Annotated in this window: 52 protein-coding genes, 1 pseudogene and 1 riboswitch (1 of these 54 cut by a window edge); of the genes and pseudogenes, 27 read left to right on the top strand and 26 right to left on the bottom strand. The window is 69.9% G+C overall.

The features are described 5' to 3' along the window. Nucleotides 1-1,441, top strand: the end of a protein-coding gene (locus AB0M87_RS29230; protein ID WP_365858201.1) for an SMC family ATPase. The gene continues 1,571 nt to the left of window position 1, outside the view; 1,441 of the gene's 3,012 nt are visible here — the last part of the coding sequence; its start codon lies beyond the left edge, outside the window; the stop codon is at nt 1,439-1,441. Nucleotides 1,442-1,501: 60 nt separating this feature from the next. Here AB0M87_RS29230 and AB0M87_RS29225 read toward each other — a convergent pair whose 3' ends face one another. Beyond that, nucleotides 1,502-3,193 carry a DUF885 domain-containing protein gene (locus AB0M87_RS29225; RefSeq protein WP_365858199.1) on the bottom strand — a complete coding sequence of 564 codons (1,692 nt, stop codon included), beginning with the start codon at nt 3,191-3,193 and terminating at the stop codon, nt 1,502-1,504. 62 nt (nt 3,194-3,255) lie between these two features. Next, a complete protein-coding gene (locus tag AB0M87_RS29220; protein WP_365858197.1) occupies nt 3,256-3,729 on the bottom strand; it encodes an Lrp/AsnC family transcriptional regulator in 474 nt (157 codons plus the stop codon). A 59-nt stretch (nt 3,730-3,788) separates the two neighbouring features. On the opposite strand from AB0M87_RS29220, the gene AB0M87_RS29215 reads away from it, so the two are divergent. Further along, a complete protein-coding gene (locus AB0M87_RS29215) occupies nt 3,789-5,075 on the top strand; it encodes a PLP-dependent transferase (protein WP_365858195.1) in 1,287 nt (428 codons plus the stop codon). Here AB0M87_RS29215 and AB0M87_RS29210 read toward each other — a convergent pair. Next, nucleotides 4,969-6,414 (bottom strand): GNAT family N-acetyltransferase, encoded by a 1,446-nt coding sequence (locus tag AB0M87_RS29210; RefSeq protein WP_365858193.1) that lies wholly within the window; start codon nt 6,412-6,414, stop codon nt 4,969-4,971. The two genes, AB0M87_RS29215 and AB0M87_RS29210, sit on opposite strands and share 107 nt — an antisense overlap. Before the next feature lie 186 nt (nt 6,415-6,600). Next, nucleotides 6,601-8,022 (bottom strand): PLP-dependent aminotransferase family protein, encoded by a 1,422-nt coding sequence (locus AB0M87_RS29205; RefSeq protein WP_365858191.1) that lies wholly within the window; start codon nt 8,020-8,022, stop codon nt 6,601-6,603. Here AB0M87_RS29205 and AB0M87_RS29200 point away from each other — a divergent pair. Beyond that, nucleotides 8,013-8,906: pseudogene (locus AB0M87_RS29200) on the top strand (EamA family transporter); the annotation flags it as partial. The gene AB0M87_RS29205 and the pseudogene AB0M87_RS29200 sit on opposite strands and share 10 nt — an antisense overlap. A 36-nt stretch (nt 8,907-8,942) precedes the next feature. Here the strand turns inward: AB0M87_RS29200 and AB0M87_RS29195 are convergent. Continuing rightward, the gene (locus tag AB0M87_RS29195; protein WP_365858189.1) at nt 8,943-9,773 is read right to left on the bottom strand and encodes an alpha/beta fold hydrolase; all 831 of its coding nucleotides are present in this window, start codon (nt 9,771-9,773) and stop codon (nt 8,943-8,945) included. A 214-nt stretch (nt 9,774-9,987) separates the two neighbouring features. Between AB0M87_RS29195 and AB0M87_RS29190 the strand changes: the two genes are divergently transcribed. Then, complete coding sequence (locus AB0M87_RS29190; protein ID WP_365858188.1) at nt 9,988-10,872, top strand: RNA polymerase sigma-70 factor; 885 nt, start codon at nt 9,988-9,990, stop codon at nt 10,870-10,872. 290 nt (nt 10,873-11,162) lie between these two features. Continuing rightward, nucleotides 11,163-11,930, top strand: coding sequence for a GntR family transcriptional regulator (locus tag AB0M87_RS29185; protein ID WP_365858186.1), 768 nt, complete (start codon nt 11,163-11,165; stop codon nt 11,928-11,930). A gap of 71 nt (nt 11,931-12,001) precedes the next feature. On the opposite strand, the gene AB0M87_RS29180 is transcribed toward AB0M87_RS29185, so the two are convergent. Continuing rightward, a complete protein-coding gene (locus AB0M87_RS29180) occupies nt 12,002-13,159 on the bottom strand; it encodes an ROK family transcriptional regulator (RefSeq protein WP_365858184.1) in 1,158 nt (385 codons plus the stop codon). Between the two features lie 166 nt (nt 13,160-13,325). Between AB0M87_RS29180 and AB0M87_RS29175 the strand changes: the two genes are divergently transcribed. Further along, a complete protein-coding gene (locus AB0M87_RS29175) occupies nt 13,326-13,784 on the top strand; it encodes a hypothetical protein (RefSeq protein WP_365858182.1) in 459 nt (152 codons plus the stop codon). Nucleotides 13,785-13,810: 26 nt separating this feature from the next. Here the strand turns inward: AB0M87_RS29175 and mug are convergent, their stop codons facing one another. Both mug and purB read right to left on the bottom strand, forming a co-directional pair. Next, nucleotides 13,811-14,371, bottom strand: coding sequence for a G/U mismatch-specific DNA glycosylase (gene mug / locus AB0M87_RS29170; RefSeq protein WP_365858180.1), 561 nt, complete (start codon nt 14,369-14,371; stop codon nt 13,811-13,813). Between the two features lie 37 nt (nt 14,372-14,408). Then, entirely contained in the window at nt 14,409-15,842 is a 1,434-nt protein-coding gene (purB, locus tag AB0M87_RS29165; protein ID WP_365858178.1) for an adenylosuccinate lyase, read from the bottom strand. Nucleotides 15,843-15,960: 118 nt separating this feature from the next. On the opposite strand from purB, the gene AB0M87_RS29160 reads away from it, so the two are divergent. Both AB0M87_RS29160 and AB0M87_RS29155 read left to right on the top strand, forming a co-directional pair. Continuing rightward, complete coding sequence (locus tag AB0M87_RS29160) at nt 15,961-16,590, top strand: alpha-ketoglutarate-dependent dioxygenase AlkB (protein WP_365858176.1); 630 nt, start codon at nt 15,961-15,963, stop codon at nt 16,588-16,590. A gap of 45 nt (nt 16,591-16,635) precedes the next feature. After that, nucleotides 16,636-18,171, top strand: a complete 1,536-nt coding sequence (locus AB0M87_RS29155) for an ATP-dependent DNA ligase (protein WP_365858174.1) — start codon at nt 16,636-16,638, stop codon at nt 18,169-18,171. Between the two features lie 30 nt (nt 18,172-18,201). Here the strand turns inward: AB0M87_RS29155 and AB0M87_RS29150 are convergent, their stop codons facing one another. The 5 genes from AB0M87_RS29150 to AB0M87_RS29130 all read right to left on the bottom strand — a co-directional run bounded on the left by AB0M87_RS29150 (nt 18,202) and on the right by AB0M87_RS29130 (nt 23,832). After that, complete coding sequence (locus AB0M87_RS29150; RefSeq protein ID WP_365858172.1) at nt 18,202-19,053, bottom strand: SGNH/GDSL hydrolase family protein; 852 nt, start codon at nt 19,051-19,053, stop codon at nt 18,202-18,204. Between the two features lie 59 nt (nt 19,054-19,112). Continuing rightward, the gene (locus AB0M87_RS29145) at nt 19,113-20,147 is read right to left on the bottom strand and encodes a hemolysin family protein (protein WP_365858170.1); all 1,035 of its coding nucleotides are present in this window, start codon (nt 20,145-20,147) and stop codon (nt 19,113-19,115) included. Beyond that, complete coding sequence (locus AB0M87_RS29140) at nt 20,144-21,505, bottom strand: hemolysin family protein (protein WP_365858168.1); 1,362 nt, start codon at nt 21,503-21,505, stop codon at nt 20,144-20,146. Before AB0M87_RS29140 ends, AB0M87_RS29145 begins: the two co-directional genes overlap by 4 nt. A gap of 225 nt (nt 21,506-21,730) precedes the next feature. Further along, a complete protein-coding gene (locus tag AB0M87_RS29135) occupies nt 21,731-22,153 on the bottom strand; it encodes a GNAT family N-acetyltransferase (RefSeq protein WP_365858166.1) in 423 nt (140 codons plus the stop codon). Between the two features lie 110 nt (nt 22,154-22,263). Beyond that, nucleotides 22,264-23,832 carry an alpha-L-arabinofuranosidase B gene (locus tag AB0M87_RS29130; RefSeq protein ID WP_365858164.1) on the bottom strand — a complete coding sequence of 523 codons (1,569 nt, stop codon included), beginning with the start codon at nt 23,830-23,832 and terminating at the stop codon, nt 22,264-22,266. A gap of 420 nt (nt 23,833-24,252) precedes the next feature. Here AB0M87_RS29130 and AB0M87_RS29125 point away from each other — a divergent pair, with 420 nt between their 5' ends. The 8 genes from AB0M87_RS29125 to AB0M87_RS29090 all read left to right on the top strand — a co-directional run bounded on the left by AB0M87_RS29125 (nt 24,253) and on the right by AB0M87_RS29090 (nt 33,137). After that, a complete protein-coding gene (locus AB0M87_RS29125) occupies nt 24,253-25,179 on the top strand; it encodes a sugar ABC transporter permease (protein WP_365858162.1) in 927 nt (308 codons plus the stop codon). A 60-nt stretch (nt 25,180-25,239) separates the two neighbouring features. Next, a complete protein-coding gene (locus AB0M87_RS29120) occupies nt 25,240-26,127 on the top strand; it encodes a carbohydrate ABC transporter permease (protein ID WP_365858290.1) in 888 nt (295 codons plus the stop codon). 133 nt (nt 26,128-26,260) lie between these two features. Next, nucleotides 26,261-27,607 (top strand): sugar ABC transporter substrate-binding protein, encoded by a 1,347-nt coding sequence (locus AB0M87_RS29115; RefSeq protein ID WP_365858160.1) that lies wholly within the window; start codon nt 26,261-26,263, stop codon nt 27,605-27,607. A gap of 101 nt (nt 27,608-27,708) precedes the next feature. Then, a complete protein-coding gene (locus AB0M87_RS29110; RefSeq protein WP_365858158.1) occupies nt 27,709-29,754 on the top strand; it encodes a beta-galactosidase in 2,046 nt (681 codons plus the stop codon). A gap of 329 nt (nt 29,755-30,083) precedes the next feature. Then, nucleotides 30,084-31,073, top strand: a complete 990-nt coding sequence (locus tag AB0M87_RS29105; RefSeq protein ID WP_365858288.1) for a LacI family DNA-binding transcriptional regulator — start codon at nt 30,084-30,086, stop codon at nt 31,071-31,073. Between the two features lie 176 nt (nt 31,074-31,249). Continuing rightward, complete coding sequence (locus AB0M87_RS29100; protein ID WP_365858156.1) at nt 31,250-32,341, top strand: cellulase family glycosylhydrolase; 1,092 nt, start codon at nt 31,250-31,252, stop codon at nt 32,339-32,341. Between the two features lie 143 nt (nt 32,342-32,484). Beyond that, nucleotides 32,485-32,769 (top strand): toxin-antitoxin system HicB family antitoxin, encoded by a 285-nt coding sequence (locus AB0M87_RS29095; protein WP_365858154.1) that lies wholly within the window; start codon nt 32,485-32,487, stop codon nt 32,767-32,769. Next, nucleotides 32,766-33,137 carry a fic family toxin-antitoxin system, toxin component gene (locus AB0M87_RS29090; RefSeq protein ID WP_365858152.1) on the top strand — a complete coding sequence of 124 codons (372 nt, stop codon included), beginning with the start codon at nt 32,766-32,768 and terminating at the stop codon, nt 33,135-33,137. Before AB0M87_RS29095 ends, AB0M87_RS29090 begins: the two co-directional genes overlap by 4 nt. A gap of 19 nt (nt 33,138-33,156) precedes the next feature. On the opposite strand, the gene AB0M87_RS29085 is transcribed toward AB0M87_RS29090, so the two are convergent. From AB0M87_RS29085 to bioB, 4 genes are all read right to left on the bottom strand, one after another. Continuing rightward, nucleotides 33,157-33,843 carry a class I SAM-dependent methyltransferase gene (locus AB0M87_RS29085; protein WP_365858150.1) on the bottom strand — a complete coding sequence of 229 codons (687 nt, stop codon included), beginning with the start codon at nt 33,841-33,843 and terminating at the stop codon, nt 33,157-33,159. 103 nt (nt 33,844-33,946) lie between these two features. Then, a complete protein-coding gene (gene bioD / locus AB0M87_RS29080) occupies nt 33,947-34,636 on the bottom strand; it encodes a dethiobiotin synthase (protein WP_365858148.1) in 690 nt (229 codons plus the stop codon). Nucleotide 34,637: 1 nt separating this feature from the next. Then, nucleotides 34,638-35,909: an adenosylmethionine--8-amino-7-oxononanoate transaminase gene (locus AB0M87_RS29075; RefSeq protein ID WP_365858146.1), complete on the bottom strand. Its 1,272-nt coding sequence runs from the start codon at nt 35,907-35,909 to the stop codon at nt 34,638-34,640. Continuing rightward, nucleotides 35,902-36,963: a biotin synthase BioB gene (gene bioB, locus AB0M87_RS29070; protein WP_365858144.1), complete on the bottom strand. Its 1,062-nt coding sequence runs from the start codon at nt 36,961-36,963 to the stop codon at nt 35,902-35,904. The genes AB0M87_RS29075 and bioB overlap by 8 nt, the downstream gene beginning before the upstream one ends. Nucleotides 36,964-37,106: 143 nt before the next feature. Here bioB and AB0M87_RS29065 point away from each other — a divergent pair, with 143 nt between their 5' ends. Beyond that, on the top strand, nt 37,107-38,261 hold the full coding sequence (locus tag AB0M87_RS29065) for an 8-amino-7-oxononanoate synthase (protein ID WP_365858142.1): 1,155 nt from the start codon (nt 37,107-37,109) through the stop codon (nt 38,259-38,261). Nucleotides 38,262-38,481: 220 nt separating this feature from the next. Continuing rightward, nucleotides 38,482-38,913, top strand: a complete 432-nt coding sequence (locus AB0M87_RS29060; protein ID WP_365858140.1) for an ATP-binding protein — start codon at nt 38,482-38,484, stop codon at nt 38,911-38,913. 28 nt (nt 38,914-38,941) lie between these two features. Here AB0M87_RS29060 and AB0M87_RS29055 read toward each other — a convergent pair whose 3' ends face one another. Continuing rightward, complete coding sequence (locus AB0M87_RS29055; protein ID WP_365858138.1) at nt 38,942-39,415, bottom strand: C40 family peptidase; 474 nt, start codon at nt 39,413-39,415, stop codon at nt 38,942-38,944. Nucleotides 39,416-39,418: 3 nt separating this feature from the next. Further along, nucleotides 39,419-39,634, bottom strand: a riboswitch (cyclic di-AMP (ydaO/yuaA leader). A gap of 528 nt (nt 39,635-40,162) precedes the next feature. On the opposite strand from AB0M87_RS29055, the gene AB0M87_RS29050 reads away from it, so the two are divergent. The 7 genes from AB0M87_RS29050 (at nt 40,163) to AB0M87_RS29020 (ending at nt 46,464) form a co-directional block, all read left to right on the top strand. After that, nucleotides 40,163-40,465, top strand: a complete 303-nt coding sequence (locus AB0M87_RS29050; RefSeq protein ID WP_365858136.1) for an urease subunit gamma — start codon at nt 40,163-40,165, stop codon at nt 40,463-40,465. Nucleotides 40,466-40,481: 16 nt separating this feature from the next. Then, a complete protein-coding gene (locus tag AB0M87_RS29045) occupies nt 40,482-40,793 on the top strand; it encodes an urease subunit beta (protein WP_365858286.1) in 312 nt (103 codons plus the stop codon). Beyond that, on the top strand, nt 40,786-42,507 hold the full coding sequence (locus tag AB0M87_RS29040; RefSeq protein WP_365858134.1) for an urease subunit alpha: 1,722 nt from the start codon (nt 40,786-40,788) through the stop codon (nt 42,505-42,507). Before AB0M87_RS29045 ends, AB0M87_RS29040 begins: the two co-directional genes overlap by 8 nt. 10 nt (nt 42,508-42,517) lie before the next feature. Then, a complete protein-coding gene (locus AB0M87_RS29035; RefSeq protein ID WP_365858132.1) occupies nt 42,518-43,219 on the top strand; it encodes an urease accessory UreF family protein in 702 nt (233 codons plus the stop codon). A 25-nt stretch (nt 43,220-43,244) separates the two neighbouring features. Next, a complete protein-coding gene (ureG, locus tag AB0M87_RS29030) occupies nt 43,245-43,919 on the top strand; it encodes an urease accessory protein UreG (protein WP_365858130.1) in 675 nt (224 codons plus the stop codon). Beyond that, nucleotides 43,916-44,674, top strand: coding sequence for an urease accessory protein UreD (locus AB0M87_RS29025; RefSeq protein ID WP_365858128.1), 759 nt, complete (start codon nt 43,916-43,918; stop codon nt 44,672-44,674). The genes ureG and AB0M87_RS29025 overlap by 4 nt, the downstream gene beginning before the upstream one ends. A 203-nt stretch (nt 44,675-44,877) precedes the next feature. Then, nucleotides 44,878-46,464: an alpha/beta hydrolase gene (locus AB0M87_RS29020; protein ID WP_365858126.1), complete on the top strand. Its 1,587-nt coding sequence runs from the start codon at nt 44,878-44,880 to the stop codon at nt 46,462-46,464. 75 nt (nt 46,465-46,539) lie between these two features. Here the strand turns inward: AB0M87_RS29020 and AB0M87_RS29015 are convergent, their stop codons facing one another. The 7 genes from AB0M87_RS29015 to AB0M87_RS28985 form a co-directional block, all read right to left on the bottom strand. Then, nucleotides 46,540-47,577 carry an NAD-dependent epimerase/dehydratase family protein gene (locus AB0M87_RS29015; RefSeq protein ID WP_365858124.1) on the bottom strand — a complete coding sequence of 346 codons (1,038 nt, stop codon included), beginning with the start codon at nt 47,575-47,577 and terminating at the stop codon, nt 46,540-46,542. 65 nt (nt 47,578-47,642) lie between these two features. After that, nucleotides 47,643-48,344 carry a lysophospholipid acyltransferase family protein gene (locus AB0M87_RS29010; protein ID WP_365858122.1) on the bottom strand — a complete coding sequence of 234 codons (702 nt, stop codon included), beginning with the start codon at nt 48,342-48,344 and terminating at the stop codon, nt 47,643-47,645. A 50-nt stretch (nt 48,345-48,394) separates the two neighbouring features. Beyond that, the gene (locus AB0M87_RS29005) at nt 48,395-48,556 is read right to left on the bottom strand and encodes a hypothetical protein (protein ID WP_365858120.1); all 162 of its coding nucleotides are present in this window, start codon (nt 48,554-48,556) and stop codon (nt 48,395-48,397) included. Nucleotides 48,557-48,610: 54 nt separating this feature from the next. Further along, on the bottom strand, nt 48,611-49,564 hold the full coding sequence (locus AB0M87_RS29000; protein ID WP_365858117.1) for a cytochrome c oxidase assembly protein: 954 nt from the start codon (nt 49,562-49,564) through the stop codon (nt 48,611-48,613). Nucleotides 49,565-49,694: 130 nt separating this feature from the next. Beyond that, nucleotides 49,695-50,720, bottom strand: coding sequence for a 6-phosphofructokinase (locus tag AB0M87_RS28995; RefSeq protein WP_365858115.1), 1,026 nt, complete (start codon nt 50,718-50,720; stop codon nt 49,695-49,697). 157 nt (nt 50,721-50,877) lie between these two features. After that, nucleotides 50,878-51,606, bottom strand: coding sequence for a glutamine amidotransferase (locus tag AB0M87_RS28990; RefSeq protein ID WP_365858113.1), 729 nt, complete (start codon nt 51,604-51,606; stop codon nt 50,878-50,880). A 17-nt stretch (nt 51,607-51,623) separates the two neighbouring features. Then, a complete protein-coding gene (locus tag AB0M87_RS28985) occupies nt 51,624-52,862 on the bottom strand; it encodes a MurT ligase domain-containing protein (protein WP_365858111.1) in 1,239 nt (412 codons plus the stop codon). Nucleotides 52,863-52,978: 116 nt separating this feature from the next. Here AB0M87_RS28985 and def point away from each other — a divergent pair, with 116 nt between their 5' ends. Further along, nucleotides 52,979-53,512: a peptide deformylase gene (gene def / locus AB0M87_RS28980; RefSeq protein WP_365858109.1), complete on the top strand. Its 534-nt coding sequence runs from the start codon at nt 52,979-52,981 to the stop codon at nt 53,510-53,512. Between the two features lie 82 nt (nt 53,513-53,594). Here def and AB0M87_RS28975 read toward each other — a convergent pair whose 3' ends face one another. Beyond that, on the bottom strand, nt 53,595-54,236 hold the full coding sequence (locus AB0M87_RS28975; RefSeq protein WP_365858107.1) for a TetR family transcriptional regulator: 642 nt from the start codon (nt 54,234-54,236) through the stop codon (nt 53,595-53,597). Between the two features lie 171 nt (nt 54,237-54,407). On the opposite strand from AB0M87_RS28975, the gene AB0M87_RS28970 reads away from it, so the two are divergent. Continuing rightward, complete coding sequence (locus tag AB0M87_RS28970) at nt 54,408-55,637, top strand: acyl-CoA dehydrogenase family protein (protein ID WP_365858105.1); 1,230 nt, start codon at nt 54,408-54,410, stop codon at nt 55,635-55,637. Nucleotides 55,638-55,747 lie beyond the last annotated feature (110 nt).

The following is a 55,747-nucleotide window of genomic DNA, read 5'->3' as shown; positions in this document are numbered from 1 at the left end:
CGAGCACCCGGCACCTGCTCGGGCGGGGGACGACCAGGTGGACCGGGCGGCGGAGGAAGCGGCGTACGAGGAGCACACCCGCGCGGATCGCGCCCGGGCCGAGACGGAGCGCGCTCTCGGCGCGCTCCGGGAGTCGGTCGCCGAGGCGCGCGCCGGAGCGGGTGGTGCCCCGGTCGGCGAACTGGAGCAGCTGGTCGGCGACTTGCAGCGGGACCAGGCGCGGGCCCGCGAGACGGCGTCGGACATGCATGCCGCACGTGAGTCGCAGGCTCGCGCCGAACACGAGCACGCCGAACGGGTCGCCGCACAGCAGCAGGCCGAGCGGCGTTCGGCAGCCCGGACCTCGCGGTACGAAGCGCTGGAGCGTGAGCAGACCGTACTGGAAGCCGAAGTGGCCCGGTCACGGGGCACGGCCGGCAGCGTCGCCGAACATGCGGCACTGCTGGAGCGCCGGCTGGCGCTGCTCGGCAAGGCGGCCGAAGCGGTCCGCGCCGCCGACAGCACCGCCCGGCAGCTCAAGGAGGCCGACGACCGGCTCGCCGACGCCGCGTTCCGTGCCGGGTTCGACACCCCGCGGGCTGCCGCGGACCAACTGACGAGCGACGCGGAACAGCGTGAGCTGCAGCGTCTGCTGGACGTCCGGCAGGCCGAGGAGGCAGCCGTCGCCGAGCGGCTCGCCGAGCAGGACGCCACCGCTGCGGCAAGTCGGCCGGCGGCTGCCCCGGAAGCCGCTCAGCAGCGGTTCGACGCCGCCGAGCGCGCCGTGCGGGACGCTGCTTCGGCGCTCGACGCCGCCCGGCTCCGCCGCACCGCACTGGCGAGACTCGCGCAGCAGGCAGCCGACGAGTTGCAGCGGCTCGGGCCGTTGCGGCAGGAGTACGAAAGAGTGGCCCGGCTGGCCACCCTCACCGCGGGCACGTCCGCCCAGAACGAACGCAGGATGCGCCTCGAGTCGTACGTACTCGCCGCCCGGCTCGAGCAGGTGGCGTCGGCCGCCACCGCCCGGCTGCAGCGGATGTCGTCGGGCCGCTACACCCTGGTCCATTCCGATGCCCGGGAGAGTGGCCGCGGCCGGTCAGGGCTGGGACTGCACGTCGTCGATTCCTGGACGGGACACGAGCGCGACACCGCGACGCTCTCCGGCGGCGAGACGTTCTTCGCCTCTCTGGCGCTGGCCCTGGGCCTGGCCGATGTGGTCACCGAAGAGGCGGGCGGTGTGCGGCTCGACACCCTCTTCATCGATGAGGGTTTCGGCAGTCTCGACGAGCAGACCCTCGACGAGGTCCTCGACGTGCTGGACTCGCTGCGCGAACGGGACCGCAGCGTGGGCATCGTCAGCCATGTGGCCGACCTGCGCCGCCGGATCCCGGCCCAGCTGGAGGTCGTCAAGGAGCGGCACGGTTCGTCGGTGCGTCACCGGACGGCCGGGGTCCCCCACTGAGCGGCCGCCGGGCCGACGCCGTGTGCGTCGGCCCGGCCACCACCGCGGGGAACCGGCGGACTACAGCTTCGAGAGCTCGTCCACCAGGTCGTCAAGACCGAGCGACCCCTGGGACAGCGCCGCCATGTGCCACGCCTTGGCGTCGAAGGAATCACCGTGCGCCTTGCGGGCGTTCTCCCGGCCGAGCAGCCAGGCGCGCTCGCCCAGCTTGTAACCGATCGCCTGGCCGGGCATCGACAGGTAGCGGACGAGCTCGCTCTCCACGAAGTCGGCGGGGCGGCCACTGTGCTTGCCGAAGAACTCCTGGGCCAGCTCCGGGGTCCATCGCTCACCGGGACGGAACGGTGAATCCGCCGGAATCTCCAGCTCCAGGTGCATACCGATGTCCACGATGACCCGGCAGGCGCGCATCATCTGCGCGTCCAGATAGCCGAGCCGGCGCTCCGCGTCCGGCAGGAAACCCAGCTCGTCCATCAGCCGCTCCGCGTACAGCGCCCAGCCCTCGGCATTGGCGCTGACCATGCCGACGCTTGCCTGGTAGCGGGAGAGCCGGTCCGCGACGTGCACCCACTGGGCCAGCTGCAGATGGTGGCCGGGGACGCCCTCGTGGTACCAGGTGGAGACCAGGTCGTACACCGGGAAGCGGGTCTCGCCCATCGTCGGCAGCCAGGTACGGCCGGGGCGTGAGAAGTCCTCCGACGGAGGGGTGTAGTACGGAGCGGCGGCGCCGCCGGGCGGGGCGATGCGGGACTCCACCTTCCGTACCCGGTCGGCGAGTTCGAAGTGGGTACCGTCCAGCGCCTCGATCGCCTCGGTCATCAGGCCCTGAAGCCACTTCTGGACCTCGTCGACGCCCTCGATGTGCGTGCCGTGCTCATCGAGGTGGGCGAGCGCCTCCCACGGGCCCGCTCCCGGCAGGATCTTCTCCGCCTCGCCCTTCATCTCGGCGAGCAGACGGTGGTATTCGGACCAGCCGTACGCGTACGCCTCGTCGAGGTCGAGGTCGGTGCCGTTGAAGTACCGCGACCAGCGGGCGTAACGCTCGCGGCCCACGGTGTTCGGCGCGTCCTCGACCGCGGGCGCGTACACCTCACGCATCCAGTCGCGCAGCGATGCGAGGGCGTCGGTCGCGTCGCGGCTCGCCGAGTCCAGCTCCTTGCGCAACGAATCGGGTCCGGCGGCGGCGAACTCCTCGAACCAGCCACGACCCTCGGATGCCGAACCGGCCCACTCGGTGAGCTGGCCGATGAACGTCTCGGTGGGACGCGGAGGGCCGAGCAGTCCGCGTTCCAGGCCGAGCGCCAGCGACTCGCGGTACCCCTCGAGTGCGTCCGGAATGGCGCCGAGCCGCTGCACGACGGCAGCCCAGTCCTCTTCCGTCTCGGTCGGTGTCACGGTGAAAACCTCGCGCACGGCATGTGCGGGGGAGTAAATGTTGCTGACGGCCCGCAGTGCCTCATCGGCCTCGTGCACGGCGAGTTCGGCGCCCAGCCGCTCCCGCAGCAGCCTGCCGCAGCGCCGTTCGACATCGCTGTCCCCACCCGGCCGGCGTTCCGCCTCGTCGAGTGCGGTCAGTGTCCGGCGCGCGAGATCGGCAAGGGCGGCCTGCCCGGCGGGCGAGAAGTCCGGAAGACGGCTGGAGCTCTCCTTCACTCCGAGATACGTGCCGGTGATGGGGTCGAGTGCGATCAGGGCATCGACATAGTTGTCTGCTACCTGACGGGGAAGTGCGCTGTGGGAAGTCGGTGACATACGGACATCCTCGTACGTGACGGAGGTCCGCGCCAGCACTCTCCGCCTCCGGACTCCTTACATCACAGCGGCGGCAGCAGCGGACCGCAGTCCCAGGCCTGGAAGATCAGCCGAGTCTCCACCCGGGCGACCTCCCGCCGTGCGGTGAACTCGTCCAGCACCAGCCGCTGCAGGTCGGCGGTGTCCGCCACCGCGACATGCACCAAGTAGTCGTCGGGACCCGCCAGGTGGAAGACGGCCCGGGACTCGGGCAGCACCCGGATGCGCTCCACGAACGGGCCCACCAGTTCCCTGCGGTGCGGCCGCACCTGGACGGAGAGCAGCGCTTCGAGCCCCCGGCCGAGCTTTGCCGGGTCCAGTCGCAGCTGATGACCGAGGATCACACCGGAACGACGCAGTCTCGTGACCCGGTCGAGGCAGGTCGACGCGGCGACACCGACGGCGGCCGCCAGTTCCCGGTAGGTGGTCCGGGCATCGTTCTGCAGAAGGGCGAGCAGCTGCAGGTCCACCGGGTCCAGTACGACAGAATCAGCCATTCGGCGAACGTAACACGGAGCGGGCGGGAGATTGACCGGTAGGTGTTCAGAGTTCCGCCATGGAACCCGATGCAAGGACCGAAGGCGACATCACCACCCCACGCCCGTCGAGGGCACAGGCCACCGAGGCGGTGCACGCCGGCCGGGAGGACCTCGCCGGACTCGGGCTGCACGCCGTCCCCATCGATCTGTCGACCACCTACCCTTCGTACGACAGCAGGGACGAGGCCGCCAGGATCGACGAGTTCGCCGCCACCGGCGCTCGTCCCGAGGGCCCGCCCATCTATGCCAGGCTCGACAACCCGACCGTCGCCCGTTTCGAAACGGCGCTCGCCGCACTCGAGGGGTCTGCCGGCGCCGTGGCCTTCGCCAGTGGCATGGCAGCCCTCACCGCGGTGCTCCTGGCCAGGGCCGGCCAGGGCCTGCGCCACGTGGTGGCGGTCCGCCCGCTGTACGGCTGCAGTGACCATCTGCTCACCGCCGGACTGCTGGGCACGGAGGTGACCTGGACGGATCCGGCGGGGGTCGCGGACGCGCTGCGTGCCGACACCGGCCTCGTGATGGTCGAGACGCCCGCCAATCCGACCCTCGCCGAGATCGACATCAGGGCACTCGCGCACTCCTGTGGCTCGGTGCCGCTCCTCGTCGACAACACCTTCGCCACCCCGGTGCTGCAGCGGCCGCTGGACCAGGGGGCGAGGGTCGTTCTGCACAGTGCGACCAAGTATCTGGGCGGGCACGGCGATGTGATGGGCGGAGTCGTGGCCTGCGACGAGGAGTTCGCAGGCACCCTGCGGCAGGTCCGGTTCGCGACCGGCGGCGTACTGCATCCCCTGGCCGGCTACTTGCTGCTGCGCGGACTTTCGACGCTGCCGGTACGGATGCGGGCGGCGGCGTCGACCGCCGCCGAACTGGCCCGCCGGCTGGCGGCCGACGGGCGCGTGGCACGGGTCCACTACCCGAAGGTCGGCGGTGCGATGGTGGCCTTCGAGGTGTGCGGCGATCCGCACCGGGTCGTCGCGGGCGTGCGGCTCATCACCCCCGCGGTGAGCCTGGGCAGCGTGGACAGCCTCATTCAGCACCCCGCCTCCATCAGCCACCGCATCGTGGCCGAAGGAGACCGCCGCTCGGGGGGCGTGAGTGAACAGTTGCTGCGGATGTCGGTGGGCCTCGAGGACGTCGATGACCTCTGGAGGGACCTGGACCAGGCGCTCGGTGGCCGGCCTGCTCTCTTCGGCCCTACGGAAGTTCCTGCCGAGCGTCGTACGACGGCTCGTACGGCTGCACATGCGGTTCCTCGTACGGGAGACGGGAGCGCGTGGGTGCGCCCGCCAGCCGTGCGGTGATCACCAGAGTGCCCTCCTCGACCTGGTAGTCGAGCGGCAGGCCGAGGCCACGCATCGCCGCGACCATTCCGGTGTTCGACGCCTGCGTCACCGCGTACACGCTGTCGCACCCGGCTTCCACGGCGAGTGCGACCAGCCGGCCGAGCAGTTCGGAGCCGATGCCGCGCCGCTGCCAGTCGTCCTCGACGAGTAGCGCGACCTCGGTCTCGTCGCCGTCCCAGAGCAGATGGCCGAGGCCGACGATCCGTCCCGATGCCGTCTGCACGGCGAGGGTGCGGCCGAATCGGGGGCTCAGCAGGTGGGCCAGATAGCGGTCGGCGTCGGCCACCGGCCCGTGGTAGCGAAGCCGCAGAGTCCGCTCGGAGCACCTGTCGTGCAGGGCACGGGCGGCCTTCGCATCGTCGGGGCCGGCCCTGCGCACGGTGATCTCGTTGCCCTCGGGGAGGGTGAACACGTCCTGGCTGCGTGGCATCCGCGGTCCGAGGCGGGCATCGAGGTCGACGAGCGCGCGGGCCCGGGCGAACTCGGTGGGTGTGAACGGCAGGTAGGGCCGTTCGACGGTGATGACGCCACCGGAGGGGTCACGCAGCCGCATGACGGTCTCTTCCAGCGCGCTCTCCGCGGGCGTCTCCGCACCGGCGGGTGCTCCGTCGGCAGTGACCGCGGGCACCGAGTGGATCGTGCAGCGGCCGAGCAACTGGCGCAGCGCGAGTGGCAGTTCGGCGGTATCGAGCGCGGTACGGGTGGCGAGTCCGATGACCCGGGTCGGGGTGTCGACCAGGTCGTGGGCGTCGGCGCGCTCGATCCAGGTCTCGTGGCCGCCGGCTTCGGCGACCTCGTGGGCGAGCTGCTGAGCCGTGAAGGCGCCGGGGGCGCGCAGCAGGAACTCGTCGACCGTGCCGTCGGCCAGCGGATGGGTCTGCAGCGTCAGAATGTCCACCCGGTTACGGGCCAGCGCCGTGCACAGGACGGCGAGACTGCCCGGCTCGTCGCGCACGGTGGTGCGCAGCCGCCACAGCGCCGTATCGGGCCTCGGCATCTCTTCCTCTTCGTCCTGTTCAACCGGTACGGGACGTCCGCCGGTCGAAGGGGCGCCGACGGGCGGTTCGGTGGGCGGGGCGTGGCTGTGCCGCTGAGACCACCAGATGTGGAACCCGGCTGTGCAGGCGAGGGCCACAGCGGCAGTGATCAGCAGCACCGGGCCGTCCGGCGCGTGTACGACGAGATTGGCGACGACGTCGGCGAGCGCGACGGCACTGAACAGAGCGGCGAGCTCGATGAGGTCCCGGCGCCAGTGATGCGGACGGCGAGCGCTCTTGGCGGAAGTCACTTCAGTCATGGGAGCACTCTGCCGCGACCGTGTTGCGCGATCACGAACTGCCTGTGACTGATGGGTTAAGTGTGCTTTTGGTTGATGGGGAACCTTTTTTCTCTGCCTGTGATGCGGGGTCCGGCGCTCCGTGCCCCCTGGTGATGCAACTGCCATGGAAAGTACCTCCTCACCCCAAGTGAACCGACGCGGTGGTCATTTGGTTCCTGCCAGCAGCCCGACACCGAGAACGATCTCCGCCGGAGCCAGATGCGCGTAACCGAGCACGAGACGTATGACGCCCTCCTCGGGGCGCTCGGTTCCGTAGTCGGACAGCGGACGCAGCGCCACTCCCCGCGCGGCGGCGCGCTCCAGGAAGCGGCGCTCGGGCCCGTAGCGGCCGGGCAGTCGTACGATGACGTGCAGTCCGGCGGCGATGCCGCTGACCTGGGAGCCGGGAAAACGCTCGGCGAGAGCCGAGACGAGGACGTCGCGCCGATCACGGTAGGCCCGTTGGCATCGGCGGAGTTGACGGTCGTAACCACCACCGGTGATGAACTCGGCGAGCAGCGCCTGGTCGAGCACGGGATTGCCCAGGTCCATGGTGCGTTTGCGGGCGATGATCTCGTCGGTGAGCCGCTCGGGCGCGAGCAGCCAGCCGAGCCGCAGACCCGGCGCGAGCGACTTGCTCACCGAACCGGTGTACGCGACGTGTTCCGGGTCCAGGCCCTGCAGGGCGCCGACCGGCCGGCGATCGTAGCGGAAGTCGCCGTCGTAGTCGTCCTCGATGATCAGACCGCCCACCGAGCGTTCCCAGTCCAGGAGTTCGGACCGGCGGGAGGCCGAGCAGGCGATGCCCGAGGGGAACTGATGGGCGGGGGTGGCCACCATCACGCGCACCCCGCTGTCGACGATCGGGGCGATCGCCGGGCCCTCCGGGTCGAGCGGCAGACGGACCGTGTGCAGGCCGGCGGCGGCGAACAGCGTGCCGTGCTCGGGGCTGCCGGGGTCCTCGACCCCCACCGTGCGCAGGCCGCGTGCCCGGAGGACGAGTCCGAGCAGGGTGGTCGCCTGGGCCACGCCCGAACAGACCACGATCCGTTCCGGGGCGGCGACCGCACCGCGCCGCCGGGTGAGCAGTTCCGCGAGGGCTCTCCGCAGCTCGGGAAGGCCACGGGCGTCGGGGTATCCCAAGGCGTGATGGGGGAGCCGGGTGAGCACGGAACGGTGCGCGGCCGCCCAGGCGGCCCGCGGAAAGAGGGAGAGATCGGGCGTGCCCGCTCGGAAGTCGACGCGTACGTCGGGGGCACCCGGCGCCGCGTCACGCGCGGTCGGGTCGTGCGCCGCGTCGGTAGCCGCCCGGGCCGCGCCGCCCACCCAGGTGCCCGACCCCCGGCCGCTGCGCAGATAGCCCTCGGCGGTCAGCTGCTCGTATGCCTCGGTGACCAGCCCGCGCGAGACCCCCAGATCGGCGGCCAGCGCGCGGCTCGACGGCATCCGGGTTCCGGTGGTCAGCCGACCCGTTCTGACCGCGTCACGCAGGGCCTCCTGCAGGTGGCGGCCGCGCTTGCGGGACGGCGCCGCGCCCAGCGGCAGCAACAACTCCCAGGCCGGCGAATTGGTCCCCGATGGCGTCATGCAAGTGGACCTTATTACGGACCGCCCAGCCGCCTAGCGTCGTCCTCATGAACTCCAGCCCCGTACGAGGCGCGCTGCTTGCGGCCTTCGCCTGCCTTCTGGTCGGCGGGTCCTTCACGGCCAACAGCGTTCTCGGCGACTACCCGTATCTGGGCGGCCAGGCCCTGCGTTACGGTCTCGCCGCGCTGCTGCTGCTCCCGCTGCTCGGCCGCGGTGGCGGCGAGCCGCTGCGCACCGTCAGCGGTCGGCAGTGGGGGCGGCTCGCGTTGCTCGCCGCCGTCGGCATGGTCGGCTTCAATCTGGCGGTCCTGGCAGCGGAACGTAGCGCGGAACCCGCGGTGCCCGGAGTGTTCGTCGGCTGCGCTCCGGTGGTCGTGGCGGTACTGGTACCACTGGCCAGGGGCCGCCGCCCCATGCAGCCGGTGCTTCTCGGAGCTCTGCTGGTGACGGCCGGCGCGTTCATCGTGCAGGGCTGGGGGCGCACCGATGTCCTCGGCGTCCTCTGCTCGGCGGGCGCTCTGGTCGGAGAGGTCGGCTTCGCACTGCTCGCCGTCCCTGTGCTGCGCCTGCTCGGGCCGAAACTGTTGTCCGCGACCGTCTGCGCGGTCGCCGCCGCGGAAGCGGCGATCGGTGGCCTCGTGGCGAACGGCCAGGGATTCGTCCGGCTGCCCGACGCGGCGGAGGCAACCGCACTCCTCTGGCAGGCGGCCGTGGTCACCGTGGTCGGGTTCGTCTGCTGGTACCGCGGAATGCAGCGGATCGGTGCCGAGCGGGCCACGCTCTGTTCCGGCCTGATCCCGGTAGCCGCCGCGCTGACCGCGCCTCTCGTCGGGACGGGGTCCTACGGGGTGGCACAGGGAGTGGGCAGTGCGCTGGTCGGGGCGGGGGTGGTGCTCGGCTCCGGCGTCCTCGTACGGGGATCAGCGGCTGGTGTCGAGGATCACCCGGGCCACCAGGGCCGGATCGTCGTTCATCGGGACGTGTCCGCAACCGGGCAACCGGACCAGCCTGGCACCGGGCATGGTGTGTTTGGCCCTGATGCCCTGGCGGCGCAGCAACAGCCGGTCCTTGGCCCCCCAGGCAACCGTGACGGGCACCTCCCCGAGTTCGTTGGTGAAGAGCACGCCGCGGCCGGCCGCAAGGGTGTCGTCGAACCCCGTCGCGGTACGCAGCGCCAGCGTCTCGGAGACGACCGCCTCGGGTGAACGGCGTCCGGGGCGGGCGTAGATGGTTCCGGTCAGGGCGGCCCGGCCGCCGGCCGACCGCGAGAGCCGCTGGATGACCGGGAGCGGCAGCGCCTTCGCGCCCCGCCGCATCGCGGTCAGGGTGGAGAAGGCGTAACGGCGCTCCCCCGGAGACCAGAAACCGGCCGGTGACAGGGCGGTGACCGAGCGGACCAGTCCGCGGTGGCCCAACTCCAGCGCCAGCAACCCGCCCAGCGAGTTTCCCGCGACATGCGGCCGGTCGACACCGAGGGCCTCGCACATCGAGCCGAGCACCGGGACCACCGACGACAGCCCGTAGGGGACGCCCCGGGGCAGCGCGGGGGATTCACCGAAGCCGGGCAGATCCACGGCGATCACATCGCGTTCCGCCGCGAGGATGTGCACCACCGGGTCCCAGGCCTGCCGGTGGTGGCCTATGCCGTGCAGCAGCAGAAGCGGCGCACCGCTTCCGGTGCGCCGATAGGCGACGGACAGCGGCCGGCGTCCGCCGGGGGTGTCAATGGTGAACGAGACCTGGGTGGTCATGCTGCTCCCTGCGGTGGGTTCCTCGAAAGCCCGGCTGAGAGACCTGGCTGAAGACCCGGCTGAAGATCGGGGACGGCGACGAGATACCGCGTCAGCAAGAAATACTCCTCAGTAGCCTCCACTTCAAGACCTCAGGGCCGGACCGGGTCGCCGAGACCCGGCGACCCGGCGTTTTGCTCTGGACAGCCCGCGGCCGGTCGGCTGGGATGGTGCTGTGGCGACCGACACCGTGACCGGTGCCTTCGAGGAACACCGCTCCGTGCTGACCGGAGTGGCCTATCGGATGCTCGGCCGGGTTGCCGACGCCGAGGATGTCGTACAGGAGACCTGGCTGCGCTGGGCTGCCGACAGCCGCGAGGACGTACGCGAACCCCGGGCCTATCTCGTCCGGATCACGACCCGGCTCGCCATCGACCGGCTCCGCCAGGCGCAGTCCCGGCGGGAGACGTACGTGGGACCGTGGCTGCCCGAGCCACTGGTCACCGACTTCGGGGGCGCCGCCCAGGACACCACGGACCAGGCGGTCCTGGCGGAGTCCGTATCGGTCGCCGTTCTGGTGGTGCTCGAGTCGCTCTCGCCGCTGGAACGCGCCGTGTTCGTACTGCGGGAGGCCTTCGGATTTCCCTTCGGAGAGATCGCCGCGGTGCTCGACCGGGGCGAAGCGGCCGTGCGTCAGCTCGCCGGCCGGGCCCGTCGCCACGTGGCGGAACGCAAGCCGCGCTACGACGTCGACCCGGTCGTACGCCGTGACCTGACCGAACGCTTCCTGGCCGCGGCGGCGGGCGGAAACCTCGGCGATCTGCTCGCGCTGCTCGCACCGGATGTGCGCCTGGTCGGCGACAGCGGCGGCAAGGCGACCGCCCCCCTACGGGTGATCGAGAGCGCGGACAAGGTGGGGCGTTTCGTCATCGGAGCCGCGGCGAAGGGTCTCGAGGACGCCGAGTTCAGGTTCATGGAGCTCAACGGCGCGCCGGGGCTGGTGGTGCTGTCCGGGGGCCGGGTCGACAGCGTCTTTCAGACGGAGACGGTGGGCGGACGGATCACCTGCATCTATATCGTGCGCAATCCTGACAAGCTGACCCAGCTCGCTGTGCAGTAGCTGCGCCCACCCGGGTGACCGGCGCCGTCGCCGCATCCGGGGCCGGTGACTTGCGGCCCGGCCCTCCTCCATTTCCGGCCGCAGATGGCCACTCGAGCCTCGACTGTCCCGCTCGTGCACATACTGTGAGCAGTCCATCGCCCAGCGCGACTCCGCGGCGTGGCGGCGCTGGGGGATTGGTCTTGACCAAGGGGGTGAGGCGTCCTACTCTCGCAGGGATAGTGCAGGAACCTTTAATAAACAAGGGCATGGAAAAGCCGCCGGAGACACGGCGATTGCGGAGGATCAGGGTGGGGACCACGCAGCTGGAATCGGTACCGGAGCCGAAGTACTGGCACCTCAAGAGCGTCCTCAGCGAGGCGCTGGACTCGGATTTCGCGGTCGGCGAAATCCTGCCGAACGAGCGCGACCTGGCCGCCCGCTTCGGCGTCGCCCGCGCCACACTGCGGCAGGCGCTGGAACAGCTGGAGCTCGAAGGCCGGCTGCAGCGCCGACGCGGAGTGGGCACCATGGTCGCCCCGCCCCGGGTGGGCGTCGACGTGTCGACCACCCAGCAGACGTGGCCGGGAGCCTCCGACGATGCCTGGCAGCCGCTGGAATGCGGGACGGACGTTCCGCCGGCCGCGGTGGCCAGGACCCTCGAGGTGGACGGCGCCGAAGAGGTGCACACCGTACGCAGGATCCGGGTGACGCACGGTCAGTCCGTGGCCGCGGAGTTGCTCTACGTACCCGCCGCGTCGGTGCCCGAACTGTCGGCCATAGACGCCGCGTCGGGGCCCGCACGGGCCCGCGGGGTGCTGCGCGAGCTGCAGCGCCTCAGCCTCGAAGGCCAGGACAGGGCCGTCGAACTCGGCTCGGCACGCGCCGAGGACGCCAAGGAGCTCGACCGGCTCCCGGGCGCGCCGGTGCTCGTGGTGACCACCCGGTATCTGGCCGAAGGCCGAACGGTCGCGCTGTCCGTGGCGACCTACCGGGCCGACACCTGCCGGCTGACCTTCGGTGACTCGGGCGACCTGGAGATCAGTGACCACACGCCGGAGCGCAAGAAGGCCTCCTGAACGCCACCGGTGCACGGTCACCGGCTGTTCGCGGGGCCGTGGACCGGCCGCACCGGGCCCCGCCACTGACGTCAGTGGCGGCCGGTCACCGTTCCCTCCACCGCGAACAGTTGCTCCTCGACGTGGTCGAGCGCCAGCCGTAGCGCTCCGGTCGCCACCGCCGCCTCACCCAGCAAGGAGAGGGTCACCCGCGGCGGCCGCAGACAGAAACGGGCCAACTCGCCACGCAACGGCTCCAGGACACCGTCCAGTCCGGCCGCCCAGCCGCCGATCACGACCAGTTCCGGATCGAGCGCCAGCACCAGCGCCGCGACATCGTGCACCAGCCGCTGAATGAAGCGTTCGACAGCGGCCTGCGCCCGGGAGTCTCCGCGCTTGGCGTGAGCGAACACGTCGGCCACCGCCGGCTCGTCCAGCGGGTGCAGGGGTTCGTCCGTGGTCGACAGCAGTGTCTCGGGTGTCGCCCCGCGCCCCAACAGGTGCAGCGCGCCGATCTCACCGGCCGCGCCGCCGAAGCCGCGGTGCAGGCGGCCGCCGATCAGGGCCCCCGCACCCGGGCTGAGACCTGCCAGCACGAAGACGACGTCGTCCGAATCGGTGGCCGCGCCCTTCCAGTGCTCGGCCACGGCCGCGGCGTTGGCATCGTTCTCGACCAGCACCGGACAGCGGAAGGACCGTCGCAGCCGCTCGCCGAGCGCGAGGCCGGTCCACTCGGGAAGCGCGGTCCCCAGCCGCACGGTGCCGTCGGCCTCCACGATCCCCGGGCTGCCCACCCCGACCGCGCGCAGGCTGCTGCGCGCGACACCGGCCCGGCGGAGGACATCGGCCACCGTGCTGCGCACCCGTTCCAGCCGCTCGTCGGCCGGAGCGGTCTCCGTGACGTCCCGGGAACCGGCGCCGATGACGCGGCCGTCGAGCCCGGAGAGCAGCGCGGCGACCCGGTGGGGACCGATTTCCACGCCCAGCAGATGCCCGGCCTCCGCACGGAAACGGAACCGGCGCGCCGGACGTCCCTGACGGCGTGCCTCGCCCTCCTCCGGTGTGTCCTCCACCACGAGGCCGGCCACCATCAGACCGTCGATCACGCCCTCGACCGTAGGTCTGGAAAGGCCGGTGATACGGGTGAGATCGGTCAGCGTCGGAAATTCCGCTCCGCGCAGGGCGTGGAGCACCACGGCGGAATTGATCCGCCGCAACAGAGAGGGATCCCCGCCGGTCAGCTGCCCCAACGTGTGTCCTCCCAGCTCAGCTCGTGTGCATGTCTGCCGGATGGTACCGGCTGGCCGAGCGGGCGGCGAGTGGCTACCGAGGGACGTACCGGATCGGGCGCCGAGCGACGCACAAGCCGTTGGCCCGGCCGGGCCAACTGTCAGTGGCAGACGGTTTACTGAGGTCATGACCACCGCTCAGAATCTCGCCACCATCGACCTGCTGCGGGTCCGGGCATTCCCCGCACAGCGTGGCAGAGCCGACGTCGGCCGCGGCGCAGGCATCACGTGTACCGCGGGACCCGGTTACCACCTCGCATTCCTGCGTACCGGCGAGGACTTGCCGGCCGACGAGAGCATCCCGGGTGTCGAGGCTGCGGAACAGTCCGAAGCGGAGTGCGAAGCGCTGGCCGCTGTGCTCGACACCCGGTGGGGCGTCTCGCAGATGTTCAGCCTCTGGAGCTTAGCGGTCAGGCTGTCGGACGGGGAGGAGGTGGCCGAGCCCTGGAGGGAGCTGTGCTGCACGACGCCCTATCTGCACCTGTGGAGGGTGGCGGAGCGCTGGATAGCCCTCGGCGTCGCGCGATGGGAAGGAGAACCGTCCTGCCGGCTGATCGTGGCGATCACCGTGAACGATCCGCCCTGAGAGCCCGGCAGACCGCGCGAGCGGCCTCACGGCCGGACCCGGAGGCCGTCCTCGTTCTCGACGGCGGCGCGCAGCCTGCCGTACTCCTCGGCCATCGACTGGGCCGTCCAGTGGGCGTTGAGCCCACTGGGATTGGGCAGCGCCCAGATCCGGGTCGAGCCGATGGTAGTGGGCTGTGGTCCGATCCGGGCTTTCGGTTCGCCGAACGCCGTGCGGTACGCGGTGACTCCGACCACGGCGAGCCAGGCCGGCCGGAGCCGCTCCACCTTGGTCCTGAGGATCCGGCCGCCCTCACGGTACTCCTCGGGGGTCAGCTCGTCGGCGCGCGCCGACGCCCTCGCCACCACATTGGTGATGCCCAGGCCATAGGCCAGTATCTCCGCCTGCTCCGCGGGCGGCAGGAGCCGCGGGGTGAAACCCGAGCGGTGCAACACCGGCCAGAAGCGGTTGCCGGGCCGCGCGAAGTGGTGGCCTGTCGCGGCCGTCATCAGTCCCGGATTGATCCCGCAGAAGAGCACCCGCAAGCCGTCCGCGACCAGATCGGGAACGAGGCGGTCACGGGCGGCTTCCAGCTCTTCGGGCTTCATTCGGGCTTTCCGCAGGGAGGGACAGGGGCGTTGCCGGTCAGAGGATCGAACCCGGAGTGTAGGCGGCGGCCTCCGGGTGCTGCTTGGCGATCTCGTCGATCCGGGACACCACCGCGGCGACCTGGGCGCCCGCCGCTCCCGTGAAGGACAGCTTGTCGACCATCAGCTCGTCCAACTGCGCCCGGTCCAGCGGCATCCGCTCATCGGCGGCGAGCTTGTCCAGCAGCTCGTTGCGCTCGGCGCCCTGCTCACGCATCGCGAGGGCCGACGCGACGGCGTGCTCCTTGATGACCTCGTGCGCCGCTTCCCGGCCGACCCCGGCGCGTACGGCGCCCATCAGCACCTTCGTCGTCGCGAGGAACGGCAGATAGCGGTCCAGCTCACGGGCGACGACCGCGGGGAACGCGCCGAACTCGTCGAGCACCGTCAGGAAGGTCTCCAGCAGACCGTCGAAGGCGAAGAAGGAGTCCGGCAGGGCGACCCGGCGCACCACCGAGCAGGAGACATCGCCCTCGTTCCACTGGTCGCCCGCCAGTTCGCCGGTCATCGAGGCGTATCCACGCAGGATCACCATCAGGCCGTTGACCCGCTCGCAGGAGCGGGTGTTCATCTTGTGCGGCATGGCGGACGAGCCGACCTGCCCGGGCTTGAAGCCCTCGGTGACCAGCTCGTGCCCGGCCATCAGACGGATGGTCTTCGCCAGTGAGGAGGGGGCCCCGGCCAGCTGAACCAGCGAGGTCACCACGTCGTAGTCGAGCGAGCGCGGGTACACCTGCCCCACGGAGGTGAAGACCTGCGCGAAGCCGAGATGGCCGGCGATCCGCTGCTCGAGATCGGCGAGTTTCACCTCGTCCCCGCCCAGCAGGTCGAGCATGTCCTGGGCAGTGCCGACCGGACCCTTGATCCCGCGCAGCGGGTAGCGGCCCAGCAGGTCCTCGAGCCGTCCGAACGCCACCAGCAGCTCGTCCGCGGTCGTCGCGAACCGTTTGCCCAGCGTCGTCGTCTGCGCCGCCACATTGTGCGAGCGCCCGGCCATCACCAGCTCGGCGTGCTCGGCGGCCAGCCTGCCCAGTCGCGCGAGCACCGCCACCGTCCGGTCACGAACCAGCTCCAGGGAGAGCCGGATCTGCAACTGCTCGACGTTCTCGGTGAGATCGCGGGAGGTCATGCCCTTGTGGACCTGCTCATGGCCGGCCAGCGCGTTGAACTCCTCGATCCGCGCCTTCACATCGTGACGGGTGACCTTCTCCCGCTCGGCGATGGACGCCAGATCGACCTGGTCGAGCACCCGCTCGTAGTCCGCGACGGCCTCGTCGGGCACCTCGACCCCGAGGTCCTTCTGGGCGCGCAGCACGGCGAGCCACAGCCGGCGCTCCAGCCTCACCTTCTGCTCGGGGGACCAGAGGACGGCGAGCTCCGTTGATGCGTAGCGGCCGGCCAGGACGTTGGGGATACGAGGCTTTGCAGTCACGTGAAGTGATTCTACTGGCGGTTTCTGCAGGCCGGCGCCCCCGGTGTTCGTTGTGCGTTCGTACAGGTGCGGAGGAGCGAACCCGGAGATCGAACGTGCGTGCGAGTAAGCTGACATCATGGCTGTACATCTGCAGAGTTCCCTCTTCGACCAGGGGGACGAGAGCACGCTGCGACCGTTGGACGGTCTTCGCCGCACCCAGCTCGGCCAGGGCGCCTGGATCGATGTGCTCCCGCAGTGGCTCAACGGAGCGGACCAGGTCTTCGCATCACTGGTCCGCGACGTCGCCTGGCGTGCCGAACAGCGGGTGATGTACGAACAGGTGGTCGCGGTCCCGCGGCTGCTGTCGTTCTTCGGTGCGGACGACCCGCTCCCGCATCCGGTGCTCGACGAGGCCCGCGCGGCACTCTGCGGGCACTACGCCGCCGAGCTCGGAGAACCGTTCACCACAGCCGGCCTGTGCTTCTACCGGGACGGAAATGACGGCGTCGCCTGGCACGGGGACACCATCGGCCGGGGACGCACCGAGGACACCATGGTCGCCATTCTCTCGCTCGGGACGCCCAGGAACCTGGTACTGCGGCCCCGTGGAGGCGGATCGCCGTCGGTGCGCAAGCCGCTCGGCCACGGGGATCTCATCGTGATGGGCGGCAGCTGCCAGCGCACCTGGGAGCATGCGGTCCCGAAGACGGCGAGAGCGGTGGGACCACGCATCAGCGTGCAGTTCCGCCCGCAAGGGGTGCGCTGACCGGGCGCCGCGCAGAAACACGGCGAAACCGGGTACACGTGCGTCATGTTGCTGCGTGCACTTGCAGAGACCTCCCGTGCCGTCGGCGCCGAGCCGTCCCGGAACGCGAAGATCGCGCTGCTCGCGGAGTATCTGCGCGGTCTGGAGCCGGACGAGCTGTCCGCGGCGGTGGCTCTGCTGTCCGGCGAGTCCCGGCGGATGCGGGTCGGTGTGGGGCCGGCCGCACTGCGTGAACTCCCGCCCCCCGCCGCTGCGGCCGCCCTCGGGGTAGGGCAGACCGAGGAAACGCTGGCCGCCATCGCCGCCGTCCATGGCCCGGGATCGCAGGACGAACGCCGAAGGCTGCTGGCGGAGCTGTTCGCCGCGGCGACAGCCCAGGAGCAGTCGTTTCTGGGCGCGGTTCTGGTGGGAGAACTGCGTCAGGGCGCCCTCGACGCGGTCGTGGCCGACGCGGTCGCCAAGGCGGCCGGCGTCCCGGCGGCGGACGTACGCCGGGCGCTGATGTTCCGCGGTTCGGCCCGGGCGGTGGCGGCGGCAGCGATGGCGGGCGGCAAGGACGCGCTGCGCTCGTTCGGTCTGGAGATCGGACGTCCGGTACGGCCGATGCTCGCGGCGGCGGCGCCGGATGTCGGCGCGGCGCTGGAACGGCTGAGCCCCGCTGCCCTCGAGTGGAAGCTGGACGGCATCCGTGTCCAGGCCCACCGGAACGGCGACGACATCGGCGTCTTCACCCGGAGCCTGGACGACATCACCTCGCGGGTACCGGAAGTAGTGGAGGCGGTACGCGGGCTGGACGTGCATACGGCCGTGCTGGACGGTGAGGCTATCGCCGTCGGAGCGGGCGATCGACCGCTCCCGTTCCAGGTCACGGCCGCCCGCACCGCGTCGCGACAGGACCCGGACCGGCTGCGCGCCGAGGTGCCGCTGCGGGTCTTCTTCTTCGACCTGCTGCACCGCGACGGTACCGACCTGCTGGATTCGCCCGCCGCAACCCGCTGGGCGGCGCTCGACGACGTCGTACCCGCGGAGTTCCGAGTACCGCGGATCGTCACCGGGGACGCAGCCGAGGCAGCGTCCTTCTTCGACCGGGCGCTGGACCGAGGACAGGAAGGGGTGGTGGTGAAGGACCCGGCCGCTCCGTACGCGGCCGGCCGGCGGGGCGCCGGCTGGATCAAGGTCAAACCCCGGCACACCCTGGACCTGGTGGTGACGGCGGCGGAGTGGGGCCACGGCCGTCGACAGGGCCTGCTGAGCAACCTCCATCTCGCCGCGCGCGGCGAGGATGCGGCCACCCAGCCGTGGGTGATGCTCGGAAAGACGTTCAAGGGGCTGACCGATGAACTCCTCGCCTGGCAGACCCGGGAGCTGCTGGCACGGGAGGAGAGCAGGGACGGCTACGTCGTGCGGGTCCGCCCCGAACTCGTGGTGGAGGTCGCCTTCGACGGGCTGCAACGCAGCCCGCGGTATCCCGCAGGGCTCGCGCTGCGTTTTGCCCGGGTCCTTCGCTACCGGGTCGACAAGACCGCGGCCGAGGCGGACACCGTCTCCACCGTCCGGGCTCTGGCCCCCGGGACGCGGTGACCGTAGTGGTTCCCGGAACAACGCTCGTGCTCAATACACCTGGCGCACGCCGTCCGCGCGGCGCCACCCGGTCACCGGACCGGGGTCTCCGGCATCCACCGGAGTGATCCAGAACGCCTCCCCCGACTCGGCACTGAAGTGCGCGCCGAAGCGTCCGTCTCCGGACGACCGTCCGGTCAGCCGTCGTCCGATCCACGGCACCAGATGCTCGCGGGCAAATCGCACGTCGCTGCCGCGCCGGGCCGCCCAGCGCACCGGCCCGGCGGGCGGGAGCAGCGCCTGCCAGTCGCTCCCGGGATCCAGGCCCAGCGTCTGCCAGACGGCCTCCGCCACCCGCAGGTGCCCGTCGGCGGTGAGATGCAAACGGTCGACGTCCCACATCCGTGGATCGCCGAGCGCCGGCGCGCCGTACAGATCGACGACCAGGGCTCCGTGCTGCCCCGCGAGATCCTCGATGAAGGTGAAAAGTTCCTCCATCCGCGGACGGAAGCGCTCCATCACCGGGCCGTTGCGGCCGGGGCTGCGCATGAGCACCAGTTGTCTGCACGCCGGCGCCAGCCGTTCGACGGCCTCCTCCAGCCGCCCGCGCACCATGCCCATATCGCATTTCGGGCGCAGCGCGTCGTTCAGCCCGCCGACCAGAGTCACCACGTCCGGCCGCAGCGCGGCTGCCGCGTCGGCCTGTTCGTCGACGATCTGTCCGATGAGCTTCCCGCGTACGGCCAGGTTGGCGTACCGGAAGCCGGGGGCCCGTACGGCGAGGCGTTCGGCGAGCAGATCGGCCCAGCCACGGTATGAACCGTCCGGCAGGAGGTCCGACATTCCCTCGGTGAAGGAGTCACCGACCGCGACGAGGCTGGTGTATGGGGCATTCAATTCCATGGCGCAGCGATCGTATCGCGGTCGGTCGGGCTCGTTTGACGCTCACCCCGGGCACGTATTCACTTGCCGGGGCCCGCCTCTTCCGACGGGCGGCCGACGAGTTCACGCAGCACGTCCTCCATCGTCACAAGACCGGCCGGCTTCCCGTCGTCACCCAGCACCGCAGCCAGATGGGTCCGGCTGCGGCGCATCGCGGTCAGCACGTCGTCGAGCGGGTCGGCTGCTCGCACCCGGGCGATCGCCCGCATCGACGACGCCTCGAACGGCAGCTCCCGAGGTGTGGCGTCCAGCGCGTCCTTCACGTGCAGATAGCCCAGGATCCGCCGGTCGTCGTCCACCACCGGGAAGCGTGAGAAACCGGACTCGACCGACAGCTTCTCCAGTTGCGCCGGAGTCGTGCCCGGACGGGCGTACACCACCTGTTCCGGTGCCACGATCACATCGCGAACCGGACGGCGGCCCAGCTCCAGAGCGTCGTGCAGCCGTTCGCTGGCCCGGTCGTCGAGCAGACCCGCGGCCGAAGCGTCGGTGACCAGACGCGCCAGCTCATCGTCCGAGAAGGTCGCAGCCACCTCACTCTTCGCCTCGACGCCCAGCAGCTTCAGCAGCGCGTTGGCGAAGGAATTGACGGCGAAGATGACCGGACGCAGCGCACGCGCCAGCGCGACCAGCGGCGGCCCCAGCAGCAGCGCCGTCCGCACCGGTCCCGCCAGGGCGATGTTCTTGGGAACCATCTCGCCGAAGAGCATGTGCAGATAGGTCGCCACGGTGAGAGCGATGACGAAGGAGATCGGGTGGATCAGTCCGTCGGGTATCCCGACGCCGTGGAAGACCGGCTCCAGGAGGTGCGCGATGGCCGGCTCGGCCACCACACCCAGCACCAGCGTGCACAGCGTGATGCCCAGCTGTGCCGCCGCCATCATGGCCGCAAGGTGCTCCAGGCCCCACAGAACGCTTCGCGCCCGCCGGTTGCCCGCCTCCGCCGCCGGCTCGATCTGGCTGCGCCGCACCGAGATCAGCGCGAACTCACCGCCCACGAAGAAGGCGTTGACGACCAGCGTCAGCAGGCCGATGAACAGCTGGAAGGCGGTCATCGCCCGGTCTCCTCGTTGCCGGTACCGGCATCGTCGTTGCCGTCACCCTCGGCGGCATTCGGTGCGTGCAGCAGGACCCGGGCCGCGCGTCGTCCGCTCGCGTCCACCACGTCGATCCGCCAGCCCGCCAGCTCGACGACGTCGCCCTCGGCCGGGATCCGTCCGAGCAGTGTGGCCACCAGGCCGGCGAGCGTTTCATAGGGCCCTTCCGGCACCCGCATGCCGATGGTCTCCAGCTGATCGGTGCGTGTCGCACCGTCCGCCGAGTACACCGCCCGGCCTTCCGTGTCTTCGCCCGCGCCCGCGAGGTCGGGTGTCTCATGCGGGTCGTGTTCGTCGCGTACCTCCCCGACGACCTCCTCCACGATGTCCTCCAGCGTCACCACACCCGCCGTCCCGCCGTACTCATCGATCACCACGGCCATGGTGTTCGCGCCGTACAGCCGGTCGAGCAACCGGTCCACGGTCAGCGTCTCGGGGACCAGGAGCGGTTCCCGCACCAGCCTGGAGACGGGCGCACGCGTCCGGCGATCCGCCGGTAGCGCCAGCACGTCCTTGATATCGGCGACTCCGACGACCTGGTCGAGGCTCCCGCGGTACACCGGGAATCGGGAAAGCCCGGTGGCCCGGGTGGCGTTCGCGACGTCCTCGGCGGTCGCCTGCACCTCCAGACCGATCACCTGCACCCGCGGCGTCATCACGTTCTCCGCGGTCAGATCCGCGAGATTGAGGGTGCGGACGAATCGCTCGGCGGTGTCCGCCTCCAGCGCGCCGGCCCGGGCCGAGTGCCGGGCCAGCGCGACCAGCTCCTGCGGTGACCGCGCGGAGGCGAGCTCCTCGGCCGGCTCCATGCCCAGCCTGCGCAGCAGCCGGTTCGCGGTGTTGTTGAGGTGGCTGATCAGCGGCCGGAAAGTGGCACTGAAAATCCGCTGCGGTGCCGCCACCATCTTGGCCACCGTGAGCGGTGAGGAGATCGCCCAGTTCTTCGGGACCAGCTCGCCCACCACCATCAGGAAGACGGTGGAGAGGGCAGTGCCGATCACAAGACCTGCCGAGGAGGCCGCGCTGCCGGAGATGCCGATGGCTTCGAGCGGGCCGCGGATCAGCTTTCCGATCGAGGGCTCGGCGAGCATCCCGATCACCAGATTGGTGACGGTGATGCCCAGCTGGGCCCCGGACAGCTGGAAAGTGAGGCTGCGCACGGCCTGCAGAGCGCTCGCAGCGCCGCGCTCGCCGCGCTCGGCCGCCTGTTCGAGCTCACTGCGCTCGACCGTGGTCAGCGAGAACTCGGCGGCAACGAAGGCCGAGCATGCCAGCGAGAGCAGCAGCGCCACGATGAGCAGGAGCACTTCGGTCATCGCTTCACCTCTGTCCCATGATCGGTCAGGGGTCCGACGAGCGCGCGATGTCGGCTACTGCTGTGTCGGCTACTGCTGTGTCGGTTACTGCTGTGTCGGCTACGGGGAGGCTCGCCCATGGGCGGAGGCTCACACCTCTCGGTCGATGAGGCAGGACTATGCCATGGTAAAGGACGAGCAAAGAATGGGGCCGGTGGCCCTGACTCGCGGCCGACGGTGGGCCGCCTATGACAACGGCTTCACCCAGCGACGCCAGTGGTCCTCGCGGTGGTAGCCGGCCGCAGCCCACGTGTGGTGCGCCTGCTCGTTGGCCTCCAGGACCATGGCATCGACCCGTCGCCCGCCCAGGGCGCTGAATCGCTGTTCCGCTGTTTCCATCAAGGCGGTGGCGACACCTCGCCGGCGGCAGTCGGGGTGCACGGCCAGCCGGTAGAACGAGCATCGCCAGCCGTCGAAACCGGCGATGACCGTTCCTGCGAGGAGACCGTCACGTTCGGCGATGAGCAGGGCTTCGGGGTCTCTGGATATGAGCCCCGCCACTCCTTGGTGGTCGTCGCTGATGCTCGTTCCTTCGGCGGCTTGGCGCCAGAAACGCAAGACGGCGTCGATATCGGTGAGGTTGGCGCAACGGATGTGCAGATCGCTCATGTGGCGAGCCAAGCAGAGTGCCGACCCCCGCGGCGAATGATTTCGCCGCTCGCGCAGACGGCGCTCCGGTCCGTCCGCGCGAGCGGCAGGGGGTGGGGAGGGGCTGCCGGTTACGGCGTCCAGGGGGCGCTTACCGCCCAGCTCACGTCGTCGGCCCAGGAGGTGGAGTTGTCGAAGGCGTTCGGGCCACCGTCGGCGGCGAGGTAGACGGTGTTGTTGTAGTGGCGGATGAACCGGTCGGGGAAGTTGTACGAGGCGAACGAAGTGCCCTGGCCGTTCTTGCCGGATTGCGGGCAGAACGTCGCGTCGGCTCTGAAGAGGGCGCTCCCGTCCATCGGCTGGCGGAACAGCTGGTAGTTGGAGTGGCGCAGGAAGTCGCCGGGGTAGTTCCTCGACTCGAAGGACACGCATGAGGACTTGGCCAGACCGGGGCGCACGATCCAGGAGGAGTCGCCCTTGTCCAGGGCCGAACTGGCCGACGAGATCGGCGAGGTGACGGCGTTGTTGTTCTGGTGCCGGATGTAGCGAGTGGTGCAGCACGCGGTGGTCGCGCGCAGCGAGAGGGTCGAGCCGGGGCTGAGCGTACCGGCGGCGACGGGACTCCGTCCGCCGTAGCCGACCGAGACGATGTTGGACTGCACCGCGTTGTCGGCCGCGTCCGTCGGCAGTCCGCTGGTCATGACGCCCTCGAAGAAGGATCCGACGGATCCGTTGGAGTTGTCGCCGCCTGTTCCCAGGACGATGGAGCCCTCCTGGTGCATCGGCGAGTAGCCGGACGACGTGCTGGGCTCCGGCCCGGAGTAACGGGTGTTCAGGCCGCCCGACTGCGCGTTGCCGTCCTTGGTCGCGAAGTAGTTCTGGCCGTTGTTCTTCAGCAGTGCGGTGACGAACGGCGCCGAGTTTCCGGTGTCCGAACTGTTGGTGCTGTGGCCGAGATTCGACTGGAACAGCCCGTTCTCCAGGTCCGCCTGCACCCACGGACCGGAGCCGTTGCACGGGGCGAACCAGCATTCGGTGCCGAAGTTGATGGCATCCATGTGGCCGTTGCCGGTGTCGGCAATCTTCACTTCGGCGTTGCCGTAGTCGAAGCAGCAGCGGTTGTTCACATGGGTGCCGGAGGTGACCATGTACATGCCCTCGGCCTGGCCGTTGACCGCGACGCCGGCCGCGGCCGTGTGCCGGTAACCCATGTGACCTGAGAACGACACGCCGTACACCTGGTGGCCGCCGGCGGTCACCGGCAGCGCATCGGCCGGCGCGCCGGAGTTGGCGGGCCCGGCGGTTCCGGCCGGCTCGATGAACAGGTCGTTGTGGCGCGGCGACTGGTCGTAGATGACGCTGATGACGCAGGTCGTGCCGGCGCAGAAGGAGTTCTGCGCCGCAGCGTTCGCATAGCCGCCGGCGGACAGCAGGCCGACGTTTGCCGTGCCACCGTCGGAGGCGCGCTTCACCTGGTAGAGCGGGCCGTTGTACGACGCGTACAGCGCCCGGGTGGTGCTGTGGGCGGCGACGCACGCGGTGCCGGCGGAGCCGTAGATGTCACAGGGCAGTGACCCTGCTGCCTGCGCTGTTCCCGTACCGCCGACCAGGGCGCCGATGAGCAGGCCGACCGCCGCGCAGAGCGCCAGGAGCGCCTTCTTCAGGTGCGGGAGGGGTGTTCTGTGTGCCGTAGCGAACACTTCGTTCCTTTCATGACCGTTGTGGGGGAAGGGACGGGTGTGCCAGGGGGCGAGCCGACAGCCGGACTCGGTGCGGTATCCGGCTGACGCCGTTCGATATATCGAATGAGGGTCGATTCTGCGAACGAAAACATAGGGAGGCCCAGGGCGGGCGTCAATGCTCCGGACGCAAGTGCCGTCCGGGTCCTCGGCGAGCGCCGGTGGTCGGCCGACGGCGCTCGCCGCAGCCGGGCCGATCAAAACCGGACAAGAAGCCTTGACGCCCGGCCGCCGGGGTGTGACCATCACCGAAATCAATGTTCACGTAAACGTCGAGGCGTTTTCGGCTCGTTCGGACCGGTAATGTTTACGTAACCATCACGCTCTGTTCATGGTCCGGACCAGAGCACAAGTGACCAGAGCACACGTGAGGGATGGGTTATGGCAGTCGCTTCACCCCAGTCGGCGGCGCCCGGCAGAGCCGTTCCGCGGCGGTCGCCGCACGGTCGGCGCCGCTGGATCGGCTGGGGCTTCATCGCGCCGTTCCTCGCGGTTTTCGCCATCGTCTTCCTGGCGCCGATCGGTTACTCGATCTACCTGAGTCTCTTCCGCGACCAGCTGATCGGCGGCAACTCGTTCGTGGGCCTGGACAACTACACCCAGGCCTTCCAGGACCACGAGTTCTGGGCAGGTCTCGGTCGGGTCGGGCTGTTTCTGCTGGTCCAGGTGCCGATCATGCTGGGTATCGCCCTCCTGGTCGCGCTCGCACTGGACAGCGGCCGGCTCTACGGCCGGGACTTCTTCCGTATCTCGATCTTCCTGCCCTACGCGGTCCCGGCGGTCGTCGCCACCCTCATGTGGGGCTTCATGTACGGCAAGCAGTTCGGTCTGGTCGCCAACATCAACGACCACTTCGGCATCTCGCTGCCCGACCCGCTCTCGCCGCACCTGGTGCTCGCCAGCATCGGCAACATCGTCACCTGGGAGTTCGTCGGCTACAACATGCTGATCTTCTTCGCGGCGCTGCGCGTGATTCCGCAGTCACTCTACGAGGCCGCCGAAATCGACGGCGCCGGGCAGTGGCGGATCATCACCGCCATCAAGATCCCGGCGATCCGCGGCGCCCTGGTCATCGCCACCGTCTTCTCGATCATCGGCAGTTTCCAGCTGTTCAACGAGGCCAGCATCCTCAAGCCGCTGGCGCGCAATGCCATCACCACCTCTTTCACCCCGAACCTCTACACGTACTCGCTGTCCTTCTCCGGCCAGCAGCACAACTATGCCGCCACCGTCGCGATCATCATGGGAGTCGTCACGATGATCGTCGCCTACGCCGTCCAGTTGCGCGGCATGCGAAAGGAGGCGTGACCCGTGGCCACCGACACGACCCCCGCCGCATCATCCCCGGTCCGGCAGCACGCCCGTGCCGTGCAAGGGCCCATGCTTCGCTCGCGCCGTCACCGGTCACCCGGCCGCTCCCGCCGCAGCGTGCTCCTCACCGTGCTGACCAGCCTCGTCGTGGTGTATACGCTGATCCCGCTGGTCTGGCTGTTCATCAACGCCACCAAGACCCAGCCGAAACTGCTCGACTCCTTCGGGCTGTGGTTCAGCGGTCACTTCGCCCTGTGGGACAACGTCCGCGAAACGCTCACCTACAACGACCACATCTTCGTCCGCTGGTTGCTCAATACCCTGCTGTACGTGGTCGCGGGTGCGGGCGGAGCCACTGTCCTGGCGGTGCTGGGTGGTTACGCTCTGGCCAAGTTCAACTTCCCGGGCAAGCGCGGGGTGTTCGCGGTAGTGATCGGCGCGGTCGCCGTACCGGGCGCGGCGCTGGCGGTGCCCACCTTCCTGATGTTCAGCAAGATGGGCCTCACCGACACCCCCTGGGCGGTCATCATCCCGTCCCTGGTCTCCCCGTTCGGCCTCTACCTGATGTGGGTCTTCGCCTCGGAGGCGATCCCCGACGAACTGCTGGAGGCCGCCCGGATGGACGGAGCCGGGGAGGTCCGTACCTTCTTCCGGATCTGCCTGCCGCTGCTGGGGCCCGGCATCGTCACCGTCCTGCTCTTCACCGTGGTCGCGACCTGGAACAACTACTTCCTGCCGTTGATCATGATCAAGGATCCGGACTGGTACCCGCTCACCCTCGGCCTCAACGCCTGGAACAACCAGGCATCCACGGCGGGCGGCCAGCCGGTGTTCAATCTCGTGATCACCGGATCGCTGCTGACCATCATTCCGCTGATCGCGGCCTTCCTGCTCCTGCAGCGCTACTGGCAGTCGGGGCTCTCCGCCGGAAGCGTCAAGGAATGACCCCCGGCGTCCGCCGGGCGCCTCAGCACGTCCCGTCCCCTTCATATCCCCTGCTGGTCCGCTTTCCGCCGCACCCATGCGGTGCGGCGGGGCCGGCGCCGCAGATCATCACGCACAACGGAGTGGAATTGAGATGACGAACAAGACGCTTCGCCGCTGGGCACAGGGGCTAGCGGTGCTCTGCGCCGCCACCCTGGGGCTGACCGCCTGCGGCTCCTCCGACGATTCCGGCTCCGGCAGTACGACCTCGGGGGCGAAGTCGGTCACATCCGCACTGGACAAGGGCGGCTCGATCACCGTGTGGGCGTGGGAGCCCACCCTCAAGAAGGTCGTCACCGACTTCGAGGCCAAGTACCCCAAGGTCCACGTGAACCTGGTCAACGCCGGCACCGGCAACGACCAGTACACCGCGCTGCAGAACGCCGTGCAGGCCGGCAAGGGCGGCCCGGACGTCGCGCAGATCGAGTACTTCGCGCTCGGCCAGTTCGCCCTCGGCAAGTCCGTCGCCGACCTCAGCGGTTACGGGGCGAAGGACCTCAAGGCGGCGTACTCGCCGGGCCCGTGGAACTCCGTCAACATCAACGGCGGGATCTACGGACTGCCGATGGACTCCGGCCCCATGGCGATGTTCTACAACAAGAAGGTCTTCGACAAGTACAAGATCGCCGTTCCCACCACCTGGGACGAGTACCTGGCTGCGGCTCGCAAACTGCACAAGGCGGACCCGAAGGCGTACATCACCAGCGACGCCGGCGACGCCGGTTTGACCACCAGCATGATCTGGCAGGCGGGCGGCAAGCCGTACAAGGTCGACGGCACCAAGGTGTCCGTCAACTTCGGCAGCGACCCGGGCACCGCCGCGTACACCAAGGTGTGGCAGCAGCTGATCACCGAACACCTGGTGTCCGCGGTCCCGCCCTGGAGCGACCAGTGGTACAAGGGCCTGGGCGACGGAACGATCGCGACCCTGTCCACCGGCGCCTGGATGCCCGCCAACTTCACCTCCGGCGTGGCCGCGGCCTCCGGCGACTGGCGGGCAGCACCGCTGCCCCAGTGGCAGGCCGGGCAGCACGCCAGCGCCGAGAACGGCGGCAGCTCGCTGGCCGTCATGCAGGCCAGTAAGAAGAAGGAACTCGCCTACGCCTTCCTGCAGTACGCCAACAAGGGTGCTGGCGTCCAGACCCGGATCAAGGGCGGTGCCTTCCCGGCGACCACCGCGGATCTGAACTCCCAGACATTCCTGGACACGAAGTTCCCCTACTTCGGCGGCCAGCAGGCCAACAAGATCTTCTCCGCCTCCGCCAAGAACGTCGTGCCCGGATGGACCTACCTGCCCTACCAGGTCTACGCCAACTCGATCTTCAACGACACCGTCGGCAAGGCCTACGTCTCCTCCACGCCCCTGACCGCCGGCCTCAAGACCTGGCAGGACGCCTCCGTCAGCTACGGCAAGAAGCAGGGCTTCAGCATGGGCGACTGACGCTCGACGGAACACGAGTGGTGAGGCCCGAGGGAACTCCGCCGGGCCTCACCACCGCTCCGCCCGCCCCACCCGATGGACCCGCAGTACCCGAAAGGACCATGATGACCTCCCTCTCCTCGCACCGATGGCTGCGCCCGGCCACCGGCGACCGGACCCCGCGACTCTCCTACGGCGCCGACTACAACCCGGAGCAGTGGCCGCGCGAGGTGTGGAAGGAGGACGTGCGCCTGATGCAGGAAGCCGGCCTCACCATCGTGTCACTCGCGATCTTCTCCTGGGCCCGGCTCGAACCTGCCGAAGGCCGCTGGGACTTCGACTGGCTGGACGAGGTGATGGATCTCCTCCATGGCTCCGGCATCGACGTCGACCTGGCCACCGCCACCGCCTCTCCGCCGCCGTGGCTCGTCGAGCGGCATCCGGAGATCCTGCCGGTGACGCGCACCGGTGAGACCGTCTGGCCCGGCGGCCGTCAGCACTGGCGGCCCACCTCCCCGGTCTTCCGCGATCACGCGCTGCGCCTGGTCGAGACGATGGCCACCCGTTATCGCGACCATCCCGCGCTCGTCGCCTGGCACGTCTCGAACGAGCTCGGATGCCACAACGTCTACGACTACTCCGATGACGCCGCCCACGCCTTCCGTGACTGGCTGCGTGCACGCTATGGCACCCTCGACGCACTCAACCACGCGTGGGCCACGACCTTCTGGTCACAGATCTACAGCGACTGGCAGCAGGTCCTGCCGCCCCGCCTCGCTGCCACCCACCCCAACCCCACCCAGCAGCTCGACTTCAAACGGTTCTCCTCCGACGCGCTCAAGGACTACCTGCGCGCGGAGCGCGACGTGTTGCGCCGGCTGACCCCGGACGTCCCGGTGACCACCAATTTCATGGTCATGGGCGAAACCGGAGGAATGAACTACCCGGACTGGGCGGACGAGGTCGACTTCGTCTCCAACGACCACTACGTGACCCCCGGTCCGCAGGACCTGGACGAGCTGTCCTTCTCGGCCAACCTCACCAGCGGTATCGCGGGCGGCCGTCCCTGGTTCCTGATGGAGCACTCCACCAGCGCCGTCAACTGGCAGCCCGTCAACCGAGCCAAGAGGCCGGGTGAACTGACCCGCGACTCGCTGCTGCACGTGGCGCACGGAGCGGACGCCGTCGCCTTCTTCCAATGGCGGCAGTCGGCCGGCGGCGCGGAGAAGTACCACTCGGCGATGGTCCCGCACGCCGGACCCGACAGCGACATCTTCCGCACGGTGAGCGCACTGGGACAAACCCTGACCGACCTGGCACCGGTGGCCGGGTCCGTCCGCCGTCCCGCCCGCGCGGCGATTCTGTTCGACTGGGAGTCCTGGTGGACTTCCGAGCTCGACTCGCACCCCTCATCCCGGCTGCGCTACCGCCAGGAGGCCCTCGACTGGTACTCGGCCTTCCTCGGACTCGGTGTACGCGCCGACGTCATCACCGCCCGCAGCGATCTGACCGGATACGACGTCGTGGTGGCCCCGGTCCTGCACGTCGTACCGAAGTCCCTCGCCGACCGGCTGACCGCCTACTGCGCGGGCGGCGGCCACCTGGTGACGACGTACTTCTCCGGAATCGTCGACGAGAACGACCACGTCTGGCTCGGCGGATATCCGGGGGCCCTGCGCGACCTGCTGGGGATCCGCGTCGAGGAGATGGGCCCGCTGGCCGACGGCGAGTCGGTGACGCTCGGCGACGGCAGCACCGCCACCCTGTGGACCGACCGCATCACGGTGGTGGACCCGGACACCACCGTGGTCACCGACTACGCGACCGGTGATCAGACCGGCCATCCCGCCGTGACCCGGCGGATCGTACCGGGCGGGGGATCAGCCAGCTACGTGTCGACCCGGCTGGGCCGTCACCTCGGCCCCCTGCTGTCCCGGCTCCTCGAAGCCGCCGACGTGCGCAGCGAGCTCCCGTCCGATGCCCGCGGCCGGGTCGAGCTGGCGGTCCGCGTCAACGACGCGGGCGTGTACTGGTTCCTCGTCAACCGTACGGACCAGCCCGTCGTTCTGCCGGGGACCGCGGGGAAGGCCCTGGTCGGACACGGGGACGACGCCGGCACGGTGACGCTCGCTCCGCGCGGCGTGGCCGTCGTCCACCGCGACCGCTGACTCCCGGTCCGGACCACCGTGCGGGTCGGTGGTGCCTCCATCGACCCGCACGGTCCGGCCAGCTCCACAACCATCAGCACCACAACGATCCGCTCCACGACCACCATCTCCCCTACGTGCACGGCACCCGCGCCCAGAGCGGTGGGTGCCCGCAGGCGGGCACCCACAGGAGGCCGAGGACATGCCTAAACTTCAGGCGAACCGGAGGCCGGCCCGCAGCCGGCCGGAACTGCTGCAGTGAGGTGCACAACTCCGTGGACAACACGGCTGAGACCCAGCCCGCCGGCGACGGGGCGGACGGACGGACGCGGCGCAGGCGCGGTGCGTCGATGGCGGACGTCGCCAGGCTGGCGGGCGTCTCCACGCAGACCGTCTCCCGTGTCTCCAACGGCTACCCGGGAGTCGTGGAGTCCACCCGGCAGCAGGTGCGCAGCGCCATGAGGGAGCTCGGCTACCGGCCCAACAGCGCGGCCCGCGCCCTCAGGCGTGGCGAGTTCCGCACCCTGGGCGTCATCCTGTTCACCCTTTCCACCACCGGAAACATGCGCACCCTGGAGGCCGTCTCCTCATCGGCCGCGCGGGAGGGATACGCCACCACGCTGCTGCCGGTGACCGTTCCGACCCAGGACGAGGTGCATGGCGCTTTCACCCGCCTCGGCGAGATCGCGGTGGACGGCGTCATCATCATCATGGAGGTGCATCTCCTGGACACCGCCACCGTGACCCTGCCACCGCACGCCCAGGTGGTGGTGGTGGATTCCAACGCCGGTGACCGGTACTGCGTGGTCGATACCGACCAGAGAGGCGGCGCCCGGGCCGCGGTCGCGCATCTGCTCGAGCTCGGCCATGAGACGGTCTGGCACGTTGCGGGCCCCGAGGGTTCCTTCTCCGCCGAGCGACGCGTCGACAGCTGGCGGTCGGTTCTCCGGGATGCCGGGCGGGAGGAGCCCGCTCTGCTGCGCGGGGACTGGTCGGCCGAATCGGGTTACCGGGCAGGCCTGCGGATCGCCGCCGATCCGCGCTGCACGGCCGTGTTCGTGGCCAACGACCAGATGGCCCTCGGCGTGCTGCGCGCGCTGCACGAACACGGCAGGAGGGTCCCGGAGGACGTCAGCGTCGTCGGCTTCGACGACATCCCGGAGGCGGCATCATTCCTGCCTCCCCTGACCACCATCCATCAGGACTTCGCCGAGCTCGGGCGGCTCTGCGTCGAGGACGTCCTGCGGCAGATCCGCAACGACGCACCGGAGAAGGGCACCACGCTCGTCCCCACACACCTGATCGTCCGGCACAGCACGGCGCCCCCGCCGACCCGCTGAGCCTCGCGGGCGGCGGTGGTGACATCGCTGCCCGCTAAGGGCACACCGGATGGGGCGACTCCCAGGGCTTTGTAAAAGGCTTAGCCGAAGTCTTTGCCGAAACCCTTGTCGAAACACCGACGGAACCATAATGTGACGCCGCTCACTTCCCCACACATCACCTAAGGAACCCGCACATGCGTCCTCCCACACTTCCCTTCCGCCGGGTGCACGGCTCCCGGCGCACCCTGAGTGGCGTGCTGGCCGCCGCCCTCACCGCCACCGGCCTGATAGCCGTGGCGCTCAGCACCGCACCGCTGGCCGGCAGCGCCTCGGCGGCCACCAACACCAGCCAGTTCAAGGGTGTCAACTGGGCCGACCCACGCGACAACTACGCCAACGACCCGGTCATACCGTCAGGTCTCTCCACCTCGGACAGCTACGCCACCACCTACGCCAAGTCCACCGCGATCATCAGCGGCTTCCGGAGCAATCTGGGTGCCAACACGGTGCGGCTGCCGATCAACCCCTACAGCGTGAACGGCTCCTTCTGGAACTCCTACACCGGTGCCATCGACGCTGCCACGGCCAAGGGTTTCAAGGTCATCCTCGGCTACTGGGAGGGCGCCGGGAGCCAGAAGGACGGCCACGTGGACGACATGGCGTCGTTCTGGTCGATGTGGGCGAAGGTGACCAGCAAGTACGCGGGCAACCATCACGTCTACTTCGAGCCCATGAACGAGCCGTTCGGCTACAGCCAGAGCGCATGGGCCGATCTCGCCGCCCAGTGGATCAGCAACTACCCGAAGATCCCCAAGAACCGGATCTTCGTCAGCGGCACCGGCTACAACGACAGCGTGACCTCAGTCTGCGCTGACAGCCGCTTCAACGGGACCTACCTCTCCCTGCACCACTACGGCTTCTGGAAGACCAACGCCAGCTACTCGGAGTGGGTCACCGACCTGAAGAGCCGCATAGGATCCTGCGCCTCCCGCACGGTGGCGGACGAGTTCGGCGCCCCGATGACCACCGGACTGAACTACAACGGGCCCAGTACCGGGGGCAACTCCATCGCGTACATGCAGGCCGATACGGACACCTTCCGCGAGCTGGGGATGGGTTCGGTCTACTGGCCGGGCCTGCGCAACGGTGACACGTACAGCATGGAAACCCTGCACGGCACCGGCACGGATCTGTCGCTGACCACCAACAGCCCCAGCGGCGCGGACCGACTCGCCTACGCGTGGGGCCACGGTCAGGGCAGCGCCAGGAAGGGGGCCCACGGCTGAGCCCGGAGGTCGCCCAAGGCGCCTTCTCGGCGGCTGTGCCCGCACCCTCTGCGGCGTCCGCGGCACGAGGACGGTCATGGCCGCCGAGCCGGTGCCGCGCCCCGCTCTTGCGGGTGCTAGCACATCGGCGCTAGCTTGGTGGTATGGCGAAGACTCAGCTGAACGTGCGCGTGGACGAGGTGACCGCCGAGGCCGCGCGGGAGCGGGCGCTCCAGCGGGGGATGAGCGTGAACCGGTACATCGAGGAACTGGTCCGGCAGGACACCGGCGAAGTGGGACACACCTTCGTCGAAGCGGCCGCCGACTTCATGAAGCAGTACGAGTCTGTTTTCGCCGAGGAGTTCGCGGACGAGTCCGCAGCGGGCCACGACTCCGCAGCCGGTCACGAGTTCACCGCGAGCCGCCGGCGCCGGGACAGCGGCCGTTGAGCCTCCGGATCGATCTTCCCTGGCTGCTGATGGTCGCCGAACACAAGACCCCCGGGGATCCGCAGGTCACCGACTGGGGCGCACTGGTGGCCGCCGTCGCCCGGCATGAGGCCGAGATCTTCGGAATCCCGGTCTACAGCGATCCGCACAGCCGTGCCGCCGCCCTGCTCGAACTACTGCTGCAGGTGCCGGCGTTGGAGCGCTCCAACGCCATGTTCGCCTCTGCTGTCGCCTATGGCTACCTGGTCGCCTGCGGGCTGAAGGTCGTCACGTCGCCCGAGCAGGTGAGAGACCTGGCCCGGCTGGTCAAGCTGGACAAGGCCGATGTCCGGTCCATCGCCGACGAATTGCGGCAGTGGTGTCTGTGACCCGCCCGGGCGCCGCCGTTCACCTGGATGCGTCGCTCACCGACGGCCGGCGGGCCACTCCCAGCACACAGGGGGACGACGGAAGGCGGGGGCCCTTCTCCGGCACGGTGAGCCGCCGGTATGCGCCCAGCTCGAAGCCCGCCGCCCCGATGGAGGCCAGGGTGTCCCGCGCGGTGTGACAGCCACCGAAGAGCAACGGCCAGACCGTGCGGTCCAGGACCCGCTGGGTCGTCGCCATGGCCCGGCCCTCCCCCAGGCCGTGCTCGAAGAACCGCAGTTCACCACCGGGCCGCAGTACCCGCCTGATCTCGGCGAGAGCCCGGGGCACATCGCGGACGGTGCACAGGACCAGTGACGCCACGGCCGCGTCGAAAGCCTCGCTCTTCACCGGCAGCGCCTCAGCCGCGCCGGGCACCACATCGACGGGCACCTCGGCGCGCAGCGCCGAGCTGACTGCCAACTGCCGCAGACTGCGCTCCGGTTCGATCGCCACCACTTCGGAGACGGCCGCCGGGTAGTGCGCGAAGTTGAGTCCGTTGCCCGCGCCGATCTCGATCACCCGGCCGGAGAGGCCCGAAAGCAGCTCGGCGCGGTGAGCCGCGATCCCTCCCTTGAGGTCGGCACTGACACTGAAGCGGGCGTAGAAGCGCGCGAAGAGCGGATGGTGCACGGCGTCGCGGGGAATCCTGTCACTGCCTGCGGGCATCGGGTGCCTCCTCCAGCGAGGGTGCGGACACCGTAATTCTCCCCCCGCACGGGACGATGACGCTTGTGCGCGCATCACCGGCGAGCCGGTGATGCGCGCACGCTCAGCGAGGCGGCGTCCAGTCACCGCCCAGGCGCGGTGCCAGCCAGTTGGTGGCCCGGTCCCGGAAATCGGCCGGCGACAGCGCACCGGCACCCTCCGGGACCGCTCCCAGCAGCGGGGCCCCGGCCACCACCGGCAGATCCGTGATGTTGCAACGGGCCGCCAGACCGGGTGCGGCGGGCCAGCTGCCGACGACCACGCCGGCGCACTCGACGCCCCGGGCCCGCAGCGCCTCCGCGGTGAGCGCGGTGGCGTTGAGCGTACCGAGTCCGGCAGGCGTCACCACCAGCACCGGCGCGCCGACGAGCGCGGCCGCGTCCGCCAGCGTGCCGCCCTCGTCGTCGAACCGGACGAGCAGTCCGCCGGCGCCCTCGACCAGCACCAGGTCATGCTCGGTGGCCAGTTTCTGCGCCGCGTCCGCGACGTCCTGCGGTCGCACCGGTGTCATCGCGGCGCGCCGGGCGGCGGTCGCCGGCGCCAACGGCTCCGGGAACCGGCCGAGCTCCACCGCGGTCACCGCCCCGGCCAGGCGGGCGACCTCAGCGGCGTCGCCGTGCTCGCCGGGTGCCAGACCGGTCTGTGCCGGTTTGAGCACGGCGACCGAGCGCCCCCGGGCCGCGGCCGCCACAGCGGCGGTGACCACGGTCTTGCCGATCTCGGTACCGGTGCCCGTGACAAAGAGAATCGTCATCTCATCCCTCCCGCGCGACGGCGCGGATCGCCCGGCAGATCCGTGCGAGGTCCTGGTCGCCGGTGATGTAGGGCGGCATGGTGTAGACGAGGTCACGGAAGGGACGCAGCCAGACCCCCTCGCGCACCGCTGCCCGGGTCGCCGCCGCCATGTTCACCTCGTGATCGAGCTGTACGACGCCGATCGCCCCCATGACCCGCACATCCCGCACGGCGGGCAGCGTGGCGGCCTGCGCGAGACCGTCCCGCAGACCGGTCTCCAGCCGTTTGACCTCCTGCTGCCAGTCCTGCGCCAGCAACAGCTCGATCGAGGCGCAGGCCACCGCGGCGGCCAGCGGGTTGCCCATGAAAGTCGGCCCGTGGGCCAGCACGGGTACCTCTCCGCGCGCGATGCCGTCGGCCACCCGGGGGGTGCAGAGGGTCGCCGCCATGGTGAGGTAACCACCGGTCAGCGCCTTGCCCACGCACATCACATCTGGCGCGACCCCCGCCTGCCCGGCGGCGAAGAGGGTGCCCGTACGGCCGAAGCCGGTGGCGATCTCGTCGAACACCAGCAGCACACCGTGCGCGTCGCACGCCTCCCGCAGCACCCGCAGATACCCGGGGGAGTGGAACCGCATACCACCCGCCCCCTGCACCACGGGTTCCACGATCACCGCGGCCAGCTCGTCGGCGTGGCGGCCGATGAGCTCGTCGAGGTGGTCGGCGTACCCCTGTTCGTACGCGGCAGGCGGGGCGTCCGCGAAAACCTGGCGCGGCAGCGCTCCCGACCACAACTCGTGCATGCCTCCCTCGGGGTCGCACACCGACATGGGCTGCCAGGTGTCCCCGTGGTAGCCACCGCGCCAGGTCAGCAGACGCTGCTTGGCCGGGCGGCCCACCGATCGCCAGTACTGGAGGCACATCTTCACCGCCACCTCGACCGACACCGAACCGGAGTCGGCCAGGAACACGTGCTGGAGCGGTTCCGGGGTGATCTCCACCAGCTTGGCCGCGAGCCGGACGGCGGGCTCATGGGTGAGCCCGCCGAACATCACATGGCTCATCCGGTCCAACTGGCCGCGCGCGGCCTCGTTGAGCACAGGGTGGTTGTACCCGTGGATCGCTGACCACCACGACGACATGCCGTCGACGAGCTCGCCCGCACCGGCCACCCGTAGCCGCACACCGGACGCCGACTCGACCAGCAGCGGTTCCTGCTGTCCGGGCATCGGCCCGTACGGATGCCAGACGTGCCGCCGGTCGAGTTCGAGCAGCTGGTCCGTGTCAGGCATTGGGCGCGAGATCCGTCCCGGCGCCCCGGCGGCGGACCGACACCAGATCCGTACGGTGGTCGGGCAGCGTGGTGGTGTCCGCGCCCTCCACCTCGAAGCCGGCGTCCGCGATCATGTCCAGATCGGCCCGGCCCGCCTGACCCTCGCTGGTCAGGTAGTCGCCGAGGAAGATGGAATTGACCAGGTGCAGGGCGAGCGGCTGCAGCGAACGCAGGTGCACCTCCCGCCCGCCGGCCAGCCGTACCTCCGCGTCCGGACAGACGAACCGCACCATTGCCAGGATGCGCAGGCAGCGCTGCGGCGTCAGGTTCCACTGCTCGGCGAGCGGGGTTCCCTCCATGGGGATCAGAAAGTTCACCGGCACCGAGTCGGGGTCGAGGTCGCGCAGGGCGAACACCACATCGACGAGATCGGCATCGCTCTCGCCCATCCCGGCGATCAGGCCCGAGCAGGCCGAGAGCCCCGCGGCCTGTGCCTGCTGGACGGTCTCCACCCGGTCGGAGAAGTCATGCGTCGTGCAGATGTCGGCGTAGGTCGCCTCGGACGTGTTGAGGTTGTGGTTGTAGGCATCGGCTCCCGCGGCCCGCAGCCGCTCCGCCTGCCCGCCGGAGAGGAGTCCGAGACAGGCGCACACCTCCACGCCCTCGTTCTGTTCCTTGATCGCCTCGATGGTCTGCGAGACCCGGTCGACATCGCGGTCCGTCGGGCCCCGCCCGCTCGCGACCAGACACACCCGCTTCGCCCCGCCGGCCACACCGGCCGCCGCCACCTGGGAAGCCTCGTCCGGCTTCAGCCAGGTGTACTTGAGGATCTCGGCCTTGGAGCCAAGCCGTTGCGAGCAGTACGAGCAGTCCTCCGGGCAGAGCCCGGACTTGAGATTGACGAGGTAATTGAGCTTCACCCGCCGTCCGAACCACTGACGGCGTACCTTTCCGGCTGCGGCCACCACATCGAGCAGCTCGTCGTCCGACGTCGCCAGTACGGCGAGCGCCTCTTCACGGGTCGGCAGTTCGCGCCGCAGCCCCTTGTCCACCAGCGTGTTCAGCAGGTCCATGGGGGTGATCCTGGCCTACGGCAGTACGTCAGGCCAAGGAGGAACCGAACAACACCCGCCGTGAAGGGTGTGTGCATTGCCACACCATGACCCCGCATGGCCCCCGCTAGGGTCTGTGAACTGCCTACAAAGAGGGACTGATCATGCCGGGTGTCACGCCTCCATCGCCCTTCGACTGGACCGATACCGCGGCATCCCTGCGGGCCCGCGCCGGCCTCGTCCGCACGCTGCGGCCACGCCCGGCCGCTTCGGATCTGCTGGATCTGGCCAGTAACGACTACCTGGGGCTGGCCCGTAGAAGGGAGATCACCGAAGCGGCCTCGGCGGCGGTCCGCCGCTGGGGCGCCGGTGCCACCGGGTCAAGGCTGGTGACCGGCTCGACGGAACTGCACGCCGAACTGGAACGGGACCTCGCCGATTTCTGCGGCTTCGAGGCGGCGCTGGTCTTCTCCTCCGGATACGCCGCCAATCTGGCGGCCCTCACCGCGCTGACCGACCGGGGTTCGCTCATCGTCTCGGACACGGGCAACCACGCCTCGATCGTCGACGGATGCAGGCTGTCCCGTGCGGCAACCGAAGTCGTCCCGCACGCCGATCCGGAGGCGGCCGCCAAGGCGCTCGGCGCGCACCGGGGCCGCGCCCTCGTCGTCACCGACTCCGTCTTCTCGGTCGACGGCGACGCGGCGCCACTCGCGGACCTGGCCGCCGTTTGCCGAGGTCACGGTGCCGCCCTGGCCGTGGACGACGCCCACGGTCTCGGGGTGCTCGGCGAAGGCGGCCGAGGAGCGCTGCACGGCGCGGGGCTGGCCGGCGCGGACGACGTGGTCGCCACGGTCACCCTCTCGAAGTCCCTGGGCAGCCAGGGCGGTGCGGTGCTGGGCCCGGCCCGGGTCATCGACCACTTGGTCAACGCGGCCCGCACCTTCATCTTCGACACCGGCCTGGCACCGGCCGCGGCGGGCGCGGCCTTGGCGGCCCTGCGGCTGCTGCGCGCGGAACCCGGCCTGGGCGGGCGGGCCCGTACGGTGGCGAACACGCTGCACCACCGTCTCACCGCGGCCGGGCTGAGCGCGGTACACCCGCAGGCCGCCGTGGTGTCCGTACGCGCGCCGTCGCCGGCCGCGGCGGTGCGCTGGGCCGCCGCCTGCCGGGAAGCGGGGCTCGTGGTCGGCTGTTTCCGGCCGCCTTCGGTGCCGGACGGTGTTTCCCGGCTGCGACTCACCGCCCGTGCGGACCTGACGGAGGAGCAGATTGCCGGGGCGGTGCAGACCCTACTGCGAACCGTGCCCGCCGGGTGACCCTGACGGGGAACAGCCGTTCCCCCGTTTTCCCGTCCAAATACGTTCTCCCGTAGCAGAGTTCATCACTTTGAGCGACTGATACAGGCCCATCTTTGTGGATCGCGGACGATGCGGTCACTATGAGTGTCACGCTGGCGCGAAGGGCAATCCGAGGCCGTCCTCGAAGTGCATCCGCAACGAGTCGGAGCCGGCACCGGTGGGAAAGGGACAGGCCGTCATGGCAGACCACCAGGAAGCAAAAATCACCCTGCCGAGCGAACCTGCATCGGTTCCGGCGGCCAGGTCCTATGTGGCCCGGGTGCTCACCGACTGGGGCCTGCCGAACGACACGGACGCGGCGGACGCGATCCGGCTGATCGTCTCCGAGCTGGCGACCAATGCCGTGCAGCACACCTTCGGCCAGTCACCCACCTTCACCGTGGACATCGTGCTGGAGCGGGACGAACTGCTGCGCATCGGTGTCACGGACAGTCACCCGCGCTGGCCCCAGCGGCTGCCCGCGGCGGTCCAGCAGGACAACGGCCGGGGCATGGTGATCATCCGATGGCTGGCCGCCGAGAGCGGCGGCCGGCTGTCGGTCACCCCGACCCGGGAAGGCGGCAAGACGGTGTGGATCGCCCTGCCCTGGACGGCTGCCGCCCAGACCTGAGCCTGCGGCAGCCGTGCCCGCCGCTTCTTCAGTTCACGCGCCCGTACCAGACGCTCTTGGTCCAGATCCGCTCCAGCCTGACCACGGAACCGGTTTTCGGCGAATGCCAGATCTTGCCGCTCCCCGCGTACAGGCCGACGTGGAAGACGTTCCGTCCGTAGTGGAAGAAGACCAGGTCCCCACGCCTGCGGTGGGAGGCAGTGATATGCCGCACTTTGTTGTACTGCGCCTGGGCGGTGCGCGGCAGCTTCTTGCCCGCTTTTTTGAACGAATAGAAGGTCAGCCCGGAGCAGTCGAACCGCGAGGGGCCGGCTGCGCCCCACTGATAGGGCGATCCCTTTTTGGATGCCGCGATCTGCACCGCTCTGGCGGCGTGTGCGGCCGCTTGGGCCTCGGGTGCGGCGCCGGGCGCCAGCGAGGTCCCCGCTACTGCGGCGAGTGTAAGGGCCGAGGCGGTTCCGGCCCGGGTGAGCAGAGACGGGATGTGAATCTGCGCAGTCATGCGCAACCCTTCGTCAAACCGCCTGAGAAGGTTGACCTGTCGGGTTCGGGCCGGCGAAGTTGCCCGGCCGCCGCGCGGTTGGCCGACTGATCGGTCGGCCGTCCTTGCAGCGGCTTCACCCCAAGGGGCGACATGTCTGTCGCCCCGAACTGCTTGGGTCCTCCACTCCTGCCGATCCACTCGTGTCGACCAGACGTCCGGGTACGGCGGCAGGACTCGGCGTCCGCCCGGACCGCCCCGCCGTGGTGGCGGGGGCTTGTCGTCCCAGGGATCTTCACTCACCGCGCGCCGGATTTCTGCCTGACAGTGCCGGTTCGCCAGTCCGCTCACCCCTGACCCATCCGAGTGGGCAGGGTCCCGGAAGCACCGACCGGCCGGCGGGTACGGGCCCCTCACCAGGTGTGCAGCCCCGCTCCGCGGCGGGTGCTCGGGCACGCGGTGCAAATCGGGACGAGCCGTCGGACCCGGCCCGTCTAAGTCTTCCGGGCGACGCCCATCGGGGTAGGGGTGGCAGCCGAAAGGATGGCGGGACGGTGTGTCTCCAGGGTCACCCTGCGCGCTTCGCCGAACGCACACCGCAAGCGACGATCATGGCCCAGCAAAAGGCCGGTTAACCTGCCGGAAAAACTTCCGCCCTAATGTGCAATGCCTGATGGCCTGGGGTTCCGCACCGTGTCAACAAAATGTTGAAGTCGTGTGGTCCGCGGTGCCCGACCGGGCCCGGGATGAAGACGGTGAGGCGGAAGCGTGCAACTGACACCCCATGAGCAGGAACGACTGCTCATCCATGTGGCGGCGGACGTCGCGGAGAAGCGCAGAGCGCGGGGCCTGCGACTGAACCACCCCGAGGCGGTTGCGCTGATCACCTCGCACATCCTGGAAGGTGCCCGGGACGGCCGTACGGTGGCCGAACTGATGGCGTCGGGGCGCAAGGTGCTCGCCAGGGCGGACGTCATGGACGGCATCCCCGAGATGGTCCACGAGGTCCAGGTCGAGGCGACCTTCCCGGACGGCACCAAGCTCGTCACCGTGCACGAGCCGATCGTCTGACCGGGAAATGGCACCGATGATCCCCGGAGAGATCCTGTATGCCGAAGACCCGCTGACCCTCAACGAGGGCCGCCGGGCCACCCGTCTCACCGTTCTCAACATCGCCGACCGCCCCGTGCAGGTCGGCTCCCACTATCACTTCGCCGAGGCCAATCCAGCTCTGCGCTTCGACCGCGCCGCGGCACAAGGCCGTCGGCTGAACATCGCCGCGGGAACCGCGGTGCGCTTCGAGCCCGGCATTCCCGTCGACATCGAACTGGTCCCCATCGCCGGGCTGCGCATCGTCCCGGGACTGCGGGGAGAGACCGCAGGAGCCCTCGATGGCTGAACTCACCCGCGCCGTCTACGGCGACCTCTTCGGCCCCACCGCCGGGGACCGGATCCGCCTCGCCGACACCGAGCTTCTCGTCGAGATCGAGGAGGACCGCTGCGGAGGCCCCGGCCGGGCCGGCGACGAAGCGGTGTTCGGCGGCGGAAAGGTGATCCGGGAGTCGATGGGCCAGTCCCGCGCCACCCGCGCGCAGGGCGCCCCGGACACCGTCATCACCGGCGCTGTGATCCTCGACCACTGGGGCATCGTCAAGGCCGACATCGGCATCCGGGCGGGACGTATCACCGGAATCGGCAAGGCCGGAAACCCCGACACGATGGACGGAGTCCACCCCGATCTGGTCATCGGCCCCGAAACCGAAGTCATCGCAGGCAACGGCAAAATCCTCACGGCCGGCACCATCGACGCCCACGTGCACTTCATCACCCCCACGCTCATCGACCAGGCGCTGTCGTCCGGGGTCACCACCCTCGTCGGTGGCGGAACCGGCCCGGCGGAGGGCAGCAAAGCCACCACCGTGACGCCCGGCTCCTGGCACCTCGCCCGGATGTTCGATGCGTTGGAGGGGTACCCGGTGAACATCGGGCTGCTCGGCAAGGGCAGCACCATGTCCCGCGAGGCGATGCACTCCCAACTGCGCGGTGGCGCCCTGGGGTTCAAGATCCACGAGGACTGGGGCGCCACCCCGGCCGTCATCGACGCCTGTCTGGGTGTCTGCGAGGAGACCGGCGCTCAGCTCGCCATCCACACGGACACGCTCAACGAGGCCGGCTTCGTCGGCGACACCCTGGCGGCCATCGCCGGGCGTTCCATTCACGCCTACCACAGTGAGGGCGCGGGAGGTGGACACGCTCCCGACATCATCACCGTCGTCTCCGAGCCCAACGTCCTGCCCAGCTCCACCAACCCGACCCGGCCGTACACCGTCAACACCATCGAGGAACACCTCGACATGCTGATGGTCTGCCACCACCTCAACCCGGCCGTTCCCGAGGATCTGGCCTTCGCGGAGTCCCGGATCAGGCCGTCCACCATCTCGGCCGAGGACATCCTGCACGATCTGGGTGCCATCTCGATCATCTCCTCGGATTCCCAGGCGATGGGCCGCATCGGAGAAGTCACGCTCCGCACCTGGCAGACCGCCCACGTGATGAAGCAGCGCAGAGGCGCCCTGCCGGGCGACGGCCGTGCCGACAACCGTCGCGCACGTCGCTATGTCGCCAAATACACCATCAACCCCGCCGTGGCGCAGGGCCTGGACCGGGAGATCGGCTCGGTGGAGAGCGGCAAACTCGCCGATCTCGTCCTCTGGGCCCCGGCCTTCTTCGGCGTGAAACCCCAGCTGGTTCTCAAGGGCGGACAGATCGCCTACGCCCAGATGGGGGACGCCAATGCCTCCATTCCCACCCCGCAACCGGTACTGCCCAGGCCGATGTTCGGAGCGACCGGGCGGGCCCCGGCGGCCAATTCGGTCAACTTCGTCACGCAGGCCGCCCTCGACGACGGTCTGGCCGAACGCCGAGAACCCGGCAAGGCATTCGTCGCGATCAGCAGCACCCGCGCCATCGGAAAGGCGGACATGCGGGAGAACGACGCGCTGCCCCGCGTCGAGGTCGACGCCGACACCTTCACCGTGACCATCGACGGTGAACCCGTCGAGCCGGCATCGGCTGCCGAACTTCCCATGGCCCAGCGCTACTTCCTCTTCTGATGGACGATTCATGAGCGATCCGGGAAAGACGCCTCCGAGGAGCCGATCGGCGCTGCTGATGCTGGCCGACGGCCGGTTCCCTGCCGGCGGTCACGCCCACTCCGGCGGCGCCGAACAGGCCGTGGTGGCAGGGCGGATCAGCGACGCCGGGGACCTGACGGACTTCTGCCTCGGCCGATTGCACACCACCGGACTCACCTCCGCGGCGCTCGCCGCCGCTGCCACGCTGGGAGCCGATCCCCGCGTACTCGACGAGGCCGCCGACGCCCGGACACCCTCGCCCGCCCTGCGGGCGGCCGCCCGCAAGCTCGGCCGCCAGCTGATGCGGGCCGCACGCGCCACCTGGCCGTGTCCCGAACTCGACGCGCTGGCCGCCGCACTGCCACGCGGCGCGCACCAGCCCGTCGTCCTCGGGGTCACCGCCCGCGCGGCGGGACTCGGGGCCGGCGACGCCGCGCACTGTGTCGCCTACGAGACGGTCAGTGGTCCGGCCGGTGCGGCCGTCCGGCTCCTCGGCCTCAACCCTTTCGAGGCCACCGCCGTCCTTGCCCGCCTCGCACCCGAGATGGACCGGGTGGCGGACCGGGCCGTCGCGGCCGCGGCAGAGGCCGTGCGCAACGGTCCGGACCGATTGCCGGCCGCCTCCGCGCCGCTGCTCGACATCGCCGCGCAGGCGCACGCCGCCCGGCCGGTACGCCTCTTCGCCTCGTAACCCCTGACGCCACTGGAGCACGCACATGCACCTCGATCATTCCGGCACCGCCATGGCGGTCAGCGCCGATGCGGCCCGCCCCGACGGAACGCGGCGGGCCCTGCGCATCGGCCTCGGCGGCCCGGTGGGCTCCGGCAAGACCGCGACCGTCGCCGCCCTCTGCCGTGCGCTGCGCACCGAACTGTCCATCGCCGTCGTCACCAATGACATCTACACGCGTGAGGACGCGGAGTTTCTGCTGCGCTCCGCGGTGCTGCCGCCCGAGCGGATCCAGGCCGTCGAAACGGGGGCCTGCCCGCACACCGCCATCCGGGACGACATCTCGGCCAACCTCGAAGCGGTCGAGGATCTGGAGGAAGCCGTGGGACCGCTCGACCTGATCCTGCTGGAATCGGGTGGCGACAACCTCACGGCGACCTTCTCCAAGGGGCTCGTCGATGCCCAGATCTTCGTCATCGACGTCGCGGGGGGCGATGACATCCCGCGCAAGGGCGGTCCCGGAATCACCACCGCCGATCTTCTGGTCATCAACAAGACCGACCTCGCGCCGTACGTCGGGTCGGACCTCCGCAGGATGGCCGGTGACGCCGCCGACCAGCGCGGCGAACGACCGGTCCTCCTCACCTCGTTGAAGGGCGAGGACGGCGTACGACCGGTCGCCGACTGGGTACGCGCACAGCTCGCCGGCTGGGCCGTATGAGCCTGCGGGCCACGGCCCGTATCGCTGCCGCCCCCGACGGCCGGGGCGGCACGGCCCTGCCGGTCCTGATGAGCGACGGACCACTCGCCCTGCGGCGTACCCATGGCCCCGGACCGGCGGCCAGGGTCACCGTCGTCGGGGCGATGAGCGCGCCGCTGAACGGGGACCGGCTCGCCATCGAAGCCGAGGTACGGGCCGGTGCGCGGCTCCGGGTCGGTTCGGCTGCTGCGACGATCGCACTGCCCGGACCCGCCGACGAACCCAGCCGCTACGACATCCGCATCGGTGTCGGGGAGGGGGCCGAACTGAGCTGGCTGCCCGAGCAGTTGATCTGCGTACACGGCGGGCGGCTGCAGATGACCACGCGTATCGAGCTGGCCCGCAGTGCCCGGCTGGTCCTGCGCGAGGAGCAGATCCTGGGCCGGCACGAGGAAGCCCCCGGCACATTGAGCACCCGGCTCACCGTTCACCGTGCCGGTCGGCCGTTGCTGGACCAGGAGCTCAGCTTCGGTGCCGGGGCGCCCGGCGGGTGGGACGGTGGCGCCGTCCTGGGAGGCCACCGGGCTGTCGGGCAACTCCTCATCGTGGACCCGGCGTTCGAGGCGGCGGACCGGAAGCCGGCGCCCCGGCTGCTCGGCGACACGGCAGCGCTCACCCCGCTGGCCGGGCCCGCTGTGCTGATCACCGCGCTCGCCCCCGACGCGCTGCGGCTGCGGGCGCTGCTCGACGAGGCGGTGATAACGGAGGCTCGGTGAACCGGGAGCGGCGAACCGGGGCCCCGAGACACACAGGCCTCCCACAGCGCGTGCACCGCTCACCGTTTCCCACCGTCCGCATTGCGGGTTGGTAAAGAAACGCCCACGCGGCCTTTTGTCAGGGACCGTTCACACGCCAGGATCCGCCGTACGTACTGAAGAGCACCGCCACAAGCGGTGCCTCACAGAGGGGGAGGTACCACGTGAGGCGTACCACAGCGCTCGGCTCGGCCGGCGCTCTGGCCGCGGTGACCCTGATAGCGGGCGCCATGGCAGCTCCGTCGGCCACCGCGGACGGCCGCCACCACGGCCATCACGGCAGTCCCGAGGCGCGGGGTGCCGCGATCGTTGCCGCCCGGGCCGCACGGCAGGGCATCGACTGGCAGGACTGCCCCGCAGACTGGGCACTCGCCAAGCCGGTCCAGTGCGGCTGGGTCACGGTGCCGGTCGACTACGCCAGGCCGGACGGACGCCAGATCAAACTGGCCGTGGACCGTGCGGTGAGCACCGGCACCGGGTCCGAGCGGCAGGGCTCACTGGTCTACAACCCGGGCGGCCCCGGCGGTTCCGGAATGCGCTTCCCAGTCCGCAGCACCACTCACAGCGCCCTCTGGGTCAACGCGGCCAAGGCGTACGACTTCGTGGGCTTCGACCCGCGCGGTGTCGGCCACTCGGCGCCGATCTCCTGCATGGATCCCCAGGAGTACGTCAAGGCCCCGAAGGCCGACCCGGTGCCGGACAGTGAAGCCGACAAGCTGGCCCAGCGGAAGCTCGCCGCGGAGTACGCGGACGGCTGCCAGGAGCGCAGCGGCGCCATGCTGCCGTACATGACCACGCCGAACACCGCCCGCGACCTGGATGTCATCCGGGCGGCCCTCGGTGAAAAGAAGCTCAACTACCTCGGTGTCTCCTACGGCACCTACCTGGGCGCGGTCTACGGGACGCTCTTCCCGTCCCATGTCCGCAGGATGATCGTCGACAGCGTGGTCAACCCCAAGCAGTCGAACATCTGGTACGAGGCCAACCTCGGCCAGGACGTCGCCTTCCAGAACCGCTGGAACGACTGGGAGACCTGGGTCGCCAAGAACGACGCCACCTTCCACATCGGCACCACCCGGGCGGCGGTCGAGCAGGAGTGGCTGAAACTGCGCGCCACCGCGAAGAAGCACCCGATCGGAGGAGTCGTCGGTCCCGCCGAGCTCCTCGGCCTCTTCCAGAGCGCTCCGTACTACGACTCCTCGTGGGTGCCGGTCGCCAAGACCTGGAGTGCTTACCGAGCCGGAGACACCCAGGCGCTGGTCGACGCGGCAGGACCCGACATGTCGGATGTCGCAGGCAATGCGTCGGCGGAGAACGGCACCGCGGTCTACACTGCTGTCGAATGCGCCGATGCCAAGTGGCCGACCAGCTGGCGCAAGTGGGACCGGGACAACACCCGGCTCCATGCGGAGTATCCGTTCCTCACCTGGTCCAACGCGTGGATGAACTTGCCGTGCGCGACCTGGCCCGCGAAGCAGCACACGCCGGTGGACGTACACACCGGCAAGGGCCTGCCGCCGGTACTGATCGTGCAGTCCACCCGGGACGCCGCCACCCCGTTCCAGGGCGCCGTCGAACTGCACAAGCGCTTCCAGGGCTCGCGCCTGATCATCGAGAAGGACGCGGGGTCGCACGGTGTGACCGGCCTGGTCAACCCGTGCATCAACTCCCGCGTCGACAGTTATCTGCTGACCGGCCGGACCGACAGCCACGATGTGACGTGCGGCCCGCACGCCACACCGCAGCCGTGACGCCTGTCGGCCGGTAGCCGGGGGAGTGGGGGCTGCTGCACCGAGCAGCCTCCACTCATGACGAACACCCAGCGCTCATGCCGGGCCGTTGAGCCAGGCGTCCTCCGCCGCGTAGTCGAAGAGGTCGAGGTGCGGGTCGTACGCCTTCGCCATGGCGGGGAAGGCCTCCCGCCAGTCCCGGCCGCGCAGTTGTGCGGTGAGCCATTCCACCGTCCGCGGCAGCGACTCGGCGTACCCGGTGACCGGGCGGTAGCCGAGTTCCCGCTCGGCGGCGGACATGTCGTACACCACCGGATGGTCGACCCCCCACGGAGTGTTCCCGACCTGAGCGGGACCCTCGACGAGTACCAGCTCGCTCCGTACCCCCATGGCCTGGTCGACCGCCGCGCTGATCTCGGCGACGGTGGGAGCCTGTGGGTCCGCCGCGTTGAGCACCCGGGCCGCCGGTTGCCGCGCGGCCAGCCGGATCATTTCGGCGAGGTTCGAGACATGGGTCGGATGGAAGCGGCTCCGGCCACCGTGGGCCAGGACGCGCACCGGCCGTCCATCGAGCGCGCGCTTGACGAAGAACAGCTCGCGCGGCGTGCGGCAGTGCGGGCCGTGGATGGCACCGGCCCGCAAAAGGGTCACCGGAAACGTTCCGGCCACAGCCAGCAGATGGCGCTCCAGGGCGACCTTCCGGGTGCCGTAGGTCGCCGGTCCCGGGGCCACCGTTCGCTGGTCCTCGGGGATCGGCACCGGGTAGCGGGGGAACCCGTCGGGTTCACCCTGGGTGTCGAAGCTGCGGCCGTCGGCGTCCTCGTACACCGCGCCGCTGGAGATCACCACGGCTGATCCGATCCGGTCGGCCAGAGCGGTCAGCTGCCTGGCATGGTCCTGTCCGTACGCCACCATGTCGACCAGTACGTCGCAGCCGTCGCCGAGCGCCGCGGCGAGTGCCCCCTCGCTGTCCCGGTCGACATGCACCGTTCGCACACCGTCGGGCATGTCTTCGTCGCGCGCCGTGCCGCGGGAGGCCGCCCGAACCTCCCAGCCGTCCGCGACGAGCGCGCGCACCGCCGCGCGACCGATCTGGCCCGTCGCTCCCAGTACAAAAGCGTTTCCGGTAGTCATGAGACCGACGTTAGGGCCCGCGCTCCGGACCTGCCCGAGAACTTCTGCTGAGGGCTGATCCGCCGTCAGCGCAGCCGCTTGGGGAACTTCTTGGCGTGCGCCGCCTTCACGTCCGCGGCGTACTGGTCGACGTATTCCTGACCGGAGAGACCGAGGATCGCGTACATGATCTCGTCGGTGACGGCGCGCAGCGCCGCCTTCTGGTCCTCCATGCCGGCATAGCGGGTGAAGTCCAGCGGTTCGCCGAAGCGGATCGTGACCTGCTTGATCTTCGGCATCTTCTGCCCGGGAGGCTGGATCTCGAAGGTGCCGACCATGGCGCACGGCACCACCGGCGCCCGCCCCTTGATCGCCATCACGGCGACGCCGACCTTGCCCTTGTACAGCTTGCCGTCGTGCGAGCGGGTGCCCTCCGGATAGATGCCGAGCAGCTCGCCCCGGCTGAGCACACCGAGCCCCTCACGTACCGCGGCTTTCCCGGCCTCCTTGCCGGAGCGGTCGACCGGGATCTGTCCGGCGCTGCGGAAGAAGGCCGCGGTGAGCTGGCCTTTGGCGCCCGGGCCGGTGAAGTACTCCTGCTTGGCCAAGAACGTGATGCGGCGCCTGATGACGGCCGGCATCAGGAAGTGATCGGAGAAGGACAGATGGTTCCCGGCCACGATGGCCGCGCCGTCCTCCGGGATGTGCTCGCGGCCCTCGATCCTGGGCCGGAAAAGCAGCCTCAGCAGTGGCCCGAGAACGGCGTATTTCAAGATGTAGTAGAACAACCTGAGCCCTTCAGTCCGCCGGACCTGCCTCGATGCGCGTGCTCGCCGGCTCAGTCGGTGCCGCGCGAGGCGATCATTCCTAGGGTCACCATCCCCAGGATCACCCAGCCGAACCACAGCCAGCCGCTACTGCCGAGCACCGCCGAGTACCCCGTGACCATGACCAGGGCGCCGACGGTCATGACACCCATCGCTTTCGTTGAACCGGGCATGTCCGCTCCTCCTCGGGCCGGAGGACCATCGTCGCCCCGAAGGGCCCTTCGGCGCTACTGGCCGCGGGCCTGCAACGAAGCGAGATAGGCGTTGTACGCCGCCAGCTCCTTGTCGCCGTCGCGGTCCGCGGCCCGGTCCGAGCGCCTGGCGACCCGCTGCTCGGAGCGGTACCACTGGAAGACCAGCGCGATCAGCACGATCACCGAGGGGACCTCGCTGAACGCCCAGGCGATTCCGCCCGCCGCCTCCTGATCGGAGAGTGCGTCGATGCCCAGCGAGAGCGGCGGGTGCCGGTACGTCTGCACCATCGGCTGGGTCGCCATCATCAGGGCGATGCCGAAGAAGGCGTGGAAGGGCATGCCGGCGAAGAGCTCCATGATCCGCATGATGTAGCCCGGCCGGTGCGGCCCGGGGTCCACGCCCATGATCGGCCAGAAGAAGACCAGGCCGACGAGGAGGAAGTGCACCATCATCGCGATGTGCCCGGTCTTCGACCCCATCAGGGTGTCGAACAGCGGGGTGAAGTACAGCCCGTAGAGGCTGGCGATGAAGAGCGGAATGGTGAACGCCGGGTGCGTGATGATCCGCAGGTAGCGGCTCTGCAACAGCGCCAGCAGCAGTTCCCGCGGCCCCTTGCGGTTGCCGCGGCCGGCCACCGGAAGCGCCCGCAGCGCCAGCGTCACGGGTGCGCCGAGCAGCAGCAGGATGGGGGAGAGCATGCTGATGATCATGTGCTGCACCATGTGCACGCTGAACATCACCATGCCGTAGTCGTTCAGCCCGGTGCACATCGTCACGGCCACGGTCAGCACACCGAGGGTGAAGAGCACGATCCGGTGAGTCGGCCAGCTGTCGCCTCGCCGGCGCAGCCGCACCACACCCCACCCGTAGAGTGCGAGAGCCAGCAGACAGCCGATCAGGAAGAAGGGGTCCGCCGAGAACTCCAGCGCCCGCCCCAGCGTGAACGGCGGCAGATCCATGGTCATGCCGTGCCCGCTGTGATCCATCCACTCACTCCTGATTCGTGCCTGATGTCCGCACAAGACTAGAACTGCCCCCGGCCGCGGTTGCGGCCGGGGGCAGTTCATACCGTATCGGACGATTACGGAGCGCTCGTCGGGGTATGACGCGGAGCGGTCAGAGCACGCACTCGGCTTCGGCATACCGCTCGGCCGGCACCGTCTTGAGGGTCTCGACGGCCTCCGCCAGCGGCACCATGACGATCTCCGTGCCGCGCAGCGCGGTGAGCATCCCGAAGGCGCCGCGGTGCGCCGCCTCCACCGCGTGCCACCCGAAACGTGTGGCCAGTACCCGGTCGTACGCGGTGGGGGTACCGCCGCGCTGAACATGGCCGAGTATCACCGGCCGGGCCTCCTTGCCGAGCCGCTCCTCGAGCTCGACCGAGAGCTGCCTGGCGACACCGGCGAAACGCTCGTGGCCGTACATGTCCTTGCCGCCCACATCGAAGCTCATCGAACCTTCGCGGGGCTTGGCGCCCTCGGCGACCACGACGATGGCGAACTTCTTGCCGGCCGAGAACCGCCGGCCGACCAGTTCGGAGAGCTCACCGATGTCGAAGGGGCGCTCCGGGACCACAATGGCGTGCGCACCGGCAGCCATGCCCGAGTGCAGCGCGATCCAGCCGGTGTGGCGCCCCATGACCTCGACGATCAGCACCCGCTGATGCGACTCGGCGGTGGTCTTCAGCCGGTCGAGCGCATCGGTCGCCACGCCGACGGCCGTGTCGAAACCGAAGGTCACGTCGGTCGACGCGATGTCGTTGTCGATCGTCTTCGGTACGCCGACGATCGGCAGCCCCGCCTCGGAGAGCAGATGGGCCGCCTTCAGGGTGCCCTCGCCGCCGATCGGGATGATCGCGTCCAAGCCCAGGTCGGCCACGTGGCCCCTGGCGCGTTCCACGCCGTCCCGCAGATGGGCGGGCTGGACCCGGGACGAGCCGAGGATCGTCCCGCCGCGGGCCAGGATGCCGCCCACCGCGTCGAGGTCGAGCTTGCGGTAGTCGCACTCGAGCAGGCCCTTCCACCCGTCGTGGAAGCCGATCACCTCATCGCCGTGGTCGACGACGGCACGGTGAACGACCGAGCGGATGACGGCATTCAGGCCGGGGCAGTCCCCGCCGGAGGTGAGCACACCAATTCGCATTGCCCGACAAACCTTTGCAACGTGGGCCTGTGACCGGACCACGTCGTCCGGCTGGATCCCCGTCACCATACCGGCGCGGGGCAGCCGGACCGCACCTGACGTCCGACTGCTGGACACCGCTCAGATGTACGTCCGGGGCCTCATGCGGGTTGCGCCGCTACGCGGGCTGGGTCGCCGCGGCGACGCGTTCGGCGCGCAGCGCCTCGTACCACCGGTCGTCGGTCGGCGGCAGCGCGTTCACGTCGAGGGCCAGCTTCAGCAGCAGATCGGCGATCTGCGGATTGCGGGCCAGTACCGGGCCGTGCATGTACGTGCCGAAGACGGTGTCGTTGTACGCCCCCTCGGTGCCGTCGCCGGTTCCGTTGCCCCGGCCGAGGCTCACCCGGGCGAACGGGCGTGCGGTGGGGCCGAGATGAGTGATGCCCTGGTGGTTCTCGAAGCCGGTGAGCGGCGGCAGACCGAGCCGCTGGTCGATGTCGCCGTACACATCGCCCACGCAGCGGTCGCCCTCCCCGCGGGTGGAGACCACGTCGAGCAGACCGAGGCCCGGCTCACGCTCGCCGAGGTCGTTGATGAACTCGTGGCCGAGGATCTGGTATCCGGCGCAGACCGAGAAGATGATCGCCCCGTTGGAGGCCGCCCGTTGCAGGCCGCCGTCCCGCCGCAGTCGCTCGGAGGCCAGCCGCTGCGGGCGGTCCTCGCCGCCGCCGATCAGGTAGATGTCACCGGACGTCGGCACCGGCTGGTCGCTGCGTACGTCGATACGTGTCACGTCGAGACCGCGCTGACGGGCGCGGCGCTCCACCACCAGGGCGTTGCCCTGGTCCCCGTAGGTGCTCAGCAGATCCGGGTAGACCCACACCAGACGCAGGCTGTTCTCGCTCATCATCGTTTCCTCTGCGGTCAGTTGCCGACGCGGCGGCGCACGTCCTGGAACGCGGTGTAGTTGCCGATCAGTTCGATCCGGCCGGGCGGTGCGTACTGAACGGCCTCGTCCACGCTCTCGCAGACCTGGAACTGCAGATTGGCCACTTCCAGGCGGACCGCGAGGTCCAGTTTGCGGTCTCCGATCACGAAGATCGGATGGCCGGCAAGGCGGGTGTAGTCGACGTCCCACAGCCAGGAGGTGTCCGTGCCGTCGGCGCCGCGGGCGTTGACCGCCAGGATCACCGGGGTGGGCGGCGGGTCGATCAGCGAGAACGTCTCCAGCCAGCCCGCCGGGTTCTTGGCGAGCAGCAGGCGCAGTTCACGGCCCAGGAACGACACCACGTCATAGCGGCCCGCGACGGCCTGCACCGCGTACATCCGCTCCAGCGCCACTTGGGGCGGTACCCCGAAGGTGGCGGCGACGGCCGCCGACGTGGTGGCGTTGGCCTTGTTCGCCCGGCCCGGCAACTGCAGATGGATGGGCCACGCGGAGCCGTGCGGATCCAGCACGTGATCGCCGGAGAGTGCCCAACTGGGCGCGGGGCGACGGAAACCGCAGTCGGCACAGAACCAGTCGTCGTTCGGCCACTGCAGTACACCGCCGCAGGAGGGGCACGACCAGGCGTCGTCCTTCCACTCCTGACCCGCGGCCACCCACACCACGGTGGGTGAGGAGGAGGACGCCCAGACGACCAGCGGGTCGTCGGCGTTGGCGATGACCACGGCTTTGGTGCCGGCCAGCCCCTCGCGCCACCGCTCGGCCAGCATGCGGGTCTCGCCGGCCCGGTCGAGCTGGTCCCGGGAGAGGTTGAGCAGGGCGATCGCCTTGGGCGTGGTGTCGCGCGCCACCCCGGCCAGGTACTTCTCGTCGACCTCGATCACGCCGTAGCGCGCGTCCGAGCCGCCGGCCAGCGCGGAGGTGATCCCCGCGGGCATGTTGGCACCCAGGGCGTTCGAGACCACCGGGCCGGCGGCCCGCAGGGCCTCGGCGATCAGCCGGGTCGTCGTCGTCTTGCCGTTGGTCGCCGACACCAGGATCACGTCCAGGTGCTGCGCGAGACGTCCCAGCAGGTCGGGGTCGAGCCGCAGTGCGACCTTGCCACCGATCACCGACCCGCTGCCGCGCCCCGCGGCGCGCGATACCGCTGCCGCGGCCTTGCCTGCCGTCACGGCCAGTTTGGCCCGCGGCGACAGCGGCTCCGTGTTGCCTGCCATCGTTCTGGATCCTCCTTGCGTCGGCGCGGGGCTCAGCCTATCGAGATCCGGCCGCCTGCCCGACCTCGGCACCACCGGCGGCGATGTCCAGCTGGGTGGAACGTACCCTTGCCGCCATGCGAAACCGCCCGATCCCCGGTAGTTCCGGACGTGTGCGAGCGATGAAGCCGCTCGGTGATCCGGTGCTGCACGCTCCGTGCGAAACGGTGGCCGAATTCGGCCCGTCGCTCGCGCAGCTCGTCGAGGACCTGTTCGCGACGATGTACGCCGCCCGCGGGGTCGGTCTCGCGGCGAACCAGGTGGGCGTGGCGTTGCGGGTGTTCGTCTACGACTGCCCGGACGACGAGGATGCCCGCCACCTCGGCCATCTGGTCAACCCCCGGCTGGTCGAGGCGGACGGGATTACCGTGCGGGGCGCCGAGGGCTGTCTCTCACTCCCGGGTGTCGAAGCGGGCACCCCTCGCTTCGATCACGCCGTTGTCGAGGGCTTCTCGGTGACCGGTGAGCCGGTCACCGTCAGCGGTAGCGGATTCTTCGCACGCTGTCTGCAGCACGAGTGCGACCATCTCGACGGCACCGTCTACACCGACCGGCTCACCGGTTGGCGCAGACGCAAGGCGCTGCGCGCGGCCGGCCGGCGGTCCCGGTAGGGCGCCGATCGAGGCCGGCCGGATGGGCGGCGGCGCTCAGTGAGACCGGTCGGTGGCGTTCGGGCAGGCCGGCCGGTGGCGTTCAGAAGCCCGGACCGCCGGCCCGGTCCCCGACCGCGGCCAGCCTGCCCCAGAGCAGATCGGCCAGGCTGCTGACCAATCGGTCGCGGGAGCACGGGCGTTCACCGAGCCACCAGTCACCGGCCGCATGCATCATGCCGACGATGCCGTGGCCCCATACCCGGGCCAGCTGATCGCTGTCCGGGCCGAGGTCGACGCGTTCGGCGATCACCTTGGCCAGTTCCTCGCCGAGCCGGCGCAGCAGCGGCGCCGAGTGCAGTCCGACGTCGAAGGCCTGCTCGGGCTGCTGGGAATCGTCGGCCGGATGCATCAGGAACCGGTAGACCTGCGGCCGCGCCTCGATCGCCGCGAGATAGGTGTCGAGCGTCGCCTCGACGCGTTCGCGCCGCTCGGCAGGGGCGTCCAGCGCGGCCCGTAGGGCGTCGAGCAGTGCGTCGGTGTGCCGCTTGGCGAGCGCCCGGTAGAGACCGCCCTTGTCCCCGAAGTGCCGGTAGAGGATGGGTTTGGTGATGCCTGCCTCGGCGGCGATGGCGTTCATGGACGCTTTCGGTCCGTCCCTCAGGACGACGCGGTCGGCCGCCTCGAGCAGTTCCCTGCGTCGCCGGTGTGCGGCCGGCTGCTGCTTGGCTTCTGTGGTCCCCATGGTGCCTCTCCCCGCCCCTGCGAATTCCGTTCCCCCGCGAAACGTAACACCCTGTTCGATACCGGTGCTGACCGTGCCTTCAAAGGTTGACAGAGGCTACTTGCGAGTAACACACTCAAGTTACCGTTAGTAACGCATGGATGAAATGACCGCCGCAGTGCTGGAGGGGACATGGCCGAGTTCACGCTCGAACTCAACGACGACCAGAAGCAGGTCCGCGACTGGATCCACGGGTTCGCAGCAGACGTCATCCGCCCCGCCGCCGCGGAGTGGGACGAGCGTGAGGAGACGCCCTGGCCGGTGATCCAGGAAGCCGCCAAGGTCGGCATCTACTCCCTGGACTTCTACGCCCAGCAGTTCTTCGACCCGAGCGGTCTCGGCATCCCGATGGCCATGGAGGAGTTGTTCTGGGGCGACGCGGGCATTGCCCTCTCGATCGTCGGCACCGGCCTCGCGGCGGTCGGAGTTCTCTCCAACGGTACCGAGGAGCAGATCGGCACCTGGATCCCCCAGATGTACGGCGACACGGACGACGTCAAACTCGCAGCCTTCTGCTCCTCGGAGCCCGATGCCGGTTCCGACGTCGCCGCCATGCGTACCCGTGCGGTGTACGACGAGGCGAGCGACGAGTGGGTGCTCAACGGCACCAAGACGTGGGCGACCAACGGCGGCATCGCCAACGTGCATGTCGTGGTCGCCGTCGTCGACCCGGAGCTGGGCTCCAAGGGACACGCCTCGTTCATCGTCCCGCCCGGCACCCCGGGCCTCTCGCAGGGCCAGAAGTTCAAGAAGCACGGAATCCGTGCCTCGCACACCGCCGAGGTCGTCCTCGAGGACGTTCGGATCCCCGGCCACTGCCTGCTCGGCGGCAAGGAGAAGCTGGACGAGCGGCTGGCCCGGGCCCGGGAGCGGGCCAAGGCGGGCGGCGGCGAGAGGGTGAAGAACGCTGCCATGGCCACCTTCGAGGCGTCGCGTCCGGCAGTGGGGGCCATGGCCGTCGGCACCGCCCGCGCCGCGTACGAGGTGGCACTCGACTACGCCAAGACCCGCAGCCAGTTCGGCCGCCCGATCATCGACAACCAGGGTGTCGCCTTCCAGCTCGCCGACATGCGCACGCAGATCGACGCCGCACGGCTGCTGGTCTGGCGCGCCTCCTGGATGGCGACCACCGGCAAGCAGTTCACCTCGGCCGAAGGCTCGATGTCCAAGCTGTACGCCAGCGAGACCGCCAAGAAGGTCACCGCCCAGGCCATCCAGATCCTCGGCGGCAACGGCTACACCCGCGAGTACCCGGTGGAGCGTATGCACCGGGACGCCGCCATCTACACGATCTTCGAGGGCACCAGCGAGATCCAGCGCCTGGTGATCGCCCGCACCCTCTCCGGAATGCCCATCCGCTGAACCTTCCGACCGACCCGGTGTCCGGGCCGCCACCGCGGGGCCGGCACCGGGGGCGGGGGATGGCGGTGGCAGGGCGGAAAGGTAACGCCCCCCGCAGGGCGGGGGCGGGG

The organism is Streptomyces sp. NPDC051320 (genome assembly GCF_040682175.1).
In the GTDB taxonomy this organism is placed as follows: domain Bacteria; phylum Actinomycetota; class Actinomycetes; order Streptomycetales; family Streptomycetaceae; genus Streptomyces.
This window is presented reverse-complemented; position numbering and strand designations above follow the sequence as displayed.

What these genes read in the sequence shown, in the direction of transcription:
- AB0M87_RS29135 (WP_365858166.1), bottom strand. Translation starts at nt 22,153, where the DNA reads ATGAGCGATCTGCACATCCGTTGCGCCAACCTCACCGATATCGACGCC.
- AB0M87_RS28975 (WP_365858107.1), bottom strand. Translation starts at nt 54,236, where the DNA reads ATGGGGACCACAGAAGCCAAGCAGCAGCCGGCCGCACACCGGCGACGC.
- AB0M87_RS29150 (WP_365858172.1), bottom strand. Translation starts at nt 19,053, where the DNA reads ATGGAATTGAATGCCCCATACACCAGCCTCGTCGCGGTCGGTGACTCC.
- AB0M87_RS29105 (WP_365858288.1), top strand. Translation starts at nt 30,084, where the DNA reads ATGGCGGACGTCGCCAGGCTGGCGGGCGTCTCCACGCAGACCGTCTCC.
- AB0M87_RS29195 (WP_365858189.1), bottom strand. Translation starts at nt 9,773, where the DNA reads ATGACCACCCAGGTCTCGTTCACCATTGACACCCCCGGCGGACGCCGG.
- AB0M87_RS29025 (WP_365858128.1), top strand. Translation starts at nt 43,916, where the DNA reads ATGAGCCTGCGGGCCACGGCCCGTATCGCTGCCGCCCCCGACGGCCGG.
- AB0M87_RS28970 (WP_365858105.1), top strand. Translation starts at nt 54,408, where the DNA reads ATGGCCGAGTTCACGCTCGAACTCAACGACGACCAGAAGCAGGTCCGC.
- AB0M87_RS29045 (WP_365858286.1), top strand. Translation starts at nt 40,482, where the DNA reads ATGATCCCCGGAGAGATCCTGTATGCCGAAGACCCGCTGACCCTCAAC.
- AB0M87_RS29075 (WP_365858146.1), bottom strand. Translation starts at nt 35,909, where the DNA reads ATGCCTGACACGGACCAGCTGCTCGAACTCGACCGGCGGCACGTCTGG.
- AB0M87_RS28990 (WP_365858113.1), bottom strand. Translation starts at nt 51,606, where the DNA reads ATGAGCGAGAACAGCCTGCGTCTGGTGTGGGTCTACCCGGATCTGCTG.
- AB0M87_RS29060 (WP_365858140.1), top strand. Translation starts at nt 38,482, where the DNA reads ATGGCAGACCACCAGGAAGCAAAAATCACCCTGCCGAGCGAACCTGCA.
- AB0M87_RS28995 (WP_365858115.1), bottom strand. Translation starts at nt 50,720, where the DNA reads ATGCGAATTGGTGTGCTCACCTCCGGCGGGGACTGCCCCGGCCTGAAT.
- AB0M87_RS29035 (WP_365858132.1), top strand. Translation starts at nt 42,518, where the DNA reads ATGAGCGATCCGGGAAAGACGCCTCCGAGGAGCCGATCGGCGCTGCTG.
- mug (WP_365858180.1), bottom strand. Translation starts at nt 14,371, where the DNA reads ATGAAGCCCGAAGAGCTGGAAGCCGCCCGTGACCGCCTCGTTCCCGAT.
- AB0M87_RS29055 (WP_365858138.1), bottom strand. Translation starts at nt 39,415, where the DNA reads ATGACTGCGCAGATTCACATCCCGTCTCTGCTCACCCGGGCCGGAACC.
- AB0M87_RS29005 (WP_365858120.1), bottom strand. Translation starts at nt 48,556, where the DNA reads ATGCCCGGTTCAACGAAAGCGATGGGTGTCATGACCGTCGGCGCCCTG.
- AB0M87_RS29100 (WP_365858156.1), top strand. Translation starts at nt 31,250, where the DNA reads ATGCGTCCTCCCACACTTCCCTTCCGCCGGGTGCACGGCTCCCGGCGC.
- AB0M87_RS29125 (WP_365858162.1), top strand. Translation starts at nt 24,253, where the DNA reads ATGGCAGTCGCTTCACCCCAGTCGGCGGCGCCCGGCAGAGCCGTTCCG.
- AB0M87_RS29015 (WP_365858124.1), bottom strand. Translation starts at nt 47,577, where the DNA reads ATGACTACCGGAAACGCTTTTGTACTGGGAGCGACGGGCCAGATCGGT.
- AB0M87_RS29205 (WP_365858191.1), bottom strand. Translation starts at nt 8,022, where the DNA reads ATGACGCCATCGGGGACCAATTCGCCGGCCTGGGAGTTGTTGCTGCCG.
- AB0M87_RS29220 (WP_365858197.1), bottom strand. Translation starts at nt 3,729, where the DNA reads ATGGCTGATTCTGTCGTACTGGACCCGGTGGACCTGCAGCTGCTCGCC.
- AB0M87_RS29065 (WP_365858142.1), top strand. Translation starts at nt 37,107, where the DNA reads ATGCCGGGTGTCACGCCTCCATCGCCCTTCGACTGGACCGATACCGCG.
- AB0M87_RS29225 (WP_365858199.1), bottom strand. Translation starts at nt 3,193, where the DNA reads ATGTCACCGACTTCCCACAGCGCACTTCCCCGTCAGGTAGCAGACAAC.
- AB0M87_RS29210 (WP_365858193.1), bottom strand. Translation starts at nt 6,414, where the DNA reads ATGACTGAAGTGACTTCCGCCAAGAGCGCTCGCCGTCCGCATCACTGG.
- AB0M87_RS29140 (WP_365858168.1), bottom strand. Translation starts at nt 21,505, where the DNA reads ATGACCGAAGTGCTCCTGCTCATCGTGGCGCTGCTGCTCTCGCTGGCA.
- AB0M87_RS28985 (WP_365858111.1), bottom strand. Translation starts at nt 52,862, where the DNA reads ATGGCAGGCAACACGGAGCCGCTGTCGCCGCGGGCCAAACTGGCCGTG.
- AB0M87_RS29215 (WP_365858195.1), top strand. Translation starts at nt 3,789, where the DNA reads ATGGAACCCGATGCAAGGACCGAAGGCGACATCACCACCCCACGCCCG.
- def (WP_365858109.1), top strand. Translation starts at nt 52,979, where the DNA reads ATGCGAAACCGCCCGATCCCCGGTAGTTCCGGACGTGTGCGAGCGATG.
- AB0M87_RS29115 (WP_365858160.1), top strand. Translation starts at nt 26,261, where the DNA reads ATGACGAACAAGACGCTTCGCCGCTGGGCACAGGGGCTAGCGGTGCTC.
- AB0M87_RS29000 (WP_365858117.1), bottom strand. Translation starts at nt 49,564, where the DNA reads ATGGATCACAGCGGGCACGGCATGACCATGGATCTGCCGCCGTTCACG.
- bioB (WP_365858144.1), bottom strand. Translation starts at nt 36,963, where the DNA reads ATGGACCTGCTGAACACGCTGGTGGACAAGGGGCTGCGGCGCGAACTG.
- AB0M87_RS29110 (WP_365858158.1), top strand. Translation starts at nt 27,709, where the DNA reads ATGATGACCTCCCTCTCCTCGCACCGATGGCTGCGCCCGGCCACCGGC.
- bioD (WP_365858148.1), bottom strand. Translation starts at nt 34,636, where the DNA reads ATGACGATTCTCTTTGTCACGGGCACCGGTACCGAGATCGGCAAGACC.
- AB0M87_RS29145 (WP_365858170.1), bottom strand. Translation starts at nt 20,147, where the DNA reads ATGACCGCCTTCCAGCTGTTCATCGGCCTGCTGACGCTGGTCGTCAAC.
- AB0M87_RS29085 (WP_365858150.1), bottom strand. Translation starts at nt 33,843, where the DNA reads ATGCCCGCAGGCAGTGACAGGATTCCCCGCGACGCCGTGCACCATCCG.
- AB0M87_RS29095 (WP_365858154.1), top strand. Translation starts at nt 32,485, where the DNA reads ATGGCGAAGACTCAGCTGAACGTGCGCGTGGACGAGGTGACCGCCGAG.
- AB0M87_RS29160 (WP_365858176.1), top strand. Translation starts at nt 15,961, where the DNA reads ATGGCTGTACATCTGCAGAGTTCCCTCTTCGACCAGGGGGACGAGAGC.
- AB0M87_RS29175 (WP_365858182.1), top strand. Translation starts at nt 13,326, where the DNA reads ATGACCACCGCTCAGAATCTCGCCACCATCGACCTGCTGCGGGTCCGG.
- ureG (WP_365858130.1), top strand. Translation starts at nt 43,245, where the DNA reads ATGCACCTCGATCATTCCGGCACCGCCATGGCGGTCAGCGCCGATGCG.
- AB0M87_RS29155 (WP_365858174.1), top strand. Translation starts at nt 16,636, where the DNA reads ATGTTGCTGCGTGCACTTGCAGAGACCTCCCGTGCCGTCGGCGCCGAG.
- AB0M87_RS29040 (WP_365858134.1), top strand. Translation starts at nt 40,786, where the DNA reads ATGGCTGAACTCACCCGCGCCGTCTACGGCGACCTCTTCGGCCCCACC.